Origin of the sequence: Parvibaculum sp. (assembly GCF_035325945.1) — a bacterium.
Taxonomy (GTDB): domain Bacteria; phylum Pseudomonadota; class Alphaproteobacteria; order Parvibaculales; family Parvibaculaceae; genus Parvibaculum.
In genome coordinates this window covers 1-54,963 of record NZ_DAOKYX010000005.1, presented here as the reverse complement: position 1 = coordinate 54,963, position 54,963 = coordinate 1, and the positions used below count along the sequence as shown (strand labels likewise).

Below are 54,963 nucleotides of genomic sequence, written 5' to 3'. Positions count from 1 at the left end.
CCGGCCTCCGCCATCAGGGCGATGGGTCTCAAGGACGCCGCGAAGGCGCTGATGGAGAAGGCGGGCGTTCCTGTCGTGCCGGGCTATCACGGTGAAATTCAGGACGCGCGTTTCCTCGAGGGCGAGGCGCAGAAGATCGGCTATCCTGTGCTCATCAAGGCGGTGGCGGGCGGCGGCGGCAAGGGCATGCGCCGCGTCGACGATCCCAAGGCCTTCGACACGGAACTCAAGGCCGCCCAGCGCGAGGCGGGTTCCGCCTTTGGCGACGAGCGCGTGCTGGTCGAGAAATATGTCGCGCGGCCGCGTCACATCGAGATCCAGGTTTTTGCCGATGCGCATGGCAATGCGGTCTACCTCCATGAGCGCGACTGCTCGCTCCAGCGCCGCCACCAGAAGGTGATCGAGGAGGCACCTGCCCCCGGCATGCCGGAGGCGATGCGCCGCGCCATGGGTGAAGCGGCGGTCGCGGCCGCGAAGGCGATCGGCTATCGCGGCGCGGGCACGGTCGAGTTCATCGCCGATGCCTCGAAGGGCCTCAGCGCCGATGCCTTCTGGTTCATGGAAATGAACACGCGCCTTCAGGTCGAGCATCCGGTGACGGAGGCGATCACCGGCACCGATCTCGTCGAATGGCAGCTTCGCGTGGCCGCGGGCGAGGCGCTGCCGCTTGCACAAAAGGACATTCCGCTCGATGGTCATGCCGTCGAGGTCCGGCTCTATGCGGAAGATCCGGCCAATAATTTCTTCCCCTCGATAGGCAGGCTCATGCGGCTCCGCCTGCCTGACGATGCCTCGATCCGCGCCGATATGGGCGTGGAGGAGGGCGATGAAGTCTCGCTGTTCTACGATCCGATGATCGGCAAGATCATCGCGCATGGGGAAACGCGCGATACGGCGCTCGCGCGGCTGCGCCGTTTCCTTCAGTCCACGGAGGTGGCGGGGCCGAAGACCAATCTCGCCTTTCTTGCCGCCGTGGCGGGGCACGACGCCTTTCTCAAGGCCGATATCGACACCGGCTTCATCGACCGGCATCTCGCGGCGCTGCTGCCCGCGCCGAGCCTCGATGCACTGACACTGGGTGCGGCGCTTGTCGGTCATCTTGCCGATCGCGCCCGCAAGATTGAAGCAACGCAGCGGGCGACGCGCGATCCCTATTCGCCCTGGGCGGAGAGCGATGGCTGGGTGCTCGGCGGCGGAAGGCGCGAGGTGCTGGCATTCACGGTCGATGGCGAAGCGCTTGCGATCCCCGTGCGGATGCAGGGTGGGGCTGTCCGCTTCGCGCATGAAGGCGGCGAGCATGTCGCCTCCGGCGCGCTCGGGCTCGATGGCGGCCTCGTCGCGACGGTCGATGGCGTGCGGGTGAAGGCGGCCTTCGTGCCTGCGTTGCGCGGTTTCGCGCTCATCCATCAAGGTGTCGTCCGCGACTTCGTCGTCCCCGATCCCCTCGATGTCGATCTTGTGCATGAGGGTGAGGTCGGCGCCCTGAAATCGCCCATGCCCGGCAAGATCGTTGCGGTGCTGACGGAATCGGGAGCGGCGGTCAAGAAAGGCGCCGCGCTCATCGTCATGGAAGCGATGAAGATGGAGCAGACGCTTGCCGCACCGGCAGATGGTGTCGTCGAGGCGGTTAACGTCGTCGCCGGCGATCAGGTGGAGGCAGGCGCGGCGCTTGTCACTTTCGAAGGCGGCGACTAGCGAAGGCGGCGACTAGCCGAGAAACCAGTCCATGATCGCCGCATTCTCCTCGCGCGGATAGGTGTGCGAGAGATCGGCGATCTCGTGATAGGTGACCTTCGCGCCTGCGCCCTTCAGGGCTTCCTCGGCTGAACGCGCCATGGCGGCCGGAAACATCCAGTCGAGCGCGCCATGCACGATATGGATCGGCAGCCCCGCCATGCGCTCCGCGTCCATGAAGCTCAGCAGCATCGGATGGAAGCTCGCGGAGATGGGCGCGAGGTGGGTAAAGGGGCTTTCGCCGGACAGGCCGCTCAAATAGGTGAAGGTGCCGCCGTCGCTCATGCCGGTGAGCAGCATGCGCGATGGATCGACGTTCCATCCCTCGCGCACGAAAGCGAGCATGCGCTCCAGATTGGCGATGTCGAGTTCCGGCTCCATGAGCGACCAGGTGTCGCCCATCGAGGTCGGGCTCACGAGAATGGCGCCGCGCGTTCGCGCCTCGCGGATCCATGTCCAGAGGAAATCGCGGCCGTGCCCGCTGCCGCCATGCAGCGCCATGATGAGCGGATGGGCGACGCCGGCGTCGTAATATTCGGGGACATAGAGCGAGAAGCCGCCGCGCATCGTCTTTTCGTTGCGCGCTTCGAGAATGCCTGCCCGCGCCTCCCCGCTGCGTGGCTCCGTAAGCCGCCGCAGCAGCATCTCGTCGCCGCGCGCCGGTTCCTCGAGGAAGAAGCGGCTGATGGCCGGCAGCATCGGCGCCAGCGGATAGAGCGCCTCCACGGCGCGGACATAGTGGCGAAGGGCGCGATAGGCCTGAAGCACGCCGCCGGCCTCGCCAGCCGCGGTGCGCAAGCCATCGAATGCGCTCATGGTCGAGACTGACGCCGCTTCGAGACGGTCGCGAACGAAGGCGAACCGCTCCGGCCAGTCGATGCGGCGAAGCCCGTCGAGCGCTTCGCGCAGCGGCGCATCGCGCGTGCCGACAGTGGCGACGAGTTCGGCGAGGTGCGGCGGATGCAGATGCCGTCCGGCGAACTGTATCGCCTCGAGCGCGTTGAGGAGCGCGGGCACCAGCGCCACGACCGCTTCGAAGACGGCGTCGTTTTCCTCGCCGCTCATTGTCCGGCCGTGCCGCCGCGCGGCCGAAGCAGGGGAGCGACGATCTCGATCCACCGTTCCACCATGCGCTGTTGCTTGTGCGGATCGGCGGAGTACTGGTCCTGAATGAGCAGGCCACGGAAGAAGATGTTGCTCATCACGGGCAGAAGCTCCGCGTCTTCCGGCTCGCCAATCGCGGATTCATAGGCGGACATCATGTAAGCAACGGCCTGGCGGTGATATTCGTGCAGCGTGCCTGCGATCTGCGCGCGAAGGTTCTTGTCCGTGCGCGAAGCGATCAGGATTTCGAGAAGCGCGCGATATTGCGGCGTGTTGATGTAGTAGGACCAGTTCGTGCGCAGATCGGCCGCGATTACGTCCTTGTCACCCGCATTTTCAGGCAGGCGGCGCTTGGGGCGATTGAGCGTCTTGGAGAAGAGGTGCTGTGCCGTCGCCGTCATCAGATGCTCTTTCGACGGAAAGTGATGAAGCAGCGCCCCGTTGGAAAGTCCGGCCTTCTCGACCACCCGCGCCAGCGTCGTCTCGCCATAGCCGAACTCGACGAGGCAGGTGACGGTCGCATCGCAGAGCGCGTTGCGCGTCCTGAGGCTTTTCGCCTCCTGGCGGCCCAGCGGCGGCGCTTCTGCTGACTTCATCTTCCGCATCGGGGTTCTTTTGTTGGCTGCCGCAAGGGAAGCTTGGGCTCGGCTGTGATGCGCGACATTGAATCCACTTGTTCGCGGCTCGCCGCCATAATAAAAACAGTATGCCCGGTTTGTAAATGTCGCAATAAGGCGTGGCGATCCGGCAGCGAGGAGGGAGGCGGAGAATGTCGAAGAAGGTCATCCGCATCGGCGGTGCGAGCGGCTTCTGGGGCGATGCGGCCATGGCGACGCCGCAGCTTCTGGCGGCGGGCGGGCTCGACTACATCGTCTACGACTACCTTGCCGAAATCACCATGTCGATCATGGCGCGCGCCCGCGCCGAGAAGCCGGATGCCGGCTTTGCGACCGATTTCGTCTCGCTGGCGTTGAAGCCCAATCTTGCCGAGATCGCGCGCCAGAAGGTGAAGATCATTTCCAACGCCGGCGGCGTGAACCCGGAGGCCTGCGCCGCGGCCGTGCGCGCGCTCATCGCCGATCGCGGTCTCGATCTCAAGGTCGCCGCCATCACCGGCGACGATCTCATCGCGAGCAAGGACGAGTTTGCGGCGCAGGGCTTCGCTGAAATGTTTTCGGCCGATGTCTTCCCCGATCCGAAGAAGATCCTTTCGATCAATGCCTATCTCGGCGCCTTCCCGATTGCGAAGGCGCTCGGCGAGGGTGCGGACATCGTCATCACCGGGCGCTCTGTCGACAGCGCGGTCACGCTCGGCGCCTGTATCCACGAGTTCGGCTGGACGCCTGCCGATCTCGACAAGCTCGCGGGCGGCAGCCTTGCGGGCCACATTCTCGAATGCGGACCTCAGGCGACGGGCGGTAATTTCACCGATTGGGAAATCGTCATCGACCGGCTCGAGGACATCGGCTATCCGATTGCCGAGGTTTCGCCGGACGGCACCTTCGTGTGCACGAAGCCGGAAGGCTCCGGCGGCGTCGTCAATGTCGGCACCGTTTCGGAGCAGATGCTTTACGAGATCGGCGATCCTCAGGCCTATATGCTGCCGGATGTCGTCTGCGACTTCTCGCAGGTGGAGGTGGAGCAGCAGGGCGCGGACCGCGTGCTGGTGTCGAATGCCAAGGGTCATCCCGCGCCCGATACCTATAAGGTCTGCGCGACCTATGTGGATGGCTTTCGCGGCGGCCTCACCATGAGCTTCTACGGCATTGATGCCAGCCGCAAGGCGGAGCGTTTCGCCGAGGTTGTCTACAAGCGCGCGCGGCGCACGCTGCGGAACCTCAACCTGCCGGACTATACGGAGGTCAGCACAGAGGTCATCGGCGCCGAGTCGCAATATGGCAGCGCACGCCGCATCGATGTTTCGCGCGAGGTGGTGGTGAAGATCGCGGCCAAGCATCCGGAAGCGGCAGGCATCGGCATTCTGCTGAAGGAGGCGACGGGCCTCGGTCTTGCGACGCCGCCGGGGCTTTCCGGATTTGCCGGCGGGCGGCCGAAGCCGACGCCTGTGGCGCGGCTCTTCTCCTTCGCGATCCCGAAGTCGCGCGTTGCGATCGCCGTCGACACGGACGGTCGGAAGATTGCGGTGGCCGATGAGGTTGGCCGTCCTTTCGATCCCGCCTCGCTCGCCCGGCCGGAGACGCCGCAGGCGGCGGAGACGACCAATCTCGTCCGTGTGCCGCTCGTCTCGCTCGCCTGGGCGCGCAGCGGCGACAAGGGCGACAAGGCGAATGTCGGTGTGATCGCGCGGCGGGCAGAATATTTCCCCTATATCTGCCGCTCGCTGACGGCGGAGATCGTCGCGGAACGCTTCGCCCATTTCCTCAAGGGAAAAGTCGAGCGCTTCGTTCTGCCGGGCCCGCATGCGCTCAATTTTCTGCTCCACAATGTGCTTGGCGGTGGAGGCGTCGCCAGCCTCCGCAACGATCCGCAAGGCAAGGGCTATTCGCAATTGCTGCTCGAAGTGCCGATCGAAGTGCCGGCGGAGCTTGCCCGCCGCGACGGGCTTCCGGCGGCGTGAGGATCGTAACAGGCGACCATCAATTCTGAGAGGGTGCTCGAATGCCACGCTTCGTCTCGAAAATCAGCACGGTGTCTGAGGCGTTCAGAACCAATCGGGCGGAAATGCTTGAACTGACGGCGAAGCTCGAGGAACTGAACGGGCGCTCGTTCCGCGAGTCGGAAAAACGCAAGGCCCGTTTCGACGAGCGCGGTCAGCTGACGCCGCGCGAAAGGCTCTCGCGGCTCCTCGATCCCGGCATGCCGTTTCTCGAGATCGGCAACATGTCGGGCTATCTGCTCGATACGAACGATCCGGCGAAGTCGGTTCCCGGCGGCAGCGTGATTGCCGGCATCGGTTTCGTCGCGGGCGTGCGCGCAGCGATCCTTGTCGACGACAGCGGCATCAATGCGGGCGCCATGACGCATGCGGGCAGCTACCGGCTCCGGCGGTGTCAGGAAATCGCTCTGGCGAAGAAGCTTCCCTTCATCCATCTGGTCGAGAGCGCCGGCGCCGACCTGATGAAATATACCGTCGAAGGTTTCATCGCCGGTGGCGGCCTCTTTGCCAATCTCGCGCGGCTGAGCGCGGCGGGGCTTCCCGTCATCACGGTGCTCCATGGTGCCTCGACGGCAGGCGGCGCCTATATGCCGGGGCTCAGCGACTATGTCGTTGCGATCAAGGGGCGTGGCAAGGCGTTCCTTGCCGGTCCGGCGCTTCTCAAGGCCGCGACGGGCGAGGTTGCGACGGAGGAGGAGCTTGGCGGCGCGGAGATGCACGCGACCGTGTCCGGGCTTGCCGAATATCTCGCAGAGGATGACGGCCACGGACTTCTGATCGCGCGCGAAGTGGTGGCGCGCCTGCAATGGAACGATCGCTGCCCGGCGCTGCCCGCGCGCGACTTTGCGGAGCCTTTCTACGATCCTGACGAGATCGCGGGCGTCGTGCCGCTTGATTACCGCAAGCCCTATGATGTGCGCGAGGTCGTGGCGCGTGTCGTCGATGGCTCCGAGCTTCTGGATTTCAAGCCTGCCTATGGCGTTTCGACCGTCTGTCTGCAGGCGGAGGTTTATGGTCAGGCATTCGGCCTGATCGGAAATAATGGTCCGATCGACCCCGACGGCGCGACCAAGGCCGCGCAGTTCATGCAGCTTTGCGATCAGGCGCAGATACCGCTCGTCTTCTTCCAGAACACGACGGGCTATCTCGTCGGCACGCAGTATGAGCGCGCGGGCATGATCAAGCATGGCTCGAAGATGATCCAGGCGGTCACGAATGTGAGCGTTCCGCGCCTGACCTTCATGATCGGCGCGAGTTTCGGCGCCGGCAATTACGGCATGTGCGGACGCGGTTATGATCCAGATTTCGTCTTCTCCTGGCCGAACACGAAAACTGGCGTGATGGGCGGCGCGCAGGCGGCGCGCACCATGTCGCAGGTGATGATGGCCGGTGCCGCCCGGCGCGGCCTGACGCTCGACGAGGCGCAGATCAAGGCGCAGGAAGACATGCTGACCCAGCATTTCGATGGCCAGTCGGATGCGTTCTACACATCCGGCCACCTGCTTGACGACGGGCTCATCGACCCGCGCGATACGCGCAGGGTTCTGGGCTTTCTGCTCGAGACGTGCTGGGAGGCGCGGCACCGCAAGGTGACGCCGAACAGCTTCGGCATCGCACGCATGTGATTTCGGGAGAAGGGAATATGACGACGCTTCCGGCGACGAACGCACTGATCCTCGAACGCGAAGAAAGCGTGCTGCGCATCTGGTTCAACAGGCCGGAGGCGCGCAATGCGCTGACGGCGGAAGTCACGGGCGAGCTTGCGGCCGTGCTCGACTTGGTACGCGACGACCGCTCCATCCGCACACTCGTCATCCGCGGCAAGGGCGGCGTCTTCTGCGCGGGCGGCGATATCAAGGGCTTCAAGTCAGGCATGCAGGGTTCGGGCAATGCCGATGAGATCGCGCGCGGCAATCGCGCCTTCGGCGATCTCATGATCAAGCTCAACGAGCAGCCTCAGGTCGTCGTCATGCTGGTGGAGGGCGGGGCTGTCGGCGGCGGGCTGGGGCTTGCCTGTGTCGGCGACGTCACCATTGTCGAGCGCGAGACGCGCTTCCAGCTCAGCGAGACGAGCCTTGGCATTCCCCCCGCGCAGATCGCGCCATTCGTCGTCGAGCGCGTCGGCTTGACGACCGCGCGCCGGCTCATGCTCACGGGCGCGCGCTTCAAGGGCGAGGAGGCGGTGCGCCTCGGCATCGGTCATTTCCTCGCCGACGGCGCTGACGATCTCGACCGCATCTGCACCGATGTGCTTTCCCAGATCGCCAATTGCGCGCCCGGTGCGAACGCCGTCACCAAGGCGATCCTGTTCGAGGCCATGCGGCGCCCGCGCGCTGAGGCGCTCGACTTCGCAGCCAGAGGCTTTGCCGAATGCATGCTGAGCGAGGAGGGGCGCGAAGGCGTTGCCGCCTTCATCGAGAAACGCAAGGCGCGCTGGTCGGTATCGGACGCGTGACGGGGGCCACAGCATGAGGAACTTCAGCAAGATACTGGTGGCCAATCGCGGCGAGATCGCCGTGCGCGTCATCCGCACGGCGCGTGCGCTTGGCTATCGCACCGTCGCCGTCTATTCGGAAGCCGATGGCGGCGCGCCCCATGTCGCGCTCGCCGATGAAGCGGTTCTGATCGGCCCCGCGCCGGTCGCCTCGTCCTATCTCGATGCCGAGCGGCTGCTCAAAGCCGCGGCAGCGACGGGGGCGGATGCCGTCCATCCCGGTTACGGCTTTCTCTCCGAGAATGCCGCATTCGCCCGCGCATGCGCGGAAGCGGGGCTCGTCTTCATCGGGCCTTCGGCCGATGCGATCCATCTCATGGGCAACAAGGCGGAAGCCAAGCGCCGCATGATCGCGGCGGGCGTTCCCTGCGTGCCGGGCTATGAGGGCCGCGATCAGTCGGATGCGACCTTCGTCGCGGCCGCGGACGGGATCGGCTATCCGGTCATGGTGAAGGCGGCGGCAGGCGGCGGCGGTCGCGGCATGCGCCTTGTCGAGCGGAAGGATCAGCTCGTCGCGGCTCTCGCCTCGGCGCGCTCCGAGGCGCTCAATGCGTTCGGCTCGGACGAACTCATCCTCGAAAAGGCGGTGCAGCAGCCGCGCCATGTCGAGATACAGGTTTTCGGCGACAGCCACGGTCACGTCATTCACCTCGGCGAGCGCGATTGCTCCGTGCAGCGCCGTCACCAGAAGGTCGTGGAGGAGGCGCCCTGTCCGGTGATGACGCCGGGCCTGCGCGACATGATGGGCCGCGCGGCGGTGGAGGCCGCGCGCAGCATCAAATATGAGGGCGCGGGCACGGTCGAATTCCTGCTCGACCGCGATGGCGAATTCTACTTCCTCGAAATGAATACGCGCCTTCAGGTCGAGCATCCGGTGACGGAGCTTGTCACCGGCCTCGATCTCGTCGCGCTCCAGCTTCGCGTGGCGCGGGGCGAGGCGCTGCCGCTCACGCAGGACGATGTGACGCTTGAAGGGCACGCGATCGAGGTCCGCCTTTATGCCGAGGACCCGTCCAACAATTTCCTCCCCGCGAGCGGCCGTGTCGATGTGTGGCGCCCCGCGAGCGGCGATGGCATCCGCATCGATCATGGCCTGCGCGAAGGGCAGGAGATTTCGCCCTTCTACGATCCGATGATCGCCAAGATCATTGCCTGGGGAAGCGATCGCGACGAGGCGCGGCGGAGGCTCATCCGCGCGCTGGAAGAAACGACCGTCTTCGGCCCGGTGACGAACAAGGACTTTCTCGTCGCCATTCTTGCGCAGGAGCGTTTCGCTGCGGGCGAGGCGACGACGGCCTTCCTTGCGGAGAATTTCGGCGAAACAGGCTTCGAGGTCGCGCGGCCCACGCGAGCGCAAGCAGTGCTTGCCTCCGTGCTGCAATATCGCGCGGCGCGTGATGAAGCGGCCGTCCGTGCGGTGGCGCTGACGCCGAGGCTCAAGGATTGGGCGAGCGCCGGCAGGCTTGCGAGCCGTTTTTCCTATGCGCTGGGCGAGGAAGCGCCGGTCGAGTTCCGCGTCAGCGCGCTGGGCGGCGAGCGCTACAAGGTCGAGGAGAGAGACAGCACCCACAATGTCGAGGTGCTGCACGACGAAGCTGGCGTCGCGCGCGTTCTCATCGACAATGTGCAGAAGACGCTGCGCCATCTCGCAAGCGGCGAAGCGAAGCTCCATCTCGCGGTTGATGGGCGCAGCTTCGTTTTCGACAATCTTCTGAAGCGCGCCAAAGGCGCGGATGAAACGGCGTCGGGCGGGCACATCCTTGCGCCCATGCATGGCAAGATCCTTCGGCTCAATGTCGCCGTGGGCGATGAGGTTGCCGAAGGTCAATCGCTCGTGGTGCTCGAAGCGATGAAGATGGAGCATGAGATCAACGCGACGCGGAGCGGCAAGGTGACGGCGGTGAATGTCGCTCTTGGCGATCAGGTGCCGGCGAACACGCTCATGATCGAGATGGAACAAACGGGAAGCGGAGCCTCAGAGGCATGACGATCAAGCTTTATCACTGCAAGGGCGCGCGCTCGGTGCGTCCTCTCTGGACGCTCGAGGAAATGGGGATTCCCTATGAACTCGAATCGATGAAGTTTCCGCCGCGCTTCTTCCGCGAAGGCTATCTCGATATCAATCCGCTGGGCACCGTGCCGACCATGACGGATGGCGACCTCACCATGACGGAGTCAGCGGGCATCTGTCAGTATCTCGTCGATTGCTACGGACCGACCACCATCGGCCTCACGCCGAAGGACAAGGATTACGGCCTCTATCTCAACTGGCTGCACAGAAGCGACGCGACGCTCACCTTCCCGCAGACCATTGTGCTTCGCTATACGCAGCTCGAGCCGGAGGAGCGGCGGCTGAAGCAGGCGGCGGACGATTATACCCAGTGGTTCTTCTCGCGCCTGAAAAGCGTCGAGCAGGCGGCGGGCGAACGTGAATATCTCTGCGCAGGCCGTTTCACCATCGCCGACATCTGTGTGGGCTACGCGCTCTATCTCGCGGATACGCTGGGCCTCAGGGGCGGCTTCAAGCCGAATACGGAAGCCTATTACAAGCGGCTGAGCGAGCGCCCGGCCTTCCAGCGCGCCATCGCGCTCTGACACGGCGGAGCGGCAGAATGTCACTCAAGTATTCCGGCGGCGAAAGCCCGATCGATTTTGACCACCGCTATATGGGACCGCTCTATACCGACGATCATCGCGCCTGGCGGGCAACTCTCCGCAAGTTCGTCGAGACGGAGATGATGCCGTATGTCGATGCCTGGGAGGAAGCGGGCGAGTTTCCGCGCGAGCTTTACAGGAAGGCGGCCGAGATCGGGCTGATCGGCCTCGGTTACCCGGAAGAATATGGCGGCACGCCTGTCGACGATCCGATGTATTCGATCGTCACGGCGGAAGAGCTGGCGCGGCTTGGCGCCGGCGGCGTCAATGCAAGCCTTATGGTGCATGGCATCGGCCTGCCACCGGTGCTCGCCATCGGGTCCGAAGCGATCAAGTCCCGCGTCGCACCGCAGGTTCTCGCGGGCGAGAAAATCCACGCGCTGGCGATCACCGAACCTTCCGGCGGATCGGACGTGGCGAACCTCAAGACGCGCGCCGTGCGCGACGGCGATCACTATGTCGTCAACGGTTCGAAGATGTTCATCACCGGTGGCATGCGGGCTGATTTCTACACCGTCGCCGTTCGCACGGGTGGCCCCGGCGCCAAGGGCATCTCGCTCCTGCTGCTCGAGCGTGACATGCCGGGCTTCACCCGCACGCCGTTGAAGAAGCAGGGTTGGTGGTCGTCGGACACGGCCGCGCTCTATTTCGACGACGTTCGCGTGCCGAAGGAAAATCTCATCGGCGAGGAAAATCAGGGTTTCCTCGGTGTCATGCTCAACTTCAACAATGAGCGCATCGGCCTTGCCGCGAGCGCTGTGGCTCATGCGCGCGTCTGTTTCGAGGATGCGCTGGCCTGGGCGCGGGATCGAGAGACGTTTGGCAAGCGGCTTGCGGATCATCAGGTCATCCGGCACAAATTTGCCGAGATGGCTCGCAAGATCGCGGCGACGCAGGCATATCTGGAGCAGTGCGTGGTGCGCGTGAAGGCGGGGGAGACGCCGGTCGCGGATCTTTCCTTGCTCAAGGTGCAGGCGACGCTGACGATGGAGTTTTGCGCCCGCGAGGCGATGCAGATCATGGGCGGCGCCGGCTATATGCGCGGCTGCCGCGTGGAGCGCATCTATCGCGAGGTGCGGGTGAACGCGATTGGCGGCGGGTCGGAGGAGATCATGCGCGATCTTGCCGCCCGTCAGCTTGGAATTTGATGGAAAGGGACGACCAATGAGCCTGAGCAAACAGGAGCTCGACGAATTCCGCAAGGAGGTGCGGGCCTGGTTCGAGGAGAACAAGCCCGCCGATCCGGGGTTTCTCCTGCCGCAATCCTTCATGGAAGTGGGAACCGACGAGCAGTTCTATTTCCTTCGCGACTGGCAGCGAAAGGTCTATGAGGCGGGCTATCTCGGCATGGCGTGGCCGAAGGAGTATGGCGGCGGCGGCAAGCCCCAGCAGCTTCAGGACATCGTGACGCGCGAGATGGTGCGCCAGAAGGTGCCTTTCATGATGAACACGATCGGCCTCAACTGGGCCGGTCCGCTCATTCTCAACATGGGTTCCGACGAGCAGAAGAAGGCTTACATTCCTGGCATTCTGAGCGCCGAGGACATCTGGTGCCAGGGCTTCTCCGAGCCGGACCACGGCTCGGATCTCGGCAATGCGCAGCTCAAGGCGGAGCGTGACGGCAACGAGTTCGTGCTCAATGGCAGCAAGATCTGGACGAGCCTCGGCGTGCATGCGAAGTACATGATCCTGCTCGCGCGCACCAATCCGAATGCGAACAACAAGTATGAAGGGCTGAGCTTCTTCCTCATCCCCATGCGCATACCGGGCATCGAGGTCGTGCCGATCCGCAAGCTCACGGGCGAATACGGCTTCAACCAGACCTTCTTCACCGACGCGCGCATCTCCGACACCTGCCTCATCGGTAAGGAAGGCGGCGGCTGGCAGGTCGCCATGGCGACGCTCGCCTTCGAGCGTGGCGCGGTCGGCGGGCAGGCCGGCGGCCATTCGATGATGAGCAAGGAAGTGGCCGAGGTCGTGGCGCTGGCGCGCGTCGCGCAGCGCAACGGGCGGCCCGCCATCGAGGATCCGCTGATCCGCGACAGGCTCGTCCAGTTCATCATGGAGGAGCGCGGTCAGTCGCTCAATTCTTCGCGCGCGCGCATCAAGGCGCTCACCTCCGATCGCCCCGCTTCGATCGCCATGTCGTCGAAGCTCGTCGGCAGCGAGTATCAGCGCCGCCTCAACCAGTTCGCGCTGTCGCTTCAGGGCGCCAACGCCGCCTATTATGTGGGCGACGATCTCGCCTATGAGCGCGGCCTCTGGCAGCGTTCCTATTTCAATGCCTTCTCCGCCACCATCGGCGGCGGCACCAGCGAAATTCAGCACAACATCATTGGCGAGCGTGTTCTCGGCCTGCCGAAGAGCTAAGTGAGACGTAGGACCATGCAGGACACAAACAAAAGACCGACCATCGAGTTCAGCGACGAGCAGGCGCAGCTCCTCGAAGTTGCGACGAGCTTCTGCGCCGACAAGTTCCCGGTCGACCGTGCGCGCGCGCGTATCGCCGCGGCGGAGGATTTCGACCGCTCCGTGTGGCTCGAGATGGCCTCTCTCGGCTGGCTCGGCGTCGCGGTACCGGAGGAATTCGGCGGCAGCAGCCTCGGCCTTGCCGAAGTCGTGACCATCGTGGAGCCGATGGGCCGCTATCTGGCGGGCACGCCTCTGACATCGACCACGCTCGTCGCGCAGGCGCTCATCAAGGCGGGAACGGACGCGCAGAAATCCGAGTGGCTGCCCGCCATCTGCGAAGGCGCCATCGGCGCGCTCGCGCTGACGGAGCCGAGCGGCGACTGGAACCTCGCAAATCTTGCGAGCAAGGCGGTGCGCAACGGCGACAAGCTGACGCTTTCGGGCGTCAAGACATTCGTGACGGACGCCGCCTCGGCCGATCTTGCGATCGTCTCGGTGGCGCTCGACGGCGCGCCCGCGCTCGTTCTCCTCGATCGGGCGGCGCTTGCCTCGGCGAAGATGGAGCGCGAGACGGTCATCGACGAAACGCGCCGTTCCTACCGGGTGAAGCTTGATGGCGTGACGATCCCGGCGAGCAATCTTCTCGATCCGGCGAAGACGGCCGATTGCCTCTCGCATCTCGATCTCGCCGCCTGCCTCCTTCTCTCTGCGGAAATGTGTGGCGGCGCGAGCGGCGTCATCGACGTAACGGTCGAATATCTGAAGACGCGAAAGCAGTTCGACAAATATATCGGCTCCTATCAGGCGCTGAAGCACCCGACCGTGGATGCGCTGCTTGCCATGGAGGCCGCGCGCTCGCACCTCTATTACGCCGCAACGGTTTTCGGCAAGGGCGAGGAGGGCGAGATCGCCGTCCGCATGGCCAAGGCGCAGGCGAGCGATGCGCTTGCCTTCGCCTCCGACCGCGCCATCCAGTTCCATGGCGGCTTTGGCTTCACCTATGACTGCGACGCGCAGCTTTATCGCCGCCGCGGCCTCTGGTGCGAATATCAGCACGGCGATGCGGCCCATCATCGCCGCAGGCTTGCCGATCTGCTTCTCTGATCGGCGTTACTTCTTGGTGGGGCCTGTCGTCTCGAGCAGAGCGACGAGCCCCTTCAGAAGTTCAAGCGGCGAGGGCGGGCAGCCGCGAATGTGAAGATCAACGGGAATGACCGCCGAGACGCCGCCCACGATCTTCGGGCTCGGCGCGAAGAGGCCCCCATCCACTGCGCAATCGCCGACAGCGACCACCCATTTCGGGTCCGGTGTCGCCGTCCATACCCGTTCCAGCGCCTCGCGCATGTTTTTCGTGACGGGCCCCGTCACCATCAGCACATCGGCGTGCCGGGGCGATGCGACGAAGTGCAATCCGAAGCGCTCGAGATCGTAAAAGGCGTTCGAGAGCGCATGCATTTCGAGTTCGCAGCCATTGCAGGAGCCTGCATCGACCGCGCGGATAGAGAGACTGCGCCCGAGGCGCCTGCGCGACGCGCGTTCGAGCGCGGCCGCGAGTTCGGCGATGGCCGTGTCGTCCGCGGATGGCGCCCGCTCCGTCAGCGGCCCGTGGGTCAGATTGCGAAATAGAATTTTGCGCATGGCGTGTGGCCCTAGAGGTCGTGGCCGGAATAGGCGCAGTTGAAGGATTTGTTGCAGATCGGAAAATCCGCGACGATGTTGCCCTCGACGACGCTTTCGAGAACCGGCCATTGAAACCATGAAGGATCGCGCAAATGGCAGCGCTCGATCCTGAGGTCGCCGGAAAGCCGGAGCCAGGCGAGAATGTCGCCGCGAAATCCCTCGACCATGGCCATGCCTTCGCGGGCCTCACCCTCGAAGGGTGTTGGCGCGGCGCGAAGCGGCCCCTCGGGCAGACGATCCAGGATTTGCCGGGCCAGAGAGAGCGACTGCTCGACCTCGCGGATGCGGACCCATACGCGCGCGTCTATGTCGCCTGCGATGAAGACCGGCACGTCGAATGTGAGCGCGTCATAGGGCGCATAGGGCAGCGAGTGCCGGGCGTCGAATGCGCGGCCCGATGCGCGCCCCACATAGCCGCCACAGCCGAATTGGCGGGCAAGCGCGGGCTTCAAAATGCCGGCGCCGACGGTGCGATCCTGAAGCGATGCCGTGTTGTCGTAGAGTTCGATCAGTTCGGGAAACTGGCGCGCCACCTCGGCGATGAGCGCGGGGAGACGTTTTGCGCCATCCTCGGTGAGATCGGCCGCGACCCCGCCGGGGACGATGCAATCCTTCATCAGCCGATGGCCGAACGAGGCATGCGCCGCGCGCAGAACATTCTCGCGCAGAACGCCGCATTGGGCATGCATGAGCGCGAAGGCCGCGTCGTTGCAGATCGCGCCTATATCGCCGAAATGATTTGCGAGCCGTTCGAGTTCGGCCATGAGCGCGCGCAACCATATGGCGCGCGGCGGCGCCTCGATGCCGAGCGCCGCTTCCGCCGCGCGGGAAAAGGCGAGCGCATAGGCCACCGTGCTGTCGCCAGACACGCGGCCTGCAAGCCTTGCCGCGTGATCGAGCCCGGCGCCGGACATGAGATCCTCGACGCCCTTATGCGTGTAGCCGAGCCGTGCTTCGAGACGCACGATCGCCTCGCCATTGATCGTGAATCGGAAGTGTCCGGGCTCGATGATGCCGGCATGAACGGGGCCGACCGCGAGTTGGTGCAGCCCCTCGCCCTCGCTCGGCAGGAATGTGTAAGGCAAGGGTGCGTCGCTGACCTCTCCCCATCGGCCGTGATCGAGCCAGGGTCTTGCATCAGGGCATCCGTCCGCGGTGAGCCCGAAGAGATCACGCGCGGCGCGTTCGAGGCGAAGCGCGGGCGGATGCGCAGCGGCGATCGAGGGATAGCGTCCATTCTCGCAATCCAGCGTGACGACGGCGAGATCATGTGTCAGCTCGTCGAGCAGCGCGGCATGGATTGCATCTCCATCGGCCCATAGGCCGGAGAGTGTCGGACGTCCCTCCGCGAGCTGCGGGCCGAGCTCGCGCCATGCTTCCGCATCGAGTGTCACGCGCGGCCAGGGCTGGTGCGAGGATACGGGCCGTCCCCTGGCAAGAATGTCGGAAAGGATTGTCATCGTGCCTGCCTCCTTTCCCTAGCCGAGCAGATGCGCGACATGCTGAAACCACGCGACGAGAGGCGGCGGCAGATAGATACCTGCGGCAAGCACCAGCGCGAGATGTGCGAAGAGCGGCACATAGGATGCGCGCACAGGCGCCACGCGTCCCGTCGGTTCTCCGAATGCGATGCTGCCGATCCACATGAAGAGCGCGCCGAGCGCGACGAAGAGGCCGAAGGCGAGGGGGATCGCCAGCAGCGGCTCGCGCGCGAAGGTCGAACTCACGATCAGGAATTCGCTCATGAAGACGCCGAAAGGTGGCAGCCCCGCTATGGCGGCGACGCCGGCGATCAGCCCCCAGCCGAGCAGCGGATGGGATTCGCTGAGGCCGCGAATATCCGCGAGGCGCTGCGTGCCCTTCACCTGCGCCACATGCCCGACCGCGAAGAAGATCGCGGACTTCGTCAGGCTGTGCATCGTCATGTGCAGCAGTCCGGCGAAGTTTGCGAGCGGACCGCCCATGCCGAAGGCGAATGCGATGATGCCCATATGCTCGATCGACGAATAGGCGAAGAGCCGTTTGATATCGCGCCGCCTGTAGAGCATGAAGGCGGCGAAGATCAGCGAGGCAAGCCCCATGGTCACGAGCAGCGGTCCGGGCGCGAGCGCTTCCGGGTTGCCCGCAAGCAGCATCTTGAAGCGCAGCACGGCATAGAGCGCCACATTGAGCAGCAGGCCCGAAAGAACGGCGGAAATCGGCGTCGGGCCTTCCGCATGCGCGTCGGGCAACCAGGCATGGAGCGGCACGAGCCCTGCCTTCGTGCCGTAGCCGAGCAGCAGGAAGATGAAGGCGACATTGAGAAGCGCCGGATCGAACTTCGCGACATGCTCCATGAGAACGGTCCAGGCCATCGCCTGCGGGCCTTCACCGATGATCGGCAGCGCCGCCATATAGACGAGGATCGTGCCGAACAGCGCCAGCGCGATGCCGACGCTGCCCAGGATGAAATATTTCCATGCCGCTTCGAGCGCTTCATGCGTGCGGTACATGCCGACCATGAGCACCGTGCTCAGCGTGGCGAGTTCGACCGCGACCCACATCAGGCCGAGATTGTTCGAGACCAGCGCGAGGTTCATGCCGAACATCATGATCTGATAGGTCGCGTGGTAGAAACGCAGATAGGCGGGCGTCAGCCGCCCGGTTTCGAGTTCGTGCCCGATATAGCCCGCGCTGAAGGTGCTGGTCGTGAAGCCGACAAAGGCATTGAGAACGATGAAGACGATATTGAGGTCGTCGACGACGAGATAGGCGCCGGATTCCGGCCGCTGTACGAGCAGCATCGCGGCGGCGGCGAGCGTGAGCAGCGAGGCGAGTGCGTTCAGCGCGGCGGCTGCCCTGTAGCCGGGAATGAGGATGAGAAGTCCGGCCGCCGCGAGCGGGACGACGAGAACCGCCGCGAGTGCGTCGAAGGCGAGCCCCATCATCTCTGATCCTCCCTGACCTGATCGAGCGCCCGCACATCGACCGTGTCGAAGCGTTCACGGATGCGGAAGAGGAAGATGCCGATGACGATGAAGGCGATGAGAATGGAGAAGGCGACGCTGATCTCGACGACGAGCGGCATGCCCTTCGCGCCGGCCGCCGCGAGGATGAGACCGTTCTCGAGCGACATGAAGCCGACGATCTGGCTGACGGCATTGCGGCGGCTGACCATCATCAGAAGCCCCAGCAGAACGACGGAGAGGGCGAAGGCGATGTCCTCGCGCGCCAGCGGATCGGCTTCCGCCGTCACCCGCAGCATCACGGCCATGGAGAGCGCGATGAGCGCCATGGCCGCGAGCATGATGGTGCCTATGCCGATCACCGTTTCGACCTCGCGATGGATGCCGAGGCGCACGATCATGCGGTGCAGGGCGACCGGTATGATGATCGCCTTGAAGACGAGCGCTATGCCGGCGGTGATGTAGAGCTGCGAGGCGTGTTGAATATAGGCCTGCCATGCGACCGAGAGCGCCAGCACGACGGCGTGGAGCGCAAAGACGTTGAGCAGCGCGTAGAGGCGGTCCTGATAGAGCATCATCACGCTCACGAGCACGAGCCCGCCTGCCAGCATATGCGCGATGTCGAAGGTCAGATGTTGCATCTAGAAGCTCCCCGACACGAAACGCAGGAGGACGGCAAGAAGGCCCAGCATGAGGGCGGCGCTGAGAAAATTCGGAACCCGGAAGACGCGCATCTTGGCGACAGTCGTCTCGAAAAAGGCGAGCAGCAGCCCCGCCGCGCCGAGCTTGAGCACATAGATACCCGCGCCGGCGAGATGAGTGACGAGACTCGCGCCATCCGGCGTCAGGCCCCAGGGCGTGAAGACGCAGATGATGATCGAGATGTAGAGAAGGAGCTTCAGCATCGCGGCAAGCTCGATCATGGCGAGATGGCGGCCCGAATATTCGAGCACCATCGCCTCATGCACCATGGTGAGTTCGAGATGCGTCGCCGGATTGTCGATGGGTATGCGGGCGTTCTCCGCAATCGCGACCATGACGAGGGAAATGGCGGCAAGCCCGAGCGAGACGCGCAACCCCACCTCCGGCGACAGCATGAAGCCTGCAATGGTCGAGAGCTGCGACGAACCGGCGATGAGCGCGATCGTGAAGACGATCATGATCATGGCGGGTTCCGCGAGCGAGGAGATCATCATTTCGCGGCTCGAGCCTATGCCGCCGAAGCGCGCTCCGGCGTCGAGCCCCGCAAGCGCGAGCATGAAGCGCGCGCTGCCGAGAAGCGCGATGATGGCAATGAGATCGGCCGACCAGCTGAACATGAGACCGGTGGCGAATGTCGGCACGAGTGCCGCCGCCACCCAGGTCGCGGCGAAAATGAGATAGGGCGCCGCGCGGAAGAGCCATGAGGCGTCCTCGGCAAGAACGACGTCCTTTCGCAGCAGCCGCGCAAGATCGCGATAGGGTTGCAGCACGGAAGGGCCGCGCCTGCGCAGAAGGCGCGCCTTCGCCTTTCGCACGATGCCGGTGAGGAGCGGCGCGAGCAGCAGCACCAGCGTCATCTGCGCCGTCTGGATTGCGAGTTCGGCGATCAGGGCCATGCCGCCACCATGATGAGAAGCAGGATGAGCGCGAAGAAGACGAGGCTGAGATAGCGCCGGATCGTCAGAAACTGGAAGCGGTTGAGATATTCGGCGGTGGACATGACGACGCCCGCAAGGGGTGCGTAGAGCGTTTCCCATGCCATGTCGCGCAATTCGAGCCTGTAGCGGGCGGCGCGGGTATCGCCGGGCGCGGGCATGTCGACCCGCTCGTCGATCCGATAGGCGAGCGTGCCGAAGATGCGCCGCAGCGGTTGCGAAAATCCGCTCGCCGAATATTGGAGCCTTGGCGAGCCTTCCGCATAGCCGCAATCCCAGCTCGGCGCGCGCCGCACCGCGCGAGAGGCAAAGCGGTGAATGGCGAGCACCGCCGCGGTGGCCGACGTCGCAATGAAGAGGAGCACCAGAAGCCCGTTATAGGAGCTGCGGCTCTCCGCGATCGGGACGATCGAGAGCCATGGCTCCGAAAGCTGGCGCGGCATATGCGTGCCGATGAGCCCTTGCGCGACAGGCGCGAGCGCGTCGATGGCGAGGCCGGGCATGACACCGAGAAGGAGGCACAGCGCGGCGAGCGCCGCCATCGTAGCCAGCGAGAAGCGATCGGCTTCGCGCGCCATGCTCGCGGCGCCGGATCGCGGCTGGCTCAGAAATGCGATGCCGAAAGCGCGCACATAGCAGGCGGCGGCGAAGGCTGCTGCGAGGGCGAGCCCGGCGCCCACCGCAGGCACCATCAGCTTGAGGCCCCATTGCGGCAGCGCGGGGCTCAGCAGGATCGCCTGAAAGGTCATCCATTCCGAAACGAAGCCGTTAAAGGGCGGCAGCGCCGATATCGCCGCCGAACCGGCGAGGAAGAAGAGCGCCGTCGCCGGCATGAGGCGAATGAGCCCGCCTAGCTTTTCGACGTCGCGCAGGCCCGTCGCGTTGAGGATCGCGCCCGCGCCGAAGAAGAGCAGGCTCTTGAAGAGCATGTGATTGAGCGCATGCATCAGCGCGGCGGTGAGCGCGAGCGCCGCCGCCGCATCCATTCCGTTCGCCCGGAAGGCGAGCGCAAGACCGAGGCCGATGAAGACGATGCCGACATTCTCGACCGTGCTGTAGGCGAGCAGGCGCTTCATGTCGCTCTGCATGAGCGCATAGAGAACGCCGGCGACCGCGGTCACACCGCCAAGCGCCAGCACCGGAAGCGCCCACCACCATTCGGGAGGGCCGAGCAGATCGAAAACGATGCGGATGAAGCCATAGATCGCAATCTTGGTCATCACGCCGCTCATCAGCGCGGAGACATGGCTCGGCGCCGCCGGGTGGGCGAGCGGCAGCCAGACATGCAGCGGCACGAGGCCGGCCTTCGAGCCCGCGCCGAGGAGAAGCAGCACGAGCACCAGCGCGCCCGTGAGCGGCTCCTGCGCATGGGCGCGCATTTCGGCGAATGTGTAGCCCCCGGCGGGGCCAGCAAGCAGTCCGAAGGCGAGCAGAAGGCAGAAGGTCCCGAAGGCCGCCATCACGAGATAGATGTAGCCGGCGCGCCGGTTCTCCGGCTCGCGGTGATGCGCCATGACGAGCGCCCATGACGACAGCGACATGAATTCCCAGGCGATGAGGAATGTGAAGGCGTCGTCCGCCAGCGCGACGAGGTTCATGCCTGCGAGAAAAGACGCGAAGAACGGCAGGATGCGCTGAGGCGCGCTTTCATGCCGCCCATAGCCGATGGCGTAGATGCTCGCGGCGAGCCCGCCGAAATTGACGATGGCGAGAAAGAACGCCGAGAGCGCATCGACGCGGAAATGCGCGCCAAGCCATGGAAGGCCGAGCGGCAGGGCCGCCGCCATGGGGGCGCCCGTCATCTCTGCGAGAGCGAGGATGAGGCCCGCAAGCGAGACGGCCGCGCTCGCGCCATAGATGAGCGGCGAGGCGAGCGGGCGCCGCCCCGTCGCGGCTGCTGCCGCCGAAAGGGCGAAGAAGGCGAGAACGCACCACAAATTCACGATGAGGTACATCGTGTTTCATCCTCGACATGCCCGAAGCAACACTATCGCGGCCATGGCAGCGTGTGGGTTCGGGCGCCCCCACGCTAGGGCTTTGCAGGTCCGCCTTTGAGGCGCACGCCGCGGCCGCCCTGGTCGCTCACCGCCCCTTCATTGATCAGATCGACGCCCGCGGCATCGAGCGCCGCAACGAGCTTCATCAGCGAGTCGACATTGCCGCGTATCACGTCTTCGCTCGCTTCCATGCGCTGGATCGTAGGCACGGAAAGGCCCGACAGCGCAGCGAGCTTGCGCTGGTCGATCCCGAGCAGGGCGCGCGCTGCGCGCAGTTGCGCTGCGGTAATCACGGTGGGCCTTCATCGGCTGGATGTCGATTTTGATCGAGGATAATACCAAGATATGGATATTTCAATGGTGCATAGTGATATATAAAACATCAATTTTAGCGTGCGCACTTGCGCGGTATCCGGTTGTTTTGCCACCCCGCCTTGAATTCATATCACGCATTGCTAATGTATGTGGTGTATCGGACATGCCGCTTCATGCGGCGACGGAGTTCACATGGCGACGGCCCTGGCGGCGGACATCAAGGATCTCGAGGCAAGCGCGGCGGAAGCGTCGAAGCTCCTGAGCGCGCTCGCCAATGAGCGCCGCCTGCTGATCCTCTGCCAGATCGCGGACCGCGAAATGTCCGTCGGCGAGATACAGGAGCTGATCGGCATCAGCCAGTCGGCGCTCTCACAGCATCTTGCCGTATTGCGCGAGCAGGGGCTGGTGGCGACGAGGCGCGAAGCGCAGACGATCTACTATCGCCTCGCGGACCCGGCCGCCCAGCGCATCATCGAAACTCTGGCCGAGATTTATTGCCCGCCCGCGGCCAAGCGCCGTTGACCCTTGGCGGTTGGCGCGGCGGCGCGCATGCTTGCGCTTCAGGGCTATTCCGGCGATCTTCGCGCGCCCTGAATATTCAACAACGCGGATCACATGAGCAGCTTCAACCACCGCACCTGCGTGGCGCCCATGATGGACTGGACCGATCGGCATGACCGGTTCTTCCTGCGGCTCATCACGCGCCATGCGCTGCTCTATACGGAAATGGTGACGACCGGCGCCGTCATTCATGGCGACCGTCAGCACCTTCTCGGCTTCGATCCGGCGGAGCATCCCGTTGCGGTGCAGCTTGGCGGCTCCGAGCCTGCCGAGCTTGCCGAGGCCGCGCGCATCGCCGAAGGCTTCGGCTATGACGAGATCAATCTCAATGTCGGCTGCCCGTCGGATCGCGTGCAGTCCGGCCGCTTCGGCGCCTGCCTCATGCGCGAGCCGATGCTGGTTGCCGAATGCGTGGCGTCGATGCGCAAGGCAGTCTCCGTTCCCGTCACGGTCAAGTGCCGTATCGGCGTCGATGAGCAGGACCCGGCCGAGGCCCTGCCGGCGCTTGCCCGCGCCGTGCGCGATGCGGGCTGCGAAACGCTGATCGTTCATGCGCGCAAGGCGTGGCTCGAAGGGCTTTCCCCGCGCGAGAATCGCGACATTCCTCCGCTCGAATATGACCGCGCCTATCGCCTGAAGCGCGACATGCCGGACATGCGGATCGTCATCAATGGCGGCATCGTTTCGCTGGATGAGGTGGCTGCCCATCTCGATCATGTCGATGGCGCGATGCTCGGCCGCGCCGCCTATCAGACGCCTTATGTGCTCGCGGATGTCGATCGCCGCTTCTATGGCGCCGATGCGCCGCCGCGAGCGCCGCATGAGGTGCTGGAAGCCTATCTGCCCTATGTCGAGGCGGAGCTTGCGAAGGGCACGCATCTTCATGCGATGTCGCGCCACATTCTCGGCCTGTTTCACGGCATGCCCGGCGCGCGCGCCTTCCGCCGCCATATCTCGGAGAACGCGCCGCGTCCGGGCGCCACGGCTAAGGTCATTCGCGACGCCATGGCGCTTGTGCCGCGCGAGGCCGCAGCCGCGCTCGCCTGAGCCCGCCGCACTGGACCCCGGCATCCATCATCCCCGCATCGCGCAGCTTCAGATCTTCTGGTCGTAAGCCCCGACTTCCGGAAAGGCCGAGAGCCGCGTGTCGATCTCGGCGAACATTCCGCGCATATTGGCTTCCGATGTCGGGCTTTCCACCACCACCACGAGGCCGGGCTTGTTCGACGAGGCGCGCACCAGCCCCCATGTGCCGTCCTCGGTGACGACGCGGATGCCGTTGACGGTCACGAGATCGCGGATCTTCTGTCCGATGAGCGTATCGCCATTGGCCTTCATGCCGGTGAAGAGCGCGACCATGCGCTCGACGACCTGATATTTAACTTCGTCCGGGCAGAAGGGCGACATGGTGGGCGAGCCCCAGGTCTTGGGCAGCGCATCGCGCAGCTCCGACATCTTCGTGCCCGGGTTACGGTCCAGCATGTCGCAAATGGCGATGGCCGAGACGAGCCCGTCGTCATATCCCCGGCCGATAGGCGGATTGAAGAAATAGTGGCCCGACTTCTCGAAGCCGACCAGCGCGTCGAGTTCGTGCGCGCGCCGCTTGATGTAGGAGTGTCCTGTCTTCCAGTAGTCGGTCCTTGCGCCATTGGCGACGAGCACCGGATCGGTGAGGAAAAGTCCGGTCGATTTCACATCGACGACGAATTGCGCCTTGGGGTGGCGCGCGGAGAGATCGCGGGCGAGCAGCACGCCCACCTTGTCGGCGAAGATTTCCTCGCCCGTATCGTCCACCACGCCGCAGCGGTCGCCATCGCCATCGAAGGCGAGGCCGACATCGGCGCCTTCCGCGAGCACCTTGTCGCGAAGGGCATGGAGCATTTCCATATCTTCCGGGTTCGGATTATAGCGCGGGAATGTGTAGTCGAGATCGCAATCGAGCGGGATCACCTCCGCACCAATGCCCTCCAGAACCTTCGGCGCGAAATGGCCGGCCGTCCCGTTGCCGCATGCGGCGACGACGCGCAGCCTGCGCTTGATCTTCGGCCGGTTGGTGAGGTCGGCGATATAGCGCTGCGCCATGTCCGGCACATGGATGTATCGACCGCCATCCCGCTCCTTGCCCGCGCCAGAAAGAACGATCTCCTTCAGGCGGCTCATTTCGTCAGGCCCGAACGTCAGCGGCCGTTGCGCGCCCATTTTGACGCCCGTCCAGCCGTTCTCGTTGTGGCTCGCCGTCACCATGGCGACGCCCGGCACGTCGAGCGCGAATTGCGCGAAATAGGCGACGGGCGAAAGCGCGAGCCCGATGTCGTGAACCTCCGCGCCCGCGCGCATGAGGCCGATGATGAGCGCATTCTTGATCGAGGCCGAGTAGGATCGGAAATCGTGACCGACGGCGAGGGCGGGGCGCACACCCATTTCGCGGATCAGCGTCCCGAGGCCGAGCCCCAGCGCCTGCATCCCCGCAAGGTTGATCTGCTCGGGAAAGAGCCAGCGCGCGTCATATTCGCGGAAGCCCGAGGGCGCGATCAGCGGCTCCACCTCGAATTCGAACGTATTGGGCTTGAGGTCGGCGCGCGGCTTGGGAAGCATCCCTGTCTCCTTGGTATCGCAATCGGCTTTGCCCCCTTATAGCGGGTCGGCGGGGTTCGTGGGATGCCGATTGCGGGCAGGGAGGCGCGGGCGGCCTATTCGCGCAGCATGAGCCGGTTGCCCTGAAACTCGTAGCCGCGAAGCTCGTTCAGGAAGCTCATGCCGAGCAGCGACTGGTCGAGCCCGGCGCGCGAGACCGACGCGCGCACATTCCTCACCTTGATATCGCCTATGGCGATCTCGTCGAGCGTCACCCGCGCTGCCATGGTGACGCCGTTCGCGGTCCGGTAGGGCACGCTGTAGGAGAGTTTGGAAAGATCGAAGCCGAGCCGCTCCGCATCCGGCGCGCTGAGCGCAACGTCGCTCGCGCCCGTATCGACCATGAAGCGCACATGCGTGCCGTTGACCAGCGCATCGGCGCGGAAATGGCCGGAGAGGTCGCGCGTGAGATAGGCGACGCCCGGCGCCGTGGCGACCGCCGCCGTCGGCACGAGTTCGCCCGCCACCCGGCTTCCAAGCGTCCGCCCCAGCCCCATGAAATCGTCGCGATAGCTATAGGCGACGACGAGCACGAGCGCGATGCCGACCCAGGCGAGCGCCTGCTTCAGCGCGATCCCTGCGTTGCCGCGCCAGCCGAGCGCAATGCTGCCGCCGATCAGCGTGAGCCAGGTCAGGCCATAGACGAGGCGCATTTGCGCCCCTTCCTCCCGGAGCGCGCCAGGAAAAAGGCTGTTGAGGAGGAGAAGCAGGGCGACCACCGCAAGGAGAAGCAGCGCCGCCAATGTCCAGCTATTGTGTCTCATGGCAGGGAGCTTAGCCGGGAATCGCTGACCGGGGATAAATGCTGCAAGAAGGAGCGCGCTTTTTGTCTTGATCGCGCGCGACAGCCTATTATTTACGTGCTAACGTCGGTCTTGAAATTAAATACCAAAAGAAATTTGTAATATGAGTGACGGCAAGATCATCGGCCTTGGTGGCGGGCGGGCGCTGGACCCGCAGCTCGCGGCACGCGCAGGTCTGCCCGCTTTTGAACCGGGCTGGGTCTGGCTTGTCGGCGCCGGGCCGGGTGATCCGGGCCTGCTCACTCTCCATGCGCTGAATGCGCTCTCCCAGGCCGATGTCATCGTCTATGACGCGCTGGTGGATGAGAGCGTGCTCGGTTTTGCGGGCCTCCATGCGAAGCTCGAATATTCCGGCAAGCGCGGCGGCAAGCCGAGCCCGAAGCAGCGCGATATTTCCGCGCGGCTCGTCGAGCTTGCGCGGGCGGGCAAGCGCGTTCTGCGCCTGAAGGGCGGCGATCCGTTCGTCTTCGGCCGGGGCGGCGAGGAGGCGCTGGCGCTGGTCGATGCCGGTGTCCCGTTCCGCATCGTGCCCGGAGTCACAGCCGGCATTGGCGGCCTTGGCTATGCAGGGATTCCCGTCACCCATCGCGATGTGAACCACGCCGTCACCTTCGTCACCGGCCATATGGCGGGTGGCGCCGTGCCTGAAAATCTCGACTGGCCTTCCATCGCGCGCGGCTCGCCCGTCATCGTTCTCTATATGGCGCTGTCGCATCTTTCGAGCATCGCCAGCCTCCTCATCGAGAATGGTCGGCATGCGGACGAACCCGTCGCGCTCGTCCGCAATGCGACGCTCGGGAGCCAGCAGGTTCTGGAAACGACGCTCGGGCAGGCGGCCGCCGATGTCGAGCGGACAGGCTTCAAGGCACCCGCCATCATCGTCATTGGCGAGGTCGTGCGCCTGCGCGAAGGGCTCGACTGGCTCGGCGCGCTCGAAGGCCGCGTCCTGAAGCGCGATCCGCTGGAAACGCGCGGCCAGCGCGACGCGGGCTGAAGCGGACCACAGGCCCTCTCCTTGCTCTTTGCCGTCGCGCCGCCTAAAGAGGGGCTTCCCCCAATCCATATAGGCGGCCCCATGACCCTGATCGTAAAGGACAGCAACGGCAATCAATTGCATGACGGCGACAGCGTCATGGTCATCAAGGATCTCAAGGTGAAGGGAACCTCGGTGACGCTGAAGCGCGGCACTGTCATCAAGAATATTCGCCTGACCGGCGACGAGGGCCTCATCGAGTGCAATGCCGAGAAGGTCAAGGGCCTCGTCCTCAAGACCGAGTTTCTGAAGAAGGCATGAGGCCATCGCCCGCCCGATTTCCCGCAAGGCGTGATCCGCGCTAACTTCGCCCCGAGCCAGCGACGGAAGGCCAGAGACGGAAGGCCAGCGATAGAAGGAAGGGCGGATGGCCGAAGTGAAGAGCGATGCCCTTGCCGGCCGTCGCAGCCAGTTTCTCGCAATCGCCACGCTGCCGGCGAATTCATATCTCTTCGCCTTCGGACTCGATGGCGGGCTTTCGACGCTAGATGAGGCGCTGAAGGGCCTCTGGCAGATCGGCGCGCTCTCCCCGATCCGCGAGGCGGTCGCAATCGTCGTCCTGGTTGCAGCCGTGCCGATGGTGCTGCTGCTTGTCTTCGTGCCGCATCTGCCGAAACGGATCTTTCTTCCGCCGGTCATACTCGTGCTCTGGGCGGGGCTTGGCGCGCCGCCTTTCACCTTCGGGCAGGGCGCGCCGCTCGTCAGCTTTCTGGTTTCTACCGGCCAGCTCGCGCTTTTCCTGCTCGCGGTCAGCCTGGTGAAGCGGCGGACGGGGCGCTGGCGCCTCCGCGTTTCCGATCTGCCGGTGAAGACGCATCTCCTGCGGCGAACGCTTCTCGCCATGGCGGCGACCATCGCCATCGTGCTGGTCGCGCTGCCGCTTCTCGGCGCGGTCCTGCTTGCGGCGACCGTCGAGCGGCAGACGGAAGGCTATATCCGCTTCACAGCAAGAGGCATCGAGGCGGGCGAGACCGTTCTCGAAAAGGACGGCAGGACCGTGCGGCTCATCGGCATGATCCATATCGGTGAGCGCGCCTTCTACGAAAATCTCTTTGCGGATATTCCGCCGGGTGCGCTCGTCCTCGTCGAAGGCGTGTCCGACAGGCAGGGGCGGCTGAAGGGCGAGTTCTCCTATCGCCGCCTTGCTCGCGCGCTGGGGCTTGAGGAGCAGGTCGAAGTGCAATCCGCCTGGATGAGCGGCGGCGCGGCAGGGCAGGCCGGGGCAACGGCGCGTGCGGACGCCGCGCCGGTCCCGAGCCGCGAGCAGCGCCCCGTCATCATGCGCGGCGATGTCGATGTGTCCGATCTTTCCGGTCCGACGATCCGCTTTCTCCGCGAGGTCGGCGAGATTTATGGCAGCCGCTCGTTATGGGAGGCATTCCGCCGCCTCGAGGCGACGGGCGAGCGCTTCACCGAGAAGGACCTTTCGACCGTCTATGCCGACCTCATCGACAGGCGCAATGCCGCGCTGATCGCTGTCTTCGACCGCGAGGCGTCCGGCCATGACATGATCGTCATTCCATGGGGCGCGGAGCATATGCCCGGCATCGAAAAGGCCTTGCGTGAGCGCGGCTATGAGGTCCGTTCGCGCCGCACGCTCGATGCGGTGCGCTACGCTTCGTTTTTCTAGCGCCGCTCTCCTACTTCGGAAAAAGCGGAAGGTAAGGCTCCGCTTCCTCGAGCACGCGGGCATAGGAGGGACGCGCAAGCAGCCGATCGAAATATTGGGCAACCTTCCGATGCGCCTTCCCGATGGGAAGAACCTTGTTGGCGTAGAAGAGCGCGGGCGCGGCGGCGCAATCGGCCATGCTGAAGCCGTCGCCCATGATCCAGACCTTCGTGCCGATCTCGCTCTCGATCATGTCATAGGCGATGGCGAGCAGCTTTCGCGCCTCGTCGACGCCATAGGGATCATGCATCCCTTCCGGGCGGAGCCTGTCGGTGACGATCTTCTGCATCGGCACGTTCACATAGAGATCGAAGAAGCGATCCCGCATCCGCACCTGCCGCGCGAGGTCCGCATCGGCCGGCACCAGTTCCACCTTGCCAGGATAATGCTGCGCCAGATACTCGATGATGATGCTCGATTCCGGCACCGTCCGCGCCCTCGTGTGGTCGCGCAAAACCGGAAACTTGCCGATGGGCCATAGATCGGTGAGTTCCGCGCGAGAGGCCGGATCGCCGAGATCGATCATATGCGGCGTGAAGGGCGTGTCGTTCTCGTAAAGCGCGATGAGCGCCTTCTGGCAGAAGGACGACATCGGGTGGAAAAGCAGTTCAAGCGACATGGGCGTTTCTCCTCCTCGCATATGCGGGACGCGGCCATGCGCCGCGGTGGTGCTATTTGGCAGCGGCCTTCGTTGCGGGGCCGGAGAATTCCGTCTCGATCAGAATCTCGACCCGGTCGCTCACGCCCATGGCGGAACCCGCCGGCGGGATGCCGTAGCTGATGCCGAAATCCGAGCGATTGAGAAACCCGCGCGCGGAAAAGCCGATGCGCGCATTCGGGTCCATCGGATGGCCCGCATAGCCGCCATTGAACGCGACGTCGAGCGTCACCGGCTTGGTCACGCCATGCATGGTGAAGTCGCCCGTGACCCGCGCGGTCGTCGCGCCCGTCATCTCGATGGATTTCGACTGGTAGGTCATCTTGGGATATTTCGCCGCGTCGAGCCATTGCGCGCCGCGCAGCGCGGCGATGAAGCCCGCAGGCGGATTATCGCACTCGATGGAAGCGGGATCGATGGTGACCGAGAGACGCGCCGCGGGCGGATTGCGCGGATCGCCTTCGAGCTTCGCGTCGTAGCGCGTGAACCTTCCGGTGAAGTAAGAGAACCCGAGATGATCGACGCGGAAGATGATGCTCGTATGAGATTTGTCGATCGTATAGCTCCCCGCCGGGACCGGTTCGGCCGTGGGCGGGGCGGGCGTTGCGGGCGCCGCTTCCTTCGCGGCATCGGCCGCTTGCGAAACGGAGATGTTCGTTCCGAACGCGGCGCAGACGAATGCCGCCAGAATGATGCGCTTCATGCCGCGCCTCCCATATTGCGAGCCGCGAGCGCCGCGAGGCGTTCGATGCTCTGTGTCCAACCTTCGTTCATGCCAGCCAACATCATCCGCGAGACCGGCTCAATGCCCACGGCGTCCGCATGCACGGTGAGCCTCATCCTGCCATTTTGCTCCTCGAAAGTGACCGTCGTCACCGATCGGAGAAGCGGGTCATCCTTCTCGTCGCGCGCGATCGGCGCGGCCTCTTACGACGCCTGCTCGCAGTTGATCATCCATGGCGTGCCATAGCGATCCACCACCATGCCGTAACGCGCGGCCCAGAAGGTCTGCTGGATGGGCATCCGCACCGCGCCGCCTTCCGCCAGCGCGTGGAAGATGCGCTCCGCTTCGGCGGGCTTCTCGACATTGAGGCAGACCGATATGCCCTGCGCCTTTTCGAAATGCTCGGCCGGCGCGTCGGACCCCATCAGGATCGTATCGCCCACGACGAGACGCGCATGCATGATCTTGCCGCGCCATTCGGGCGATACATGCTCGGCCATGGGCGAGCCTTCATGCGTGAGCATGGCTTCGATCTTGCCGCCCAGGCACTTCTCGTAGAATTTGAAGGCTTCCTCGCAAGTGCCGTCGAAATTGAGATACGGGTTCAGTCTCATTTGCGTTCCTCCCGGATAGCGTTGGCGAATGGGCGAGGGGATCCGGCGTTCTTCAGGCCTTCGCCAGATAAGCGGCGAGCTGGTCCCAGCTCCCATCGGTTCCCTGTTTCATCCCTTCGAGATTTTCCTCGAATGTCCTGCGCTCTTCCTCGGTTGCGTTGATGGGCACGGCTCGATCGGTGATGAGCGTCCTGCCGTCCCGCTCCTCGAATGTCATGCTGCTCAGCAGTTCGAGCGGCCAGCTTTCGCTCAGCGGATGGCGGGTGATGCCCGCATTTTCATCCGAGAAGGAAACGACGAAGACGATCCGTTCCGGTATGACGATTTCGCGGTATACACATTTGCCCCACATCGTCTGTCCCGTCGGCGCCTGCATGCCATAGTGGAACAGTCCGCCGGGGCGCAGGTCGACATTGCAGGCGAGCATGGTGAAGTCCTTCGGCCCCCACCATTGCCTCAGCCGCTCGCTTTCCGTAAACGCGCGCCACACGGTTTCGCGCGGTGCGTCGAATGTGCGTGCAAGGACGAATTCTTTCGTGGCGGCCGCGCCGCTCCTGTCGTTCCCGCTCATGCCTGCCCACCCCGTACTCGCATGGCGCGCAGAAGGTCATCCAGCCTGTCGAAGCTGCTCGACCAGCCGCCGCGATGTCCGTCGCGCTCGGCGATGGAGGGCAGGAATTCCTGCCGGAAGGACATCTTCGTCCTGTTGCCATCCTCGGCGAAGATCACGGTCACCAATGTCTCGTGGCCATGGGCGGGATGCTCCTTGTCCCATGCGAAGGTGTAGACGAGCCGTTCCGGAGCGACGACCTCGCGGTATTGGCCGCCCTGCCAGAGATCGACGCCTCCGGCGACCGGCCGCAGGCAGGCGCGCCATGCGCCGCCCGGCCTGACATCCATTTCGACATGGACAGCGGGATGATGGCGCGGGCCTATCCATTTGCCGAAGTGCTGCGGGTCGGTCCAGAGCCTGAAGATCAGTTCGCGCGGCGCGTCGAATACGCGCGTGATCTCCAGCACTGTGTCGGCATCAGCCGTTGCGTCCATGCTCGTCCTCCTTCGCCTGAATTTCGCGCAGATAGTCGTCGAGGCGGTCGAAGCTCTGTTCCCAGAAGCGCCGGTAATGCTCGATCCAGTCGGCCGCTTCCTTCAGCGCGCCGGGCGCGATCCGGCAGGGCCGCATCTGGGCATCCCGCCCGCGCGAGATGAGCCCCGCGCGCTCCAGCACCTTGAGGTGTTTCGAAATGGCCGGAAGGCTCATCTCGAATGGCTTGGCAAGCTCGCTCACCGATGCCTCGCCCAGCGAAAGCCGCGCGAGTATGGCCCGGCGCGTGGGATCGGAGAGAGCGGAGAAGGTGGAGCTGAGGCGATCCGTCGACACTTATGCTAAACTCACAGGTTAAATAACCAAGTGGTTAAATACGGCTGCCGCCGCGGCGAGTCAAGATTCGTGATGCGGCGGCATGGTAAGGCCGGTCAGGCCCGGAGCAGCGAGCGAATGCGGGCAAGCGCCATGGCTGGCGCTGCGGCCTTCCCGCCGAGCGTTTCGATACGTTCGGGAAGGGTCGCCATCACCTCGCGGCGGCGCGAGGCGCTCATCGCGCTCCATTGCGCGATCTCGTCGATTGTCCGTCCGCAGCCCGTGCAAAGGCGGCTTTCCGCGTCCACGACGCAGATACTGATGCAGGGTGAGGCAATGGGAGGCAGGGCCGTCACGTCATTTTCCCATTCTATGGCGATGGCGGGCAGGGTATAGCAACACCATCCCCCCGCCCAGCCGCTCAAGGCGAGACAAATCAAAATGACCCGCTCCATCACTGGCCTGCCATTCGACGACATTCGCGATCTGCTTGCAGCTCTTCCAGCCGGCGACCGGGATTCCGCTGCCGCCGTTCATCTGCGCAATCGCAATCTCGTGAAACCCGAAGGTGGTCTCGGCCGTCTCGAAGAGGTCGTGGAATGGCTCGCGCGCTGGCAGGCGCTGGCGAAACCCTCGGTGCATCGCCCGCTCGTCGCGATCTTTGCCGCGACGCATGGCGTGGCGAAGCGCACGACGGGCAAGGCGTTCTGCTCCACGCGCGAGATGGTCGATATTTTCGCGGCGGGTGGCGCGGCCGTGAACCAGCTCGCGCTGGCGGCGAATGCGGGGCTCAAGGTCTTCGATCTCGCGCTCGACATGCCGACGCCGAACATAGCGGAAGAGGCGGCGCTTTCCGAGCCCGCCTGCGCGGCGACGATGGCTTTCGGCATGGAGGCGATTGCGGGGGGTACGGATCTTCTTTGCGTGGGCGCGGAGGGCGTCGGCAATGGCGCTGTGGCGGCGTCGCTCGCCTGCGCGCTTTTCGGCGGCGAGCCCGGCGACTGGACGGACGATGCCACCGAGGCCGAAATCGTCCGCGAGGCGCTGGCGCTTCACGGCTCCGCGCTCAAGGACCCGCTCGAGGCGCTTCGCCGCGTCGGCGGGCGGGAGATTGCCGCCGTGGCGGGCGCGATCATCGCCGCGCGCTATCAGCGCATTCCTGTCCTGCTCGACGGCTTTGTCACCTGCGCCGCTGCGGCCGTGCTTCAGAAGGCCGAGCCCACCGCGATCGACCATTGCATGGCGGCGCATCGCTCCGGCAGCGCTGCCCATGACCGGCTCCTCGCCGCCCTCGGCAAGCGCCCGCTGCTCGATCTCGGTGTGACGCTTGGCGATGGCGCAGGCGCGGCGCTCGCCATAACGATGGTAAAGACGTCGGCCGCCGCCTATGCGGGCATGTCCACGCGGGTCGAGGCGGGCCTCGTCTGAGTCCTGCGTCGTCCGGGCCGCGGCCCTGTCTGAGCCGTATCCTGTGTCAAGCCGCCGCTTGACAGCTCACAATGAAAATGAAATTCATTCGCAACTCAAGGCCCGGGCATAGGGGTCCGGCCGGTTTGCGGATGGGCGGAAGCAATGCAGAGGACGGCCGGACGGAGAAACCTCAGGCTCAGGGCGAAGTTTTTGACCGGTGCGGCCCTTGCCGCGCTGCTTATCCCCGTTCAGTTCGCCCCGGCCCTGGCATCGGGGCCCGGCGGCGTTCCGGCGAGCTTCGCCTTGCCCGGCGGTGCGGCGCCGACCTATGGCGCTGCGGCGGAAATCGTCTCCTATGTCGACCTCGTGCACCGCTCCTATGAGGAAGCCTATGACAAGGCCGTGGCGATGAAATCCGCCATCGGCGCGCTGCTCGACAAGCCGAGCGAAGGCAATCTTGCGGCCGCCCGCGAGGCATGGATCGCCGCCCATGTCGCCTATTCCCGCACCGAGGCTTTCCGCTTCTATGAAGGCCCGATCGACTTCGCCAGGAACGCGAAGGGCGACGAGGGGCCGGAAGGCCGCCTCAACGCCTGGCCGCTCAATGAAGCCTTCATCGATTATGTGAAGGGCAACCCGAAAGCGGGCATCGTCAACGACCTCTCGATCCCGATCACGGTCAAGAGCATCCGCGAGCGCGATCAGGTGAGCGACGAAGCCGATGTGACGACGGGCTTCCATGCCGTCGAGTTTCTGCTCTGGGGGCAAGACCTGAGCGCGAAGGGGCCGGGCGAGCGTCCGGCATCGGACTATGCGTCGGGCGATCCGGTCCGCGAGCGCCGCCGCCTCTATCTCTCGACCGTGACGGAGATGATCGCCGACGATCTTCTCTGGCTCACCGCGCAGTGGGATGTGCGAAACGCCAATGTCTATGCGAAGAATTTTCTCGCCTACGATCAGCGCGACGCGCTCGGCCGCATCCTTACCGGCATGGCGACGCTCGGCGCCGTCGAGCTTGCGACGGAGCGCATGAGCGTCGCGCTCGATTCCGGCGATCAGGAAGACGAGCCCTCCTGCTTCAGCGATACGACGCATCTCGTCTATCGCGCCGACCAGCAGAGCATTTCCAACGTCTATTTCGGCGAATTCGGCGACTGGAAAGGGGCGGGGCTCCAGAGCCTCGTCGCCCGTGTCGATCCCGAACTCGACAAGCTAGTCGCCGCGCAGATCAGGAAGACGAGCGAGGCCGTCGCCGCGATCCCCGCGCCGGTGGACCACATCCTCGCAAGCCCCAAGGGCAGCAAGGAACGCGCGACAATGGAAAAGGCGATCGCTGAACTCGAAGCCCAGAGCACGCTCCTCGTCGAGGTCGGCAAGCGGCTCGGCGTCGCCGTGAACATCGCTCCGGAGTAGCCTCATCTTGGCGCCGTCGAAACTCTCATTGTTCCGCGCGGGCGCGCTTGCGGCCGGGCTCGTCCTTGCCGGCGGCGTGGGCGCGCATTTTCTCGGCGCGAGCCATGCGGGCGCGGCGCAGCCTGCGGCGGTCCGCGCGATCGAGATGCCGGACCCGATGTCGCCGCCCGGAGGCGACTACACGACCGCGCTCCAGAACCGCATGGCCTTCGCGCAGTCGGGGCCCAAGCTCACCACGGCGGAACGGCGCGACTTCTTCTTCGGCAACAGGCTCTTCAATACGAACTGGACCGCGGCGCCCGGCTCCGTCGAAGCCTTTGACGGGCTCGGCCCCACCTTCAATCGCGTGTCGTGCTCGGGCTGTCACACGCGCGACGGGCGCGGCCGTCCGCCGCTCGAAGCGGGCGAGCCTTTCGATTCCATGCTGCTCCGCCTGTCGCTGCCGGGTAAGGCCGAGGATGGCGGGCCGAAGCCGCATCCCGCCTATGGCGATCAGTTCAACGACCGCGCCGTGCTCGGCGTTCCGGCCGAAGGCAAGGTCGAGCTGCGGTGGGAGATCGTGAAAGGCCGCTATGGCGACGGCACGCCCTATGAACTGCAACGGCCGGTCTTTTCCTTTACCGATCTCGCCTTCGGCCCGCTGGGCGGTGACATCATGACCTCGCCGCGCGTCGCGCCTGCCGTGATCGGCCTCGGACTTCTCGAATTCGTGCCCGAGAAGGACATTCTCGCGCTAGCCGATCCCGAAGATGCCGATGGCGACGGCATTTCGGGCCGTCCGAACTGGGTTCACGATCCCGAGACGGGCGAGAGGCGCCTCGGCCGTTTCGGATGGAAGGCGAACCAGCCGAGCCTTCTCGCGCAGGACGCGGGCGCGGCCAATGGTGATATCGGGCTCACCACCTCTGTTCACCCTCAGCAGAACTGCCCGCCCGCGCAGACCGCCTGCCGGGCGGCGCCCGATGGCGGCAGCCCGGAGATTTCCGACGAGTTCCTGGCAAAGCTCGTGCATTACAACCGCACCCTTGCCGTGCCCGCACGCCGCGCGCCCGCCGACCCGGAGGTCGTCGCCGGCAGCCGCCTCTTCGCCGAAATCGGCTGCGCCGCCTGCCATACGCCAACGCTCAGGACGGGGCCGGCGGCGACGCCCATCAGCCTCGCCAACCAGACCTTCCACCCCTATACCGACCTTCTTCTCCACGATATGGGGCCGGAGCTTGCCGACGGGCGGCCCGACTTCGAGGCGAGCGGCAGCGAGTGGCGCACGCCGCCCCTCTGGGGCATCGGGCTCATCCCTGCGGTAAATGGCCACGACCGGCTTCTGCATGACGGCCGGGCGAGGGGCGTCGCGGAGGCCATTCTCTGGCATGGCGGCGAGGCGGAAGCCGCCCGCGAGCGCTTCAAAGCCTTGAACAGCGCCGATCGCGAGCGCCTCGTGGCCTTCGTCAACTCGCTTTGAAACCGGCCACACCCGTCCATACGTGCACAGCGAGCCGTGCGTTTCGCATCATTGCGCGGTCTTGCAACGAAGGGGTTTGCGGCTAATATCACGCCCAAAAATGGCGGTCCGCGCGTTGCTGCAGCGGCCCTTCCGCACATACATTCGGCAGCCGCGTTTCACCGCGTTGGAGCCTGTCGATCAGGAGGAACATTCGATGGATATGAGCTTCTCGCCGGAGGATCTCGCGTTTCGGGACGAAGTCCGTACTTTCATTGCCGAAAACTATCCGAAAGATCTGAAGTCGCGGCGCACGCGCGGCGAGATGACGAAGGAAGAAATCCTTACCTGGCACCGCATCCTCTACAAGAAGGGCTGGGTCGCGCCGCATTGGCCGGTCGAGTATGGCGGCGCCGGCTGGTCGATCACCCAGCGCTATATCTGGAACGAGGAGAATGCGCGCGCCGAGACGCAGCCGCTGCTCCCCTTCGGCCTCGCCATGGTCGGCCCGGTGATCTTCAATTACGGCAACGAGGCGCAGAAGAAGCGCTTCCTGCCGGGCATTCTCTCGGGCGATGACTGGTGGTGCCAGGGCTATTCGGAGCCGGGCGCCGGTTCCGATCTTGCCGGCCTCAAGACCCGCGCCGTGCGCGAGGGCGATCACTACATCGTCAACGGCCACAAGATCTGGACGACGCTCGCCCAGTTCGCGGACTGGATGTTCTGCCTCGTCCGCACCGACCCGAATGCGAAGGCGCAGGAGGGCATCTCCTTCCTTCTCATCGACATGAAGACGCCCGGCATCACCGTGCGGCCGATCATCACCATGGACGGCGCGCATGAAGTGAACGAGGTCTTCCTCGAAGACGTGAAGGTGCCGGCCGAGAACCTCATCGGCGAGGAGAACAAGGGCTGGACCTACGCGAAGTTCCTGCTCGGCAACGAGCGCTCGGGCATCGCGGGCGTCTCGCGCTCCAAGAAGGCGATCGAGCGGCTGAAATCGATCGCCGCCGCCGAGCTTGTCGATGGCGCGCCGCTCATCAAGACCGACGAGTTCTCGCGCAAGGTCGCGGAACTCGAGATCGACCTCGCCGCGCTGGAAGTGACCGAGCTTCGCACGCTCGCCGCCGAGAGCCGGGGGCGCGGTCCGGGGCCCGAGGCCTCGATCCTCAAGATCAAGGGCACCGAGATCCAGCAGCGTATCACCGAGCTCGCGCTCGAGGCGGTCGGCAACTACGCTTTCGTTCAGACGCCGACGGGTGAGCTGTCGGGCAACGAGTTCGTCGCCGGACCGGACTATTCGCATGGTTCCGCCCAGAACTACTTCAACATGCGCAAGACCTCGATCTATGGCGGCTCGAACGAGATCCAGCACAATATCATTGCAAAAATGGTGCTTGGCCTTTGACCGGCCGAACGCGCCTCATAGAAACCAGGACATAACGGGAAGGGCTAGACATGGATTTTTCGTTCACCGAAGAGCAGACCCTGCTTCGCAACACGGTGCAGAGCTTGCTCGCCGACAAATATGACTTCGACACGCGCCGCAAGATCGTGAAGTCCGCCGAGGGCTGGAGCCCGGAGATGTGGAAGCAGTTCGCCGAGCTCGGCCTGCTCGCCGCGCCGTTCTCCGAAGAACTGGGCGGCCTTGGCGGCGGCTCCATCGAGACGATGATCCTGATGGAAGAGTTCGGCCGTCACCTCGTCGTCGAGCCCTTCGTCGAGACGGTGGTGCTTGCGGGCGGTTTCCTGCGTGAGGGCGGCAGCAAGGAGCAGCAGGAAGCGCATATTCCGGGCATCATCGGCGGCGAGACGGTCTGGGCCTTCGCCTATGCCGAACCGCAGGGCCGCTACAACCTCGCCGATCTCGCCACCACGGCGAAGAAGGACGGCGCGGGCTATGTCATCAATGGCTACAAGGCCGTCGTCCTCGGCGCGCCCTGGGCGCAGAAGCTGATCGTCACCGCGCGGACCTCGGGCGGCCAGCGCGACCGCGACGGCGTTTCGATCTTCATCGTCGACAAGAACGCCCCCGGCGTTTCGACGCGCGACTATCCGACGGTCGATGGCCGCCGCGCCTCCGAGATCACCTTCGAGAACGTGAAGGTCGGCGCTGACGCGCTGATCGGCGCGGAAGGCAAGGGCCTGCCGCTGGTCGAGAAGATCACCGACGAAGCCATCGCGGCGCTCTCCGCCGAAGCGGTCGGCTGCATGGGCGAACTCAACAAGGCGACTGTCGAATATTGCAAGACGCGCAAGCAGTTCGGCGTGCCGATCGGCAAGTTCCAGGTGCTCCAGCACCGCATGGTCGACATGTTCATGGCCTATGAGCAGTCCGTCTCCATGACCTACATGGTCAATCTGAAGCTGACGGAAGGCGAGGCCGAGCGCGTGAAGGCAGCCGCCGGCGCCAAGGTGCAGATCGGCAAGGCGGGCCGCTTCGTCGGCCAGCAGTCCGTGCAGCTTCATGGCGGCATGGGCATGACCGACGAGCTCAATGTCGGCCACTATTTCAAGCGCCTGACCATGATCGACACCCAGTTCGGCAATGTCGACCACCAGCTGAAGCGCTACGCGCAGGCCGCCTGAGCGGCAAGCCGCACCAGACACTAAAAAAGGCCGTGGACGATCTCCACGGCCTTTTCGTTTGCCTCGTCGTGATCGCAGGCGTTGCCGGCGCGATCAGGCCGATTTGCGGTCCGATGCCAGGTTGAGCTGGCGCGAGCAGAGGCGTGAGGCGGGGAAAATCGCTTCGGCATGCGTGCCTTCGCCGAGCTTGCTCTTCAGCTCGAAGCGTCCGCCATGCACCGAGATGAGGCCCCGCACGATCGAAAGGCCGAGGCCCGAGCCCTTGCCCGGCTGGGCGATGCCGGCCGCACCCTGCGTGAAGGCATCCATCACGCGCTCGATCTCGCTCTCGGCAATGCCCACGCCCTGGTCGCGGACGCCGAAGCGCAGATCTCCATTGGGCTCGAGCCGGGCGAAGATCGTGACCGTCGTGTTCGCCGGGGAGAATTTGATCGCGTTGGTGAGCAGGTTGATCCATGTCTGCCGCATGGCGCGGGCATCGGCCCGGAGCATCGGCAGATCGTGCTCGAATTCCTCGCGGATCGCGACACGCTGCGCCTGAGCGCGAATTTCCAGCAGACGCCGGGATTCCTCCGCGATCTGCACGATGTCGAGGTCTTCCTCGTAAATCTGGAACCGCCCCGCCTCGATGCGCGACAGATCGAGAATGTCGTTGATGAGGCCGAGCAGATGCTGTCCCGACACATTGATGTCGTTGGAATATTCCTTGTAGACCGGCTTTGAGTGCTGCCCGAAGATCTCGGAAGCCATCACTTCCGAAAAACCGATGATCGCGTTGAGCGGCGTGCGCAGCTCGTGGCTCATATTGGCAAGGAAATTGGACTTGGCCCTGTTGGCCTCCTCGGCGCGGGCGCGGGCCGCATCCGATTCACGCTTCGCGCGAAAGAGCTGCTCGATCAGCGCGTTCTTGTCCGATTGCAGATTGAGCGCGCGCGCCATCGCGCCGTTGACCTGATGCGCGAGGCGGATGAGCACCACCGAGAACGCGGCGAGCGCGACCATGACGGCGATATAAAGCAGATCATCATAGGCCATGAGACGCAGTTCCAGCGCGATCATCAGGGGAAGGATCGCGCGATGGAACGCGGGCGCATAGGAGATCGTGACGAGCGTCATGGGGGCGATAGCGATCGCCATCGACGTGATGAGGAAATGCTGGTGGATGGGGCTGTCTGGCACCCAGAAGAAGTAGAGCGAACTCGCGCAGATGAGCGACAGGAGCAAAGTCATGAAGCGGAACAGCTTCGCCCATTTCTCGACATCGCCGAGCGGCACATCCATGGCGAGGAAGCGGCGCACGAGATACTGGTTGATCACGTGGAGCGTCAATATGGCCGCGAGCCAGCCTGCAAGCGTGGGCCAGGCGACGACGCCCGCAAAGCAGGAGACGAAGGCGATGACGAGCAGCGGAAAGCCGACCGGGATGATGGTCTGCGGCTGAAGGAAGGATCGTAACTGGGCGAGATGAGCCTCGCTCGACAGCGCGGTGTGATGGCCGGAGAGCGCAGTCGTCGCATATGCGATCAGCTTCTGGCGCAGGCCGTCAGCAGCCGAACGCGCGGGAGTGTTTTTTCTGCTCGCGCCGCGGCCGGATTTCCGCAACGCGCTTGCCCATTCCATGCGTATCTGCCCTGTCGATGCGGAAGGAAGAAACGCCTCCATCCGCCAGCCGTCGAATCTCCGGCTTTCCGTTGGGGCGCAGGGTCGGCTAAAATTCTTAACAAGGCTTTCCGACTCTTGGTTAAAGCCAATAATTCCGGGAGGGAGTTTCAGTGAAATTCGTCGCCATCCATAAGTGGCGCGTGCCCGTCGGGACGCGCCCGCAACAAGGAGTCCTTTAAATGAGCGATGCGTTGATCTTTGAGAAAAAGGGTCATGTCGTGACCCTGACGATCAACCGACCGGAAATCCGCAATCCGCTGGGTGCCGCCGATGATCCGGAGAACTTCTCGGCCGCCGCGGCGCGCATCAATGCCGACCGCGATGTTCGCTGCGTCATCCTGACCGGAGCCGGAAAGGCATTTTCGGCGGGTGGCAACGTCAAGGCGATGCGCGAAGGGGGAGAGGGCTTCGGCGGCCCCGGCACGCATATCCGCGAGCGCTATCGCAACGGCATCCACCGCATCGTCCGCTCCGTCTGGGGCATCGAGGTGCCGGTGATCGCCGCCGTCAACGGGCCGGCCATCGGCCTCGGCAATGACGTCGCCTGCCTTTGCGATACGCGCATCGCCTCGAGCAGCGCGATCTTCGGCGCGACCTTCCTCAAGATCGGCCTCGTGCCCGGCGATGGCGGCGCATGGCTCCTGCCGCGCATCATCGGCATGGCCCGCGCCTCCGAGCTTCTCTACACGGGCGATACGATCAACGCGGAAACCGCGCGCGAATGGGGCCTCGTCTCCGAGGTCGTGGCGCCCGAAGAGCTGATGCCGCGCGCAGAGGCCCTTGCCGAAAAGATCTGCGGTCAGGCGCCCGACGTGCTCCGCATGACCAAGCAGCTCCTCAGGCAGGGCATGATGACGAGCTTCGACAACATCATGGAGCTTTCGGCTTCCATGCAGGCGCTGGCTCACCATAGTGCCGATCACAGGGAGGCGCTGGACGCCTTCTTCGAGAAGCGCGCGCCCAATTACAAGGGCGAGTAAGCTGTTCATCCCTGAACGGGGAGGGGGGATCAGGGCCGTTGATGAGACGGCCCGATCCTCCTAAAGTCCGGGTCAACCAGACAATATGACAGGGAGCCTGAGATGAGCACCATCGGCGTCGTCGCCACGATCAATGTGCAGCCCGGCAAGGAAGCCGAGTTCGAGCGGATCTTCTCCGATCTGCGTGCCAAGGTGCGGGCCAATGAGGCCGGCAACCTTCAGTATGATTTCTTCAAGGTGAAGGACCAGCCGACCTATGTCGTCTTCGAGCAGTATGCCTCGCAGGACGCGCTGGCGGCTCATGGCGCGTCGGAGCATTTCAAGGCTGCGGGCCCCGCGCTCGGCGGCGTTCTCGCTGGCCGTCCCACTATCCAGTATCTCTCCAAGGTCGAGTGAGAAACCATGGATCTGAGCTTCAGCAAGGAAGATGAAGCGTTCCGCCTTGAAGTGCGGAAATTCATCGAGGAAAACTACACCGCCGAGATCCGCGCCAAGCAGGCCCGCTCGAAGCATGGCTATATCGACAAGGAAAGCCATGTGAAGTGGCAGAAGGCGCTGGCGAAGAAGGGCTGGCTCGCGCCGAACTGGCCGCAGGAATATGGCGGGCCGGGCTTCACCCGTTCGCAGAAATATATCTTCGACGTGGAGATGGGCCGCGCCGGCGTTCCTCACACGATCCCCTTCGGCCCGACCATGGTGGCGCCCGTCATCATGAAGTTCGGCACGCCGGAGCAGAAGAAGCGTTTTCTGCCCGATATTCTCGAAACCAACGTGCTCTGGTGCCAGGGCTATTCGGAGCCGGGCTCGGGCTCGGACCTCGCCTCGCTCCAGACCAAGGCCGAGAACAAGGGCGACCACTATCTCGTCAATGGTTCGAAGATCTGGACCTCGGTGGCGCAGTGGGCGGACTGGATCTTCTGCCTCGTGCGGACCTCGAAGGAGGGCAGGCCGCAGGAAGGCATCTCGTTCCTGCTCATCGACATGAAGACGCCGGGCATCAAGGTCGAGCCGCTGGTGCTGCTCGACGGTACGCCCGCGCCGCATCAGGAAGTGAACCAGGTCTTCTTCACCGATGTGAAGGTTCCCATCGAGAACCGCATCGGCGAGGAGAACAAGGGCTGGACCTACGCCAAGTATCTGCTCGAGTTCGAGCGCGGCAATCCCTATTCGGCGGGCCTCTACCGCGCGCTGAACAAGGTGAAGAAGATGGCGAAGGAAACGCAGATCGACGGTCATTCGCTGGCTGAAGATCCGGCGTTCCAGGCGGAGGTCGCCGATCTCGAAGCGCAGATCACGGCGATGGAGTTCACCGAGCTTCGCATCTTCTCGGCGCTGTCGACTGGCGGCAATGTCGGCCCCGAATCCTCGCTGCTGAAGTGCCGTGGCACCGAATTGCAGCAGGCCGTCTCGCAGCTTGCCGTCGAAGTGCTCGGCAACTACACGCTGCCCTTCGTCGAGGACGGCCTTGCCGAGACGAACCAACCAGATGTCGGCCCCACCAACGCCTTCACGGTTGCGCCTTACTACTTCTCGCTCCGCAAGGCTTCGATCTATGCGGGCTCGAACGAGGTTCAGCGCAACATCATGGCGAAGGCCGTGCTCGGGCTTTGAGCGCCCCGGCCGACAATGTGACGATCAGAATGGCGAGCGCCGGAGACATTCCGGCGCTCGCTCGCGTTTGGCACGATGCCTGGCATTCGAGCCATGCGGCGCTCGATCCGGATGTCGCCGCGCGCCGCCCCTTGCGCTTCTTCGAGGAGCGCATCGCAACCGCCATCGGCCATTGCGTCGCGGCCTGCGTCGGCGGCGAGGTCGTCGGCTTCTCGAGCTGGGAAGGGGAAGGCATCGGACAGGTCTTCGTACTGCCCGCATGGCACGGGCGGGGCGTCGCGGCGCGCGTGCTCGATGCGGCGGAGAAGGCGCTTGCCGCGGAAGGACATTCCCGCATCTGGCTTCAGTGCCGCAAGGGCAACGATCGCGCCCGCGCCTTCTACGAAAAGCATGGCTGGGCGGTCGTGCGCGAGGACGATCACAGCCTCGGCCATATGGAGGGCCGAAAGCCCGTGATCGTCTGGCGGCTCGAAAAGCAGCTCAAATGAAAAAGGAGAGCCTTTCGGCTCTCCTTCTCAATTCGTCTCTCGCGAATGCGGCGATTACTTGCCGCCGGTCGCCAGCTTGAAGAACTTGCCAGTCTGCTCGCCACCCATGAAGTGCGGCGCGGCATTCGAGAAGTCGGTGATCTTCCCCCAGTTCTCGGCCACCTTCTCGGCGGTGAGGCCCTCGCGGCCGAGGAAGACGCCTTCCGATTCCTCGATGCGCGCGGCGGCGAAAACGCCCGCGCCCGCGCAAAGGATCATGCCCGTCGGCGCATCTTCCGACACGAGATACATGACGCCCGGCGTCACCGCTTCCGGCGTCAGCATCTGCTCGGCTTCCGGCGGCATGAGGTCCGAGGTCATGCGCGTATAGGCGACCGGCGCGAGCGCGTTGCAGCGGATATTGTCCTTCTGGCCCTCGAGCTTCAGCGTGTTGATGAAGCCGACGACGCCGAGCTTCGCCGCGCCGTAATTGGTCTGGCCGAAATTGCCATAGAGGCCGGTCGAGGAGGTCGTGACCATGATGCGGCCATAGCCCTGATCCTTCATGATCTGCCAGACGGCCTTGGTCGGCTTCACCGTGCCCATGAGGTGCACGTCGACGACGAGCTGGAAGTCGGAGACGTCCATCTTCGCGAAGGACTTGTCGCGCAGGATGCCGGCATTGTTGATCAGGATGTCGATGCGGCCGAAAGCGTCCATGGTCTGCTTGACCATGTTGGCGACGCCGGCATCGTCGGTCACGCTCGAGCCGTTGGCGATCGCTTCGCCGCCCAGAGCCTTGATTTCGTCGACGACCTTGTTCGCCGCATCCGACGAGCCACCCGAGCCGTCGCGCGCGCCGCCGAGATCGTTGACGACGACCTTCGCGCCGCGGCGGGCGAGTTCCAGCGCATGGCTCCGGCCGAGGCCGCCGCCCGCGCCGGTCACAATGGCGACCTTGCCGTCAAAACGAATGCTCATGGGTCTGATCTCCCGTCAGGTGTTGTGAAAGGGCTCGCCCCGGATGAGGGCGGCCGCGCGGCACCCGTCTGGATCGGGGCCGGGTTCGGGGGTGACTTTGTGCACAATGCCCGGTAAAGGGTCAAGGGAATGAGAGGCGGTCCGGCGGGGGGCGGACCCCTCCGGCGCTCCACAGGCCCGGCCCCCCTTGAAGAGCCGCCCGCCGACCATTCCGCCGGAGTTCTCATGTCCCTGACCTCCCTGCAAAGCGCTCTCGGCCTCGTTGTCATCGTCGCGATGGCATGGGCCCTGAGCGAGCGCCGCGCCGCCTTTTCGCTGCGGCAGGTCGCGGTGGGGATCGGCCTCCAGATCGGGATCGCGCTGCTTCTGCTGAAGCTGCCCGTGGCGCGCGCCGGACTTCTCGCGCTCAACGATGCGGTCGATGCGCTGACCGAGGCGACGCGGGCGGGAACGGGCTTCGTCTTCGGCTATCTCGGCGGCGGCCCGGCACCCTTCGAGATCAAGGATCCGGCCAACGCCTTCGTGCTCGGATTTCAGGCCCTGCCGCTCGTCCTCGTCATGTCGGCGCTCTCGGCGCTTCTCTGGCACTGGCGCGTGCTGCCGGCCATTACGCGGGGGTTCGCCTTCCTGCTTCAGAAGAGCATGGGGATCGGTGGGGCGGTGGGGCTCGCCTCCGCCTCCACCATGTTCGTCGGCATGGTCGAGGCGCCGCTCCTGATCCGGCCCTATCTCGAGCGGCTGACGCGCGCCGAACTCTTCATGATGATGTCGGTGGGACTTGCCTCCGTTTCGGGCACCGTCCTCGTGCTTTACGCGAGCGTGCTCGATGCCGTCGTGCCCGGCGCGCTCGGGCAGATCCTCATCGCCTCGCTGATCTCGCTTCCCGCGGGGATCACGCTTGCCCGCCTCATGGTGCCCGAGGAGAAGGGCTTTGCGGGCACGGGCGTTGCGGGCGACCAGCCGCTCGTCGACTATGAAAGCAGCATGGACGCGGTGACGCGCGGCACCGTGGACGGGCTCCATCTGCTCCTCAACATCCTCGCCATGCTCGTCGTCATGGTGGCGCTGGTCGCGCTGGTGAACATCATGCTCGGCGCGCTGCCCGATCTCTGGGGCGCGCCGCTCACGCTTCAGCGTATGCTGGGCTGGGCCTTCTCGCCGCTCGTCTGGCTCATGGGCGTGCCCGCCGCCGAGATGCAGACAGCGGGGCAGCTCATGGGAACCAAGACGATCCTCAACGAGTTCCTCGCCTATATCGAGCTTGCGCAACTGCCGCCCGGCACGCTGAGCCCGCGCTCCGCGCTCATCATGGTCTATGCCATGTGCGGCTTCGCCAATCTCGGCAGCGTCGGCATTCTCATCGGCGGGTTGACGGCGCTGGCGCCCGCCCGCCGCTCCGACATCGTGGCGCTCGGCACGCGCGCCATCGTCTCGGGCACGCTCGCAACCTCCATGACGGGCGCCGTGATCGGCCTCATCACCTGAGCGCATGAGGATTTGACGGCGGCGCCCATGGGGTACGGTCCGGGCGCCGCCGTCCGCGCCTCGCTCCCGCACCCGAATGAGACGAGGAGAAGGGCGCAGCCGGACATGGTATCGGGGGGTCCGGCATGCTGACCCTAAGTCTTCCCGCATGAACGCAGGCTGAAGGCGCGAAGATCGTTGAGTCCGGCGCCGGCCCGATAGTAAGGTTGGTTTACTAACTACCGGGAGGGGGATGGAATGGTCAGCGCGGCGCGCCGCAGGCTCGGAACGTGGGAGCTTTTCGCCTATGGGCAACTCGTCGTGCCCATGGCGGTCATCGGGCTGCCGCTGGCGATCTATATTCCGCCTTTCTATTCGGGAACGCTGGGGCTCAACCTCGCGGATATCGGCATCATCCTCATGCTGGCGCGCCTCGGCGACGTCATCATCGACCCCTTTGTCGGCCGCTGGAGCGACCGTACGCATACGCGCTGGGGGCGGCGGCGGCCCTGGGTGGTGGTCGGCTCACTGGTGATGATGATCTCGGCCGTCATGCTCTTCGTACCGCAGGGCGGGGTGACGAACCTCTATCTCCTGTTCTGGATTTCGGCGATCTATCTCGGATACACGCTGATCGAGATTCCCTATGGCGCCTGGGGCGCCGAGCTTTCCGACGACTATCACGAGCGCAACCGCATCACCGGCAGCCGCCAGATCTTCCTGCTGATCGGGCTTCTCGTCGCCATCACCGTGCCCATCGTGGCGAGCAAGGCGGGAGATGCTGGAACATCGGCGAGCGCCGCGTCGCGGCCCGCCATGGCGGCGCTCGGCTGGCTCACGGCCGGCATGCTGCCGGTCTGTCTCATCGTGCTGCTGCGCTCCGTGCGCGAGCCCGCGGCGAGCCTCAGCACGCCGATCTCCTTCGTTTCGGGCATGCGCGTCGCCATGCGCAACGGACCGCTGCGGATCGTCCTTGTCACCGTCATCCTCGGCTCGCTCGCAGGCTCCATCAATGCGGGCGTCGCCGTGCTCTTTTTCGAGCATGTCGCACGGCTCGGCGCGAACAGCTCGATCCTGATCTTCGCGCTCTTCGCGGCGGGCGTCGTGGGCTCGCCCTTCTGGGTCAATGTCGGCGGGCGCATCGGCAAGCACAAGGGAATAGGCGTGGCGGGCTTTGCGAGCCTCTTCGCCTTCGCCTTCGTGCCCGTCATCATCTACTGGGTGGAGCCGACGCATCCGGAAGCGGTCTTTCCGGCGCTCCTCGTCATCACCATCATTCAGGGGCTGACGATCGGCGCGGCGCCCATTCTCGGCCAGTCGATCCTTGCCGATGTCGTCGATCTCGACACGCTGAAGAGCGGCGAGCAGCGCACCGCCTTCATGTTCGCCTTCCTCGCCATGGTGCGGAAGATCTTCGAGGCGGCGGGCGTCGGCATCGCGCTGCCCGTTCTCGCCTGGATCGGCTTCGATCCGCAGTCGAGCAGCAATAGCGGCGTGGCGCTCTTCACGCTGACATCGCTCTATTGCCTCGTGCCGCTGTCGCTCTGGATCGTCTCGACGATCATCATCTGGAACTATCCGATCACGCATGAACGGCAGGTGCGGCTCAGGGCGGCGCTCGACCGGCGCACGGCGCGCCGCGCCGCCGTGAAGCCCGCGGACTAGGCAAGGCCGAAGGCTTCCGCGAGAAGCTCGTAGGAGCGCACGCGATCCTTGTGGTCGTAGGTGATCGTCAGGATGACGAAGTCGTCGACGCCATATTCCTCGCCCATGCGAAGGAGGCGGCCGCGTACCTGCTCGGGCGTGCCGGTGATGCCGCGCCGCTCGACGGCGCGGAGCATGACCTTCTCTTCCTCCGTATAGGGATAGGCGAGCGCATCCTCGACGGACGGGAAGGCGCCTGCGCGGTTTTGCAGGAGATGCAGCACCCAGAGATTGCGCGAGGCGGAAATTCTGCGCGCTTCTTCTTCCGTTTCGGCGACCGTCACCGAAACGCCGATCGCGCCGCGAGGCGACGAGAGATGATGGGACGGCCTGAAGTGCCGCCGGTAGAGATCGAGCGGAGCCGTGCCAGCATCCTGATTGATGAAATGCGCGAAACAGTAGGACATGCCGAACTGCGCGGCATGAACGGCGCCGTCGCCGCCCGAGCCGAGCATCCAGAGTTCCGGCATGCCGGGCCCGCGCGGCGTCGCGTGGATGCCGACATAGGGATGGCTGTCGGGAAAGCCGCCGGCCTCGCCCGAGAGCCCGGTCGAATCTTCCAGAAACTGGATGAGGAGTTCCACCTGCTGCGGAAAGACCTCGATGCCATAGGCCTGCGGCCCCGGCTGCAAGGCGCGCACCGTCCGCTGGTCGGCGCCCGGCGCGCGGCCGACGCCGAGATCGATACGGCCGGGATGGAGCGTTTCCAGCAGCCTGAAAAGCTCGGCCACCTTGAGCGAGCTGTAATGCGGCAGCATCACGCCCGCCGAGCCGACGCGAATGCGGCTCGTCCGCGCGGCGACCGCGGCGATCATCAGTTCGGGCGCGGAGCCGGCAAAGGAGTTCGTGTTGTGGTGCTCGGCGAGCCAGTAGCGGCTATAGCCGAGCCGCTCTGCATGGACAGCGAGATCGAGCGTATTGGCGAGCGCCTCCGCCGCGCTTCCGCCCCGCCGGATCGGCGACTGGTCGAGAATGCTCAGTGTCACCATGCGCCGGAACTCCCTTGAGCCGCCCTCAGGGCTTGCGCTTCACGCGCTTCACGATGCCGCTGAAGTTGAGGAGAATGCGTTCGCCTTCCTCCTCGCGGGAATAGACCTGCCCGCGCAGAAAGACCATGCTTCCCGTATTCTGCACCACCTCGCCGCGCGCTTCGACGATGGTGCCCGCGCGGCCCGCCGCCGTAAACTCCGCATTGAAGGAGACCGTGACCGACGGCCCCTCGAGGACATCGCTGCCGATGGCGAACAGCGAGAAATCCGCAAACGTCATCAGCGCGCCGCCATGAAGGAACCCGCCACCATTGCAATGCGTCGGCGTTGCCTCGAAGGCGCAGATGACTTCGCCCGTTTCCGTTCTCTTGAAGAAGAACGGACCCGCGTGATCCTCGAACGGATCGGTGCCATCCCAGCTCTGATAGCCCGCCAGTCTTTCGCCCGGAATCTTACCCATTACACCAGCCTGTCTCATGAATTGATTTGCCGGGCTTGTAGCAGGAATTGGCGGCATTCCGAAACTTTCGATTTGCACCGAGGCGCGCTCGCCGCGCCACGCTGCCGCAGCGGCAATGGTTAAGCGGTTCGCAATGAGTTTCCTTCATCATGCGGTGATGTTGCATTGTTTCGAGCGTGAGAATATGGGCGCGGACCTTCAACTGATCGCAGGCGCGGGCGCGGAGAAGGCCGGGTTTCGCCGGCTCAGGGATCTGCGCGAAACGGTCCCGATTGCCATGCTCGATTACTGGACGAGGAAGCGTGGCGACAGGCTCATGCCGCGGCCGGACGAAATGGACCCGGTCGAATTTCCTGCTCTGCTGCCGAACATCATCGTTCTCAAGATCGCCTACGATCCGTTTGAAATCACCTATCGGCTGATGGGCGAGGAGACCATTCAGGCGAATGGCGGCAATTTTCGCGGCCGGACCGTTACTTCGCTGGATGAAGTCAGGCCCTTTTTCGGATCGATGCTCTTCGAGTTCTACAAATGGGTCGCGCTTGCCCGGCGGCCGGTCGGCGCGGGTGGAAGCATGGAGTTCGCCGGGCGCGGATTCATGAACTTCGAGGCCGTCTATCTGCCGCTTTCGATGGATGGCGAGCGGACCGACCGCATTTTCGGCGCCACCGCCTACACGTCGGTTTCCGCCCTGGAACGGCTTCGCACGGAAATTTCGACGATCTGAGGCAACTCGCCCCGTAGCTGAGGCTTTGCCTCCCGGCCTCCCTCCGGCTAAATTCCGCTCCGTCCCGATATTTCACGAAAAGACGGAGCTGACATGGCCCTCGATGCCGAAACTCGCGAGCAGTTGATCTCTTCCGTGCGGCGGTTTGTCGACGAGCGGCTGCGGCCAATCGAGGACAAGGTTTCCGAAAACGATGCCGTGCCCGACGATGTCATCGAGGAGATGAAGGAACTCGGCCTTTTCGGCATTTCCGTTCCGGTCGAATATGGCGGCCTCGGCCTCAGCATGGAGGAGGAATGCCTCCTCATGTTTGAAATGGGCCGCACATCGCCCGCATTCCGCTCCGTCTTCGGTACCAATGTAGGCATCGGCAGCCAGGGCATCGTCATGCATGGCCGCGACGACCAGAAAGCCTATTGGCTGCCGAAGATCGCCAGCGGCGAGGTCATCATCAGCTTCGCGCTGACGGAGCCCGAGGCAGGGTCCGACGCCGCCTCGCTTCGCACCACCGCGATCCGCGACGGCGACCACTACATCGTCAACGGCACCAAGCGCTACATCACCAATGCGAACAAGGCGCATGCCTTCACGCTCATGGCGCGCACCGATCCGAAGACGCCGGGCGCCAAGGGCGTTTCGGCCTTTGTCGTGCCGCGCGACATTCCGGGCATCACCATCGGCAAGCCCGAGAAGAAGATGGGCCAGCAGGGCGCGCATATCTGCGACGTGATCTTCGACAATGCCCGCATCCCGGCCGACTGCCTGCTCGGCGACAAGGAGGGCAGGGGCTTCGTCACCGCCATGCAGGTGCTGGAGCGCGGGCGGCTTCACATTTCCGCCGTCTGCGTCGGCGTCGCGGACAGGCTCGTCGAGGACTCGACCCGCTACGCCGCGGAGCGCAAGCAGTTCGGCGCGCCCATCGGCAATCTTCAGCTCGTTCAGGCGATGCTCGCCGATTCCAAGATGGAAGCCTATGCTGGCCGCTGCATGGTGCTCGACGCCGCGCGCCGCCGCGACGCGGGCGAGGACGTGGCGACCGAAAGCTCCTGCGCCAAGCTCTTCTGCTCGGAAGCCGTGGGCCGCATCGCCGATCGCGCCGTGCAGATTCACGGCGGCGCAGGCTATGTCGCCGATTATGGTATCGAGCGTTTCTATCGCGATGTGCGTATCTTCCGCATCTATGAAGGCACGAGCCAGGTGCAGCAGGTCATCATCGCCCGGAACATGCTGAAGGATGTCGGATAAGCGGCCATCTCATTCGCGCGTTGCGCCACTCGAGCGGCTGGTCGCGGATATCCGCGCCTGCCGCATCTGCATCGATGAGCCGAAGGGCAGGCCGCTGCCGCACGAACCGCGGCCTGTCCTGCAGGTATCGTCCGAAGCGCGGATCTGCCTTGCCGGACAGGCGCCGGGAACGCGGGTCCATGCATCCGGCCGCCCCTTCACCGACCCGAGCGGCGACCGCCTGCGCGAATGGATGGGCGTGACGCCGGAAGAATTCTACGACCCCGAGAAGATCGCCATACTGCCCATGGGCTTCTGCTTTCCGGGGCTGGACGCCAAGGGCGGCGATCTTCCTCCGAGGCGGGAATGCGCGGCCCGCTGGCGCCAGCCGCTTTTTGCCGAACTGCCGCGGATCGAACTGACGATCCTTGTCGGCCAATATGCGCAAGGCTGGCATCTGGGGCCTGCGCGCAAGGCAAGCCTCACCGAGACGGTCGCCTCATGGCGCGAATATGCGCCGCGTGCCATACCGCTGCCACATCCTTCATGGCGTAATAACGCATGGATCAAAAAGAACCCGTGGTTCGAGGATGAAGTGCTGCCTTATCTGCGCCGCGAGGTTCGCCGTTTGATGGGACCTGGAAAATGAGACGTCTGCTGCGCCTCGCGCTCGGCGCCGCTCTTGTCGCGATGGTCAATATCGGCTGCGCGCCGCGGCTGATGGCGACGGGCGATCCGGCCTTCGCGCCAAGGATCGAAGGCCGGAGCGTCGTCACCTCCGATGGCGCGCGGCTGCCGCTGCGGGTCTGGCAGGCGGCGGCGCCGCGTGCCGTCATCATCGGCGTGCATGGCTTCAACGATTATTCCAACGCCTTCGACATGCCGGGGCAGTGGTTCGCCGATCATGGCGTCACGGTCTACGCCTTCGATCAGCGCGGCTTCGGCGAGGCGCCGGGGCGCGGGCTCTGGGCGGGAGATACGCGCATGGCGGACGATCTCGGCGCTGTGGTCGCGCTGGTGCGGGCCGAGCATCCCGGCCTGCCGGTCTATCTCCTCGGCGAGAGCATGGGCGGCGGCGTCGTCATGCGCGCCTTCTCGCTTCCAGATCCGCCGCGCGTCGATGGCGTCATCCTTGCCGCGCCCGCGGTCTGGGGCTGGCGCTCGATGAATTCCTTCTATGAGGTGGCCTTGTGGACGGGCGCGCATCTTGCGCCCGGCGCGACGGTCAGCGGCCGTGGCCTCGGCTTCCGCGCCTCCGACAATGTGGAGATGCTGCGCGCGCTCGGCCGCGATCCACTCGTCATCAAGGAAACGCAGATCGGCACGATCTATGGCCTCGTCAATCTGATGGACGCGGCCGCCATCTCGGCGGGGCGGATCGATGTGCCCGTGCTTCTTCTCTATGGCGCGCATGACGAGATCGTGCCGCAGCCGCCGGTCGCAGAAGCCCTTGCCGATATGCGAAGAGCAGGCGTCGATGTCACGGCGGCCTGCTATCCGAACGGCTATCACATGCTGCTGCGCGATCTGGAGCGCAAGTCCGTGTGGAAGGACATTGCCTCATGGCTTTCCGATCCGCGCACGCCCCTGCCTTCGGGCGCTGAGGATCTGAAACCCTGCGCGAGCATGGCGGCGGCGCGGTAGGGCGCCCGTCGCCTCAGCTCGTGCTTGTGCGTGGTTCTGCCGCGATCTCTTCGTCCGTAGACGTATCACCCTTGGCCGGTGCGGCTGACGGCGCGGACGCGGCCTTGGGCATTTCGCCGGGATCCATGTCGATGTTGAACCGCGTGGCGATTTCGCGCTCGATGTCGCGGATGAGATCGGGCACCGCGCCGAGATGCTGCTTCTCCGCGCGGAGGATGGAGCGGAAGAGCCGCGCCTTGAGATTGTCGAGGTCGATGCCCGATGCGGCGATGGCCGCAGGGCCCGCGCTCGCCACAATGTCCACCAGCCTGTCGGCGGCGTGGAGCCTGCCCCAGAGATAGTCGTTTTCCCGCGCCCTGCGGCTGAAGAAAGCCGCGAAGTGGCCGAGATCGCGCCCCATCAGCGTCGCGCGCGCGCCGCCCTGGCGGATCGCCTTGGCATCTTCCGGGCTGATGCGATCGACCTGCACCGTGTCGACATCGTCGAGATCGTTCCACTTGTTGAGGGGCAGGGTGAGCACATCGAAAAAGGCGAAGCCGACAAAGGCCTGCAACAGCTCGAAGCGCGCTTCGTAGGAAAGATAGATCCCCGATATGACCGCGAAGGTCTGGTCGATCACATGATCGGCGCCGACGAGATCGAGCTTCGGCCCGATGCAGTCCACGAGCTTGCCGATGTCGGCCGCGGTCGGCGCGCCGCTGGCGACGACCTCCTTGCAGAGCGCGACGATCTCGGGCGTGCCGATGCGCTGCGCCGGTCTGCCGCTCAGCAGTTCGAGACATTCGTAGAGGCTCGTCTTGAACTCGTCGAGCGCGCTCGTATGGTCCGTCTTGTCGCCATATTCGCCATAGAGTTCGTTGAGCCTGCGGATGACGAAGCGCATCCGCCGGACACGGTAGCTGAGATCGAAGTCGCGCAGGAAGCGCACCCAGGACGTCGCCGCAAGGCTCGGCGCGGCCTCGCTGCCGTTTCCGGTCCAGCGCACGGGGAATATCTCGTTCGCGCGCGCCCAGTCCTCGATGGCGCGGTTGAGGGCGAGCCGCTCGTCCGGCTGGAGCACCAGCCCGCTCGCCTCCGCGATGAGTTCGGCAAGCCCGTCGAGAACCGAACGGACCTTCAACTGGATGTAGCCGTCATAGGCATAGCCCGCCTCGACGGCGGCGCGCGTGTTCGCTTCGTCGCGCCAGCGCGCGATGGTGCGCGGGCCCGGCGCGATCTGCGGCATCTCGCCAAGGAGATCGCGGATGCGCATCGCGACATGCGGGCGCGTCGCCGCCACGATCTGGCGATAGCGGCGGATGCGCTCGGAAAGTTGGTGTGCGGCTTCGAGTTCGTCGCGCACGGGCTGGTTGCGAGGAATGTCGGAGAGCGCGCCGCGTATGGTGTGAAAGAAGCCGGGCGGCATGCCGCCGCCTTCGAGGTGGCCGCCCTCGGGATCGGGGTCGATATAGACGATGCGGCGGTCGACCTCGCGATAGGCCGGCCGCCCGCGTATGGAGGCGATGGCCTCGCCGAACGGCTTGTTGTTGAGGACGCTGCCGTCGATGAAGGACGTCTTGAGCGGATCGGCGCCGGCCCCGATCAGCGGCTTGAAGTTCCGCTCGATGAAATCGTCGCGCGCGAACCAGTTTTCGCCGCGCGCCGCCAGCACGCGGTCGATCTCGCCGATCTCGGCCGGAGGAAACGCGCCCGGAAAGGCCGATGTCGCGCGCGCCGCGAAGACGAGGCCCGGAACATGCCCGTCATCGAAATGCGTTTCGGTGCGGCCGCTCGGGTGTTGCCTGTAGGAGAACTTGAAGACGTGGCGATGTTCGCGCTCGGTGATCGAGGGCGGATCGTGGAGCGGAATGTTCTGGCTGTAGCCGTAGAAATCCGTCACCGACACGATGAGTTCGAGCTTCTGCCCGAGCGGCAGCAGCGATGCGCCCGGCCGCGCGTCCTTTTCCATGGCGGCGCAGGCATCGAGCAGCATGTTGGTCAGAATGTCGCCGGAGAAGGGCGGATTGAACCAGCGCGAGCGCGTGAAGATGAGCAGCTTCTGCCGCATCTCGGCATCGGGCGCGAACTGGGAGAGCCAGCGATTGTTGAGCGCCCAGAAGAGCGGCCGCATGAACGGCTTGCTCCATTTGCCGGCAAGGTGCTCCTCGTCCATCAGCGCCAGAATATCGGCCTGTTCGAGCCACATCTTGCGATGCGCGTCGAGCGGCAGATCGTGCGCCAGCGCGCGAGCGAGGAGAACTCCGTTGATGCCGCCCGCCGAGGCGCCGGCGACCGTGTCCACGAAGACGATGAGGTCGAGCGTCTTGCCCATGGCGCGCAGAAGCTCGAAATAGATCTCCTCGGTGTCGCATTCGTGACAGATCGAGGTGTCGAGTTCCGCGAAGGAGGCCGTCTCGCGCCGGCGCGGATCGGGCTCGCCGTGATAGACGCGCGAGGCGCGCACGAGCTTCAGGATCTCTTTCGAGACGCCATGCATATAGACGGCGAGCGATACGCCGCCATAGCAAACGAGCGCGAGTCTGAGTTCCTTCTGTTTCATGCGATCGGCTGGATT

General features: G+C 64.7%; 52 protein-coding genes. 29 read left to right on the top strand and 23 right to left on the bottom strand.

From position 1 onward, the window contains the following. Positions 1-1,695, top strand: a 1,695-nt coding sequence (locus PKA57_RS04670) for a biotin/lipoyl-containing protein (RefSeq protein WP_324297994.1), incomplete at its 5' end; no start/stop codon positions are given. A 12-nt stretch (positions 1,696-1,707) separates the two neighbouring features. On the opposite strand, the gene PKA57_RS04665 is transcribed toward PKA57_RS04670, so the two are convergent. Further along, a complete protein-coding gene (locus PKA57_RS04665) occupies positions 1,708-2,799 on the bottom strand; it encodes a dienelactone hydrolase family protein (protein WP_324297990.1) in 1,092 nt (363 codons plus the stop codon). Further along, positions 2,796-3,434: a TetR/AcrR family transcriptional regulator gene (locus PKA57_RS04660; RefSeq protein WP_324297988.1), complete on the bottom strand. Its 639-nt coding sequence runs from the start codon at positions 3,432-3,434 to the stop codon at positions 2,796-2,798. Before PKA57_RS04660 ends, PKA57_RS04665 begins: the two co-directional genes overlap by 4 nt. 173 nt (positions 3,435-3,607) lie before the next feature. Between PKA57_RS04660 and PKA57_RS04655 the strand changes: the two genes are divergently transcribed. From PKA57_RS04655 to PKA57_RS04620, 8 genes are all read left to right on the top strand, one after another. Further along, positions 3,608-5,416, top strand: a complete 1,809-nt coding sequence (locus PKA57_RS04655; protein ID WP_324297986.1) for an acyclic terpene utilization AtuA family protein — start codon at positions 3,608-3,610, stop codon at positions 5,414-5,416. Between the two features lie 41 nt (positions 5,417-5,457). Then, complete coding sequence (locus tag PKA57_RS04650) at positions 5,458-7,080, top strand: carboxyl transferase domain-containing protein (RefSeq protein WP_324297984.1); 1,623 nt, start codon at positions 5,458-5,460, stop codon at positions 7,078-7,080. A gap of 17 nt (positions 7,081-7,097) precedes the next feature. Continuing rightward, positions 7,098-7,910 (top strand): enoyl-CoA hydratase/isomerase family protein, encoded by an 813-nt coding sequence (locus tag PKA57_RS04645; protein ID WP_324297983.1) that lies wholly within the window; start codon positions 7,098-7,100, stop codon positions 7,908-7,910. 13 nt (positions 7,911-7,923) lie between these two features. Then, positions 7,924-9,936 (top strand): acetyl-CoA carboxylase biotin carboxylase subunit, encoded by a 2,013-nt coding sequence (locus PKA57_RS04640; RefSeq protein WP_324297981.1) that lies wholly within the window; start codon positions 7,924-7,926, stop codon positions 9,934-9,936. Beyond that, positions 9,933-10,544 carry a glutathione S-transferase family protein gene (locus PKA57_RS04635; RefSeq protein WP_324297979.1) on the top strand — a complete coding sequence of 204 codons (612 nt, stop codon included), beginning with the start codon at positions 9,933-9,935 and terminating at the stop codon, positions 10,542-10,544. Before PKA57_RS04640 ends, PKA57_RS04635 begins: the two co-directional genes overlap by 4 nt. Positions 10,545-10,615: 71 nt before the next feature. Then, complete coding sequence (locus tag PKA57_RS04630) at positions 10,616-11,752, top strand: acyl-CoA dehydrogenase family protein (RefSeq protein ID WP_324298131.1); 1,137 nt, start codon at positions 10,616-10,618, stop codon at positions 11,750-11,752. A 16-nt stretch (positions 11,753-11,768) separates the two neighbouring features. After that, positions 11,769-12,974, top strand: coding sequence for an acyl-CoA dehydrogenase family protein (locus PKA57_RS04625; RefSeq protein WP_324297977.1), 1,206 nt, complete (start codon positions 11,769-11,771; stop codon positions 12,972-12,974). Positions 12,975-12,989: 15 nt separating this feature from the next. Next, entirely contained in the window at positions 12,990-14,120 is a 1,131-nt protein-coding gene (locus PKA57_RS04620) for an acyl-CoA dehydrogenase family protein (protein WP_324297975.1), read from the top strand. 6 nt (positions 14,121-14,126) lie between these two features. On the opposite strand, the gene PKA57_RS04615 is transcribed toward PKA57_RS04620, so the two are convergent. The 7 genes from PKA57_RS04615 to PKA57_RS04585 form a co-directional block, all read right to left on the bottom strand. Continuing rightward, positions 14,127-14,654 (bottom strand): NADH-quinone oxidoreductase subunit B family protein, encoded by a 528-nt coding sequence (locus tag PKA57_RS04615; protein ID WP_324297972.1) that lies wholly within the window; start codon positions 14,652-14,654, stop codon positions 14,127-14,129. An 11-nt stretch (positions 14,655-14,665) separates the two neighbouring features. Next, positions 14,666-16,156 (bottom strand): NADH-quinone oxidoreductase subunit C, encoded by a 1,491-nt coding sequence (locus PKA57_RS04610; RefSeq protein ID WP_324297971.1) that lies wholly within the window; start codon positions 16,154-16,156, stop codon positions 14,666-14,668. An 18-nt stretch (positions 16,157-16,174) separates the two neighbouring features. Then, a complete protein-coding gene (locus tag PKA57_RS04605; RefSeq protein WP_324297970.1) occupies positions 16,175-17,623 on the bottom strand; it encodes a hydrogenase 4 subunit F in 1,449 nt (482 codons plus the stop codon). Then, complete coding sequence (locus PKA57_RS04600) at positions 17,620-18,282, bottom strand: hydrogenase-4 component E (RefSeq protein WP_324297969.1); 663 nt, start codon at positions 18,280-18,282, stop codon at positions 17,620-17,622. Before PKA57_RS04600 ends, PKA57_RS04605 begins: the two co-directional genes overlap by 4 nt. Then, positions 18,283-19,239 carry an NADH-quinone oxidoreductase subunit H gene (locus PKA57_RS04595; RefSeq protein ID WP_324297967.1) on the bottom strand — a complete coding sequence of 319 codons (957 nt, stop codon included), beginning with the start codon at positions 19,237-19,239 and terminating at the stop codon, positions 18,283-18,285. Continuing rightward, entirely contained in the window at positions 19,230-21,233 is a 2,004-nt protein-coding gene (gene hyfB / locus PKA57_RS04590) for a hydrogenase 4 subunit B (protein WP_324297966.1), read from the bottom strand. Before hyfB ends, PKA57_RS04595 begins: the two co-directional genes overlap by 10 nt. A gap of 74 nt (positions 21,234-21,307) precedes the next feature. Next, positions 21,308-21,568, bottom strand: coding sequence for a helix-turn-helix transcriptional regulator (locus PKA57_RS04585; RefSeq protein WP_324297964.1), 261 nt, complete (start codon positions 21,566-21,568; stop codon positions 21,308-21,310). Positions 21,569-21,782: 214 nt separating this feature from the next. On the opposite strand from PKA57_RS04585, the gene PKA57_RS04580 reads away from it, so the two are divergent. Next, on the top strand, positions 21,783-22,112 hold the full coding sequence (locus tag PKA57_RS04580) for a metalloregulator ArsR/SmtB family transcription factor (RefSeq protein WP_324297962.1): 330 nt from the start codon (positions 21,783-21,785) through the stop codon (positions 22,110-22,112). Positions 22,113-22,205: 93 nt separating this feature from the next. Next, on the top strand, positions 22,206-23,198 hold the full coding sequence (dusA, locus tag PKA57_RS04575) for a tRNA dihydrouridine(20/20a) synthase DusA (protein ID WP_324297960.1): 993 nt from the start codon (positions 22,206-22,208) through the stop codon (positions 23,196-23,198). A 48-nt stretch (positions 23,199-23,246) separates the two neighbouring features. On the opposite strand, the gene PKA57_RS04570 is transcribed toward dusA, so the two are convergent. Continuing rightward, entirely contained in the window at positions 23,247-24,746 is a 1,500-nt protein-coding gene (locus PKA57_RS04570) for a phosphomannomutase/phosphoglucomutase (RefSeq protein WP_324297957.1), read from the bottom strand. A gap of 95 nt (positions 24,747-24,841) precedes the next feature. Further along, positions 24,842-25,549 carry a TIGR02281 family clan AA aspartic protease gene (locus PKA57_RS04565; RefSeq protein ID WP_324297955.1) on the bottom strand — a complete coding sequence of 236 codons (708 nt, stop codon included), beginning with the start codon at positions 25,547-25,549 and terminating at the stop codon, positions 24,842-24,844. A gap of 142 nt (positions 25,550-25,691) precedes the next feature. Here PKA57_RS04565 and cobA point away from each other — a divergent pair, with 142 nt between their 5' ends. The 3 genes from cobA (at position 25,692) to PKA57_RS04550 (ending at position 28,251) form a co-directional block, all read left to right on the top strand. Next, positions 25,692-26,582 carry a uroporphyrinogen-III C-methyltransferase gene (gene cobA / locus PKA57_RS04560; protein ID WP_324297953.1) on the top strand — a complete coding sequence of 297 codons (891 nt, stop codon included), beginning with the start codon at positions 25,692-25,694 and terminating at the stop codon, positions 26,580-26,582. An 81-nt stretch (positions 26,583-26,663) separates the two neighbouring features. After that, a complete protein-coding gene (locus PKA57_RS04555) occupies positions 26,664-26,882 on the top strand; it encodes an alkylphosphonate utilization protein (protein ID WP_324297951.1) in 219 nt (72 codons plus the stop codon). A gap of 106 nt (positions 26,883-26,988) precedes the next feature. Next, positions 26,989-28,251, top strand: coding sequence for a hypothetical protein (locus PKA57_RS04550; protein ID WP_324297949.1), 1,263 nt, complete (start codon positions 26,989-26,991; stop codon positions 28,249-28,251). A gap of 10 nt (positions 28,252-28,261) precedes the next feature. Here the strand turns inward: PKA57_RS04550 and PKA57_RS04545 are convergent, their stop codons facing one another. From PKA57_RS04545 to PKA57_RS04515, 7 genes are all read right to left on the bottom strand, one after another. Further along, positions 28,262-28,909, bottom strand: a complete 648-nt coding sequence (locus PKA57_RS04545) for a glutathione S-transferase family protein (RefSeq protein WP_324297947.1) — start codon at positions 28,907-28,909, stop codon at positions 28,262-28,264. A 52-nt stretch (positions 28,910-28,961) separates the two neighbouring features. Next, positions 28,962-29,651, bottom strand: coding sequence for a YceI family protein (locus tag PKA57_RS04540; RefSeq protein ID WP_324297945.1), 690 nt, complete (start codon positions 29,649-29,651; stop codon positions 28,962-28,964). Positions 29,652-29,875: 224 nt separating this feature from the next. Next, positions 29,876-30,286 carry a VOC family protein gene (locus PKA57_RS04535; RefSeq protein ID WP_324297944.1) on the bottom strand — a complete coding sequence of 137 codons (411 nt, stop codon included), beginning with the start codon at positions 30,284-30,286 and terminating at the stop codon, positions 29,876-29,878. A gap of 52 nt (positions 30,287-30,338) precedes the next feature. Then, a complete protein-coding gene (locus PKA57_RS04530) occupies positions 30,339-30,857 on the bottom strand; it encodes an SRPBCC domain-containing protein (protein ID WP_324297942.1) in 519 nt (172 codons plus the stop codon). Then, on the bottom strand, positions 30,854-31,333 hold the full coding sequence (locus PKA57_RS04525) for an SRPBCC domain-containing protein (protein WP_324297940.1): 480 nt from the start codon (positions 31,331-31,333) through the stop codon (positions 30,854-30,856). Before PKA57_RS04525 ends, PKA57_RS04530 begins: the two co-directional genes overlap by 4 nt. Continuing rightward, entirely contained in the window at positions 31,317-31,667 is a 351-nt protein-coding gene (locus tag PKA57_RS04520) for a metalloregulator ArsR/SmtB family transcription factor (RefSeq protein ID WP_324297938.1), read from the bottom strand. Before PKA57_RS04520 ends, PKA57_RS04525 begins: the two co-directional genes overlap by 17 nt. Before the next feature lie 95 nt (positions 31,668-31,762). Beyond that, a complete protein-coding gene (locus tag PKA57_RS04515) occupies positions 31,763-31,984 on the bottom strand; it encodes a DUF1289 domain-containing protein (protein ID WP_324298128.1) in 222 nt (73 codons plus the stop codon). Between the two features lie 103 nt (positions 31,985-32,087). Here PKA57_RS04515 and PKA57_RS04510 point away from each other — a divergent pair, with 103 nt between their 5' ends. From PKA57_RS04510 to PKA57_RS04490, 5 genes are all read left to right on the top strand, one after another. Beyond that, a complete protein-coding gene (locus tag PKA57_RS04510; RefSeq protein ID WP_324297936.1) occupies positions 32,088-33,074 on the top strand; it encodes a nicotinate-nucleotide--dimethylbenzimidazole phosphoribosyltransferase in 987 nt (328 codons plus the stop codon). A gap of 192 nt (positions 33,075-33,266) precedes the next feature. Then, positions 33,267-34,469 (top strand): imelysin family protein, encoded by a 1,203-nt coding sequence (locus tag PKA57_RS04505; RefSeq protein ID WP_324297934.1) that lies wholly within the window; start codon positions 33,267-33,269, stop codon positions 34,467-34,469. A 7-nt stretch (positions 34,470-34,476) separates the two neighbouring features. Beyond that, positions 34,477-35,928, top strand: coding sequence for a di-heme oxidoredictase family protein (locus PKA57_RS04500; protein ID WP_324297932.1), 1,452 nt, complete (start codon positions 34,477-34,479; stop codon positions 35,926-35,928). A gap of 196 nt (positions 35,929-36,124) precedes the next feature. Then, the gene (locus PKA57_RS04495) at positions 36,125-37,315 is read left to right on the top strand and encodes an acyl-CoA dehydrogenase family protein (protein ID WP_324297930.1); all 1,191 of its coding nucleotides are present in this window, start codon (positions 36,125-36,127) and stop codon (positions 37,313-37,315) included. A gap of 50 nt (positions 37,316-37,365) precedes the next feature. Then, the gene (locus tag PKA57_RS04490; protein ID WP_324297928.1) at positions 37,366-38,496 is read left to right on the top strand and encodes an acyl-CoA dehydrogenase family protein; all 1,131 of its coding nucleotides are present in this window, start codon (positions 37,366-37,368) and stop codon (positions 38,494-38,496) included. Between the two features lie 93 nt (positions 38,497-38,589). Here PKA57_RS04490 and PKA57_RS04485 read toward each other — a convergent pair whose 3' ends face one another. After that, the gene (locus tag PKA57_RS04485; RefSeq protein WP_324297926.1) at positions 38,590-40,116 is read right to left on the bottom strand and encodes a HAMP domain-containing sensor histidine kinase; all 1,527 of its coding nucleotides are present in this window, start codon (positions 40,114-40,116) and stop codon (positions 38,590-38,592) included. A 221-nt stretch (positions 40,117-40,337) separates the two neighbouring features. On the opposite strand from PKA57_RS04485, the gene PKA57_RS04480 reads away from it, so the two are divergent. From PKA57_RS04480 to PKA57_RS04465, 4 genes are all read left to right on the top strand, one after another. Continuing rightward, positions 40,338-41,138: a crotonase/enoyl-CoA hydratase family protein gene (locus tag PKA57_RS04480; RefSeq protein WP_324297923.1), complete on the top strand. Its 801-nt coding sequence runs from the start codon at positions 40,338-40,340 to the stop codon at positions 41,136-41,138. Positions 41,139-41,240: 102 nt separating this feature from the next. Beyond that, positions 41,241-41,534, top strand: a complete 294-nt coding sequence (locus PKA57_RS04475) for a putative quinol monooxygenase (RefSeq protein ID WP_324297921.1) — start codon at positions 41,241-41,243, stop codon at positions 41,532-41,534. 6 nt (positions 41,535-41,540) lie between these two features. Then, entirely contained in the window at positions 41,541-42,749 is a 1,209-nt protein-coding gene (locus PKA57_RS04470) for an acyl-CoA dehydrogenase family protein (RefSeq protein WP_324297919.1), read from the top strand. 29 nt (positions 42,750-42,778) lie between these two features. Next, positions 42,779-43,237 carry a GNAT family N-acetyltransferase gene (locus PKA57_RS04465; RefSeq protein WP_324297917.1) on the top strand — a complete coding sequence of 153 codons (459 nt, stop codon included), beginning with the start codon at positions 42,779-42,781 and terminating at the stop codon, positions 43,235-43,237. A gap of 54 nt (positions 43,238-43,291) precedes the next feature. Here PKA57_RS04465 and PKA57_RS04460 read toward each other — a convergent pair whose 3' ends face one another. Next, complete coding sequence (locus PKA57_RS04460; protein WP_324297915.1) at positions 43,292-44,197, bottom strand: SDR family oxidoreductase; 906 nt, start codon at positions 44,195-44,197, stop codon at positions 43,292-43,294. 231 nt (positions 44,198-44,428) lie between these two features. On the opposite strand from PKA57_RS04460, the gene PKA57_RS04455 reads away from it, so the two are divergent. Next, positions 44,429-45,682 carry a nucleoside transporter C-terminal domain-containing protein gene (locus PKA57_RS04455; protein WP_324298126.1) on the top strand — a complete coding sequence of 418 codons (1,254 nt, stop codon included), beginning with the start codon at positions 44,429-44,431 and terminating at the stop codon, positions 45,680-45,682. A 237-nt stretch (positions 45,683-45,919) separates the two neighbouring features. Then, positions 45,920-47,326, top strand: a complete 1,407-nt coding sequence (locus tag PKA57_RS04450) for an MFS transporter (protein WP_324297913.1) — start codon at positions 45,920-45,922, stop codon at positions 47,324-47,326. Here PKA57_RS04450 and PKA57_RS04445 read toward each other — a convergent pair. Beyond that, on the bottom strand, positions 47,323-48,354 hold the full coding sequence (locus PKA57_RS04445) for an LLM class flavin-dependent oxidoreductase (RefSeq protein ID WP_324297910.1): 1,032 nt from the start codon (positions 48,352-48,354) through the stop codon (positions 47,323-47,325). The genes PKA57_RS04450 and PKA57_RS04445 overlap by 4 nt on opposite strands. A gap of 25 nt (positions 48,355-48,379) precedes the next feature. Next, positions 48,380-48,814: a PaaI family thioesterase gene (locus tag PKA57_RS04440; RefSeq protein WP_324297907.1), complete on the bottom strand. Its 435-nt coding sequence runs from the start codon at positions 48,812-48,814 to the stop codon at positions 48,380-48,382. A 133-nt stretch (positions 48,815-48,947) separates the two neighbouring features. Between PKA57_RS04440 and PKA57_RS04435 the strand changes: the two genes are divergently transcribed. From PKA57_RS04435 to PKA57_RS04420, 4 genes are all read left to right on the top strand, one after another. Beyond that, positions 48,948-49,541, top strand: coding sequence for a PAS domain-containing protein (locus PKA57_RS04435; protein ID WP_324297905.1), 594 nt, complete (start codon positions 48,948-48,950; stop codon positions 49,539-49,541). A gap of 93 nt (positions 49,542-49,634) precedes the next feature. Further along, positions 49,635-50,786 (top strand): acyl-CoA dehydrogenase family protein, encoded by a 1,152-nt coding sequence (locus PKA57_RS04430; protein WP_324297903.1) that lies wholly within the window; start codon positions 49,635-49,637, stop codon positions 50,784-50,786. Next, positions 50,776-51,414, top strand: a complete 639-nt coding sequence (locus tag PKA57_RS04425; RefSeq protein ID WP_324297901.1) for a uracil-DNA glycosylase family protein — start codon at positions 50,776-50,778, stop codon at positions 51,412-51,414. The genes PKA57_RS04430 and PKA57_RS04425 overlap by 11 nt, the downstream gene beginning before the upstream one ends. Then, positions 51,411-52,409 carry a lysophospholipase gene (locus PKA57_RS04420; RefSeq protein WP_324297899.1) on the top strand — a complete coding sequence of 333 codons (999 nt, stop codon included), beginning with the start codon at positions 51,411-51,413 and terminating at the stop codon, positions 52,407-52,409. The genes PKA57_RS04425 and PKA57_RS04420 overlap by 4 nt, the downstream gene beginning before the upstream one ends. 13 nt (positions 52,410-52,422) lie before the next feature. On the opposite strand, the gene PKA57_RS04415 is transcribed toward PKA57_RS04420, so the two are convergent. Next, a partial coding sequence (locus PKA57_RS04415; RefSeq protein ID WP_324297897.1) for a patatin-like protein occupies positions 52,423-54,963 on the bottom strand: 2,541 nt, incomplete at its 5' end.

Excerpts from the sequence above, each read along its gene's own strand:
- PKA57_RS04480 (WP_324297923.1), top strand. The coding sequence starts at position 40,338 with ATGAGCGATGCGTTGATCTTTGAGAAAAAGGGTCATGTCGTGACCCTG.
- PKA57_RS04600 (WP_324297969.1), bottom strand. The coding sequence starts at position 18,282 with ATGCAACATCTGACCTTCGACATCGCGCATATGCTGGCAGGCGGGCTC.
- PKA57_RS04555 (WP_324297951.1), top strand. The coding sequence starts at position 26,664 with ATGACCCTGATCGTAAAGGACAGCAACGGCAATCAATTGCATGACGGC.
- hyfB (WP_324297966.1), bottom strand. The coding sequence starts at position 21,233 with ATGTACCTCATCGTGAATTTGTGGTGCGTTCTCGCCTTCTTCGCCCTT.
- PKA57_RS04530 (WP_324297942.1), bottom strand. The coding sequence starts at position 30,857 with ATGAGCGGGAACGACAGGAGCGGCGCGGCCGCCACGAAAGAATTCGTC.
- PKA57_RS04615 (WP_324297972.1), bottom strand. The coding sequence starts at position 14,654 with ATGCGCAAAATTCTATTTCGCAATCTGACCCACGGGCCGCTGACGGAG.
- PKA57_RS04460 (WP_324297915.1), bottom strand. The coding sequence starts at position 44,197 with ATGAGCATTCGTTTTGACGGCAAGGTCGCCATTGTGACCGGCGCGGGC.
- PKA57_RS04605 (WP_324297970.1), bottom strand. The coding sequence starts at position 17,623 with ATGATGGGGCTCGCCTTCGACGCACTCGCGGCGGTTCTCGTCGTCCCG.
- PKA57_RS04595 (WP_324297967.1), bottom strand. The coding sequence starts at position 19,239 with ATGGCCCTGATCGCCGAACTCGCAATCCAGACGGCGCAGATGACGCTG.
- PKA57_RS04450 (WP_324297913.1), top strand. The coding sequence starts at position 45,920 with ATGGTCAGCGCGGCGCGCCGCAGGCTCGGAACGTGGGAGCTTTTCGCC.
- PKA57_RS04550 (WP_324297949.1), top strand. The coding sequence starts at position 26,989 with ATGGCCGAAGTGAAGAGCGATGCCCTTGCCGGCCGTCGCAGCCAGTTT.
- PKA57_RS04650 (WP_324297984.1), top strand. The coding sequence starts at position 5,458 with ATGCCACGCTTCGTCTCGAAAATCAGCACGGTGTCTGAGGCGTTCAGA.
- PKA57_RS04465 (WP_324297917.1), top strand. The coding sequence starts at position 42,779 with ATGGCGAGCGCCGGAGACATTCCGGCGCTCGCTCGCGTTTGGCACGAT.
- PKA57_RS04665 (WP_324297990.1), bottom strand. The coding sequence starts at position 2,799 with ATGAGCGGCGAGGAAAACGACGCCGTCTTCGAAGCGGTCGTGGCGCTG.
- PKA57_RS04640 (WP_324297981.1), top strand. The coding sequence starts at position 7,924 with ATGAGGAACTTCAGCAAGATACTGGTGGCCAATCGCGGCGAGATCGCC.
- PKA57_RS04620 (WP_324297975.1), top strand. The coding sequence starts at position 12,990 with ATGCAGGACACAAACAAAAGACCGACCATCGAGTTCAGCGACGAGCAG.
- PKA57_RS04525 (WP_324297940.1), bottom strand. The coding sequence starts at position 31,333 with ATGGACGCAACGGCTGATGCCGACACAGTGCTGGAGATCACGCGCGTA.
- dusA (WP_324297960.1), top strand. The coding sequence starts at position 22,206 with ATGAGCAGCTTCAACCACCGCACCTGCGTGGCGCCCATGATGGACTGG.
- PKA57_RS04470 (WP_324297919.1), top strand. The coding sequence starts at position 41,541 with ATGGATCTGAGCTTCAGCAAGGAAGATGAAGCGTTCCGCCTTGAAGTG.
- PKA57_RS04435 (WP_324297905.1), top strand. The coding sequence starts at position 48,948 with ATGAGTTTCCTTCATCATGCGGTGATGTTGCATTGTTTCGAGCGTGAG.
- PKA57_RS04535 (WP_324297944.1), bottom strand. The coding sequence starts at position 30,286 with ATGAGACTGAACCCGTATCTCAATTTCGACGGCACTTGCGAGGAAGCC.
- PKA57_RS04660 (WP_324297988.1), bottom strand. The coding sequence starts at position 3,434 with ATGAAGTCAGCAGAAGCGCCGCCGCTGGGCCGCCAGGAGGCGAAAAGC.
- PKA57_RS04475 (WP_324297921.1), top strand. The coding sequence starts at position 41,241 with ATGAGCACCATCGGCGTCGTCGCCACGATCAATGTGCAGCCCGGCAAG.
- PKA57_RS04565 (WP_324297955.1), bottom strand. The coding sequence starts at position 25,549 with ATGAGACACAATAGCTGGACATTGGCGGCGCTGCTTCTCCTTGCGGTG.
- PKA57_RS04430 (WP_324297903.1), top strand. The coding sequence starts at position 49,635 with ATGGCCCTCGATGCCGAAACTCGCGAGCAGTTGATCTCTTCCGTGCGG.
- PKA57_RS04445 (WP_324297910.1), bottom strand. The coding sequence starts at position 48,354 with ATGGTGACACTGAGCATTCTCGACCAGTCGCCGATCCGGCGGGGCGGA.
- PKA57_RS04440 (WP_324297907.1), bottom strand. The coding sequence starts at position 48,814 with ATGGGTAAGATTCCGGGCGAAAGACTGGCGGGCTATCAGAGCTGGGAT.
- cobA (WP_324297953.1), top strand. The coding sequence starts at position 25,692 with ATGAGTGACGGCAAGATCATCGGCCTTGGTGGCGGGCGGGCGCTGGAC.
- PKA57_RS04645 (WP_324297983.1), top strand. The coding sequence starts at position 7,098 with ATGACGACGCTTCCGGCGACGAACGCACTGATCCTCGAACGCGAAGAA.
- PKA57_RS04510 (WP_324297936.1), top strand. The coding sequence starts at position 32,088 with ATGACCCGCTCCATCACTGGCCTGCCATTCGACGACATTCGCGATCTG.
- PKA57_RS04625 (WP_324297977.1), top strand. The coding sequence starts at position 11,769 with ATGAGCCTGAGCAAACAGGAGCTCGACGAATTCCGCAAGGAGGTGCGG.
- PKA57_RS04580 (WP_324297962.1), top strand. The coding sequence starts at position 21,783 with ATGGCGACGGCCCTGGCGGCGGACATCAAGGATCTCGAGGCAAGCGCG.
- PKA57_RS04635 (WP_324297979.1), top strand. The coding sequence starts at position 9,933 with ATGACGATCAAGCTTTATCACTGCAAGGGCGCGCGCTCGGTGCGTCCT.
- PKA57_RS04495 (WP_324297930.1), top strand. The coding sequence starts at position 36,125 with ATGGATATGAGCTTCTCGCCGGAGGATCTCGCGTTTCGGGACGAAGTC.
- PKA57_RS04570 (WP_324297957.1), bottom strand. The coding sequence starts at position 24,746 with ATGCTTCCCAAGCCGCGCGCCGACCTCAAGCCCAATACGTTCGAATTC.
- PKA57_RS04490 (WP_324297928.1), top strand. The coding sequence starts at position 37,366 with ATGGATTTTTCGTTCACCGAAGAGCAGACCCTGCTTCGCAACACGGTG.
- PKA57_RS04425 (WP_324297901.1), top strand. The coding sequence starts at position 50,776 with ATGTCGGATAAGCGGCCATCTCATTCGCGCGTTGCGCCACTCGAGCGG.
- PKA57_RS04420 (WP_324297899.1), top strand. The coding sequence starts at position 51,411 with ATGAGACGTCTGCTGCGCCTCGCGCTCGGCGCCGCTCTTGTCGCGATG.
- PKA57_RS04485 (WP_324297926.1), bottom strand. The coding sequence starts at position 40,116 with ATGGAATGGGCAAGCGCGTTGCGGAAATCCGGCCGCGGCGCGAGCAGA.
- PKA57_RS04655 (WP_324297986.1), top strand. The coding sequence starts at position 3,608 with ATGTCGAAGAAGGTCATCCGCATCGGCGGTGCGAGCGGCTTCTGGGGC.
- PKA57_RS04545 (WP_324297947.1), bottom strand. The coding sequence starts at position 28,909 with ATGTCGCTTGAACTGCTTTTCCACCCGATGTCGTCCTTCTGCCAGAAG.
- PKA57_RS04540 (WP_324297945.1), bottom strand. The coding sequence starts at position 29,651 with ATGAAGCGCATCATTCTGGCGGCATTCGTCTGCGCCGCGTTCGGAACG.
- PKA57_RS04630 (WP_324298131.1), top strand. The coding sequence starts at position 10,616 with ATGGGACCGCTCTATACCGACGATCATCGCGCCTGGCGGGCAACTCTC.
- PKA57_RS04610 (WP_324297971.1), bottom strand. The coding sequence starts at position 16,156 with ATGACAATCCTTTCCGACATTCTTGCCAGGGGACGGCCCGTATCCTCG.